The sequence below is a fragment of the Streptococcus henryi DSM 19005 genome, assembly GCF_000376985.1.
Taxonomy (GTDB): Bacteria; Bacillota; Bacilli; order Lactobacillales; family Streptococcaceae; genus Streptococcus; species Streptococcus henryi.
In genome coordinates this window covers 1-57,671 of record NZ_AQYA01000035.1, presented here as the reverse complement: position 1 = coordinate 57,671, position 57,671 = coordinate 1, and the positions used below count along the sequence as shown (strand labels likewise).

54 protein-coding genes and 1 pseudogene (1 of these 55 running past the window's edge) are annotated in these 57,671 nt (G+C 40.2%); 5 read left to right on the top strand and 50 right to left on the bottom strand.

Annotation, left to right across the window (positions count from 1 at the left end; genetic code table 11):
• The 11 genes from trpC to serC form a co-directional block, all read right to left on the bottom strand.
• Positions 1–689: the 5' portion of an indole-3-glycerol phosphate synthase TrpC gene (trpC, locus tag F601_RS0108110; RefSeq protein WP_018165177.1), read on the bottom strand. 79 nt of this gene lie to the left of the window's left edge; 689 of the gene's 768 nt are visible here — the first part of the coding sequence; it begins with the start codon at positions 687–689; its stop codon lies beyond the left edge, outside the window.
• A complete protein-coding gene (trpD, locus tag F601_RS0108105) occupies positions 686–1,690 on the bottom strand; it encodes an anthranilate phosphoribosyltransferase (RefSeq protein ID WP_018165176.1) in 1,005 nt (334 codons plus the stop codon). The genes trpC and trpD overlap by 4 nt, the downstream gene beginning before the upstream one ends.
• 39 nt (positions 1,691–1,729) lie before the next feature.
• Entirely contained in the window at positions 1,730–2,308 is a 579-nt protein-coding gene (locus F601_RS0108100) for an aminodeoxychorismate/anthranilate synthase component II (RefSeq protein ID WP_018165175.1), read from the bottom strand.
• Complete coding sequence (gene trpE / locus F601_RS0108095) at positions 2,305–3,660, bottom strand: anthranilate synthase component I (protein ID WP_018165174.1); 1,356 nt, start codon at positions 3,658–3,660, stop codon at positions 2,305–2,307. Before trpE ends, F601_RS0108100 begins: the two co-directional genes overlap by 4 nt.
• A 279-nt stretch (positions 3,661–3,939) precedes the next feature.
• A complete protein-coding gene (trpB, locus tag F601_RS0108090; RefSeq protein ID WP_018165173.1) occupies positions 3,940–5,118 on the bottom strand; it encodes a tryptophan synthase subunit beta in 1,179 nt (392 codons plus the stop codon).
• 606 nt (positions 5,119–5,724) lie between these two features.
• Positions 5,725–7,737 carry a M13 family metallopeptidase gene (locus F601_RS0108085; RefSeq protein ID WP_018165172.1) on the bottom strand — a complete coding sequence of 671 codons (2,013 nt, stop codon included), beginning with the start codon at positions 7,735–7,737 and terminating at the stop codon, positions 5,725–5,727.
• 333 nt (positions 7,738–8,070) lie between these two features.
• Positions 8,071–8,424: an arsenate reductase family protein gene (locus F601_RS0108080; RefSeq protein ID WP_018165171.1), complete on the bottom strand. Its 354-nt coding sequence runs from the start codon at positions 8,422–8,424 to the stop codon at positions 8,071–8,073.
• Between the two features lie 11 nt (positions 8,425–8,435).
• A complete protein-coding gene (locus tag F601_RS12470) occupies positions 8,436–8,957 on the bottom strand; it encodes a methylated-DNA--[protein]-cysteine S-methyltransferase (protein WP_040833495.1) in 522 nt (173 codons plus the stop codon).
• Between the two features lie 47 nt (positions 8,958–9,004).
• Positions 9,005–10,180 (bottom strand): 3-phosphoglycerate dehydrogenase family protein, encoded by a 1,176-nt coding sequence (locus F601_RS0108070; RefSeq protein ID WP_018165169.1) that lies wholly within the window; start codon positions 10,178–10,180, stop codon positions 9,005–9,007.
• A gap of 60 nt (positions 10,181–10,240) precedes the next feature.
• Complete coding sequence (locus tag F601_RS0108065; protein WP_018165168.1) at positions 10,241–10,798, bottom strand: GNAT family N-acetyltransferase; 558 nt, start codon at positions 10,796–10,798, stop codon at positions 10,241–10,243.
• Positions 10,799–10,871: 73 nt separating this feature from the next.
• The gene (serC, locus tag F601_RS0108060; RefSeq protein WP_018165167.1) at positions 10,872–11,966 is read right to left on the bottom strand and encodes a 3-phosphoserine/phosphohydroxythreonine transaminase; all 1,095 of its coding nucleotides are present in this window, start codon (positions 11,964–11,966) and stop codon (positions 10,872–10,874) included.
• 259 nt (positions 11,967–12,225) lie between these two features.
• On the opposite strand from serC, the gene F601_RS0108055 reads away from it, so the two are divergent.
• Positions 12,226–12,858 carry a copper homeostasis protein CutC gene (locus F601_RS0108055; RefSeq protein ID WP_018165166.1) on the top strand — a complete coding sequence of 211 codons (633 nt, stop codon included), beginning with the start codon at positions 12,226–12,228 and terminating at the stop codon, positions 12,856–12,858.
• A 42-nt stretch (positions 12,859–12,900) separates the two neighbouring features.
• On the opposite strand, the gene F601_RS0108050 is transcribed toward F601_RS0108055, so the two are convergent.
• The 6 genes from F601_RS0108050 to F601_RS0108020 all read right to left on the bottom strand — a co-directional run bounded on the left by F601_RS0108050 (position 12,901) and on the right by F601_RS0108020 (position 19,154).
• On the bottom strand, positions 12,901–13,671 hold the full coding sequence (locus F601_RS0108050) for a class I SAM-dependent methyltransferase (protein WP_018165165.1): 771 nt from the start codon (positions 13,669–13,671) through the stop codon (positions 12,901–12,903).
• Between the two features lie 58 nt (positions 13,672–13,729).
• A complete protein-coding gene (locus tag F601_RS0108045) occupies positions 13,730–13,978 on the bottom strand; it encodes a hypothetical protein (RefSeq protein ID WP_018165164.1) in 249 nt (82 codons plus the stop codon).
• 68 nt (positions 13,979–14,046) lie between these two features.
• Positions 14,047–16,350, bottom strand: coding sequence for a DNA internalization-related competence protein ComEC/Rec2 (locus F601_RS0108040; RefSeq protein ID WP_051070627.1), 2,304 nt, complete (start codon positions 16,348–16,350; stop codon positions 14,047–14,049).
• On the bottom strand, positions 16,289–16,966 hold the full coding sequence (locus F601_RS0108035) for a ComEA family DNA-binding protein (RefSeq protein ID WP_018165162.1): 678 nt from the start codon (positions 16,964–16,966) through the stop codon (positions 16,289–16,291). The genes F601_RS0108040 and F601_RS0108035 overlap by 62 nt, the downstream gene beginning before the upstream one ends.
• Before the next feature lie 120 nt (positions 16,967–17,086).
• On the bottom strand, positions 17,087–17,986 hold the full coding sequence (locus F601_RS0108030; RefSeq protein ID WP_018165161.1) for an alpha/beta hydrolase: 900 nt from the start codon (positions 17,984–17,986) through the stop codon (positions 17,087–17,089).
• 427 nt (positions 17,987–18,413) lie between these two features.
• Positions 18,414–19,154, bottom strand: a complete 741-nt coding sequence (locus tag F601_RS0108020) for a lysophospholipid acyltransferase family protein (RefSeq protein ID WP_018165159.1) — start codon at positions 19,152–19,154, stop codon at positions 18,414–18,416.
• Positions 19,155–19,292: 138 nt separating this feature from the next.
• Here F601_RS0108020 and F601_RS0108015 point away from each other — a divergent pair, with 138 nt between their 5' ends.
• Positions 19,293–20,054: a tRNA1(Val) (adenine(37)-N6)-methyltransferase gene (locus tag F601_RS0108015; protein ID WP_018165158.1), complete on the top strand. Its 762-nt coding sequence runs from the start codon at positions 19,293–19,295 to the stop codon at positions 20,052–20,054.
• Complete coding sequence (locus F601_RS0108010) at positions 20,038–20,331, top strand: GIY-YIG nuclease family protein (RefSeq protein ID WP_018165157.1); 294 nt, start codon at positions 20,038–20,040, stop codon at positions 20,329–20,331. Before F601_RS0108015 ends, F601_RS0108010 begins: the two co-directional genes overlap by 17 nt.
• A 62-nt stretch (positions 20,332–20,393) precedes the next feature.
• On the opposite strand, the gene F601_RS0108005 is transcribed toward F601_RS0108010, so the two are convergent.
• From F601_RS0108005 to sstT, 6 genes are all read right to left on the bottom strand, one after another.
• Positions 20,394–20,780 (bottom strand): hypothetical protein, encoded by a 387-nt coding sequence (locus F601_RS0108005; RefSeq protein WP_018165156.1) that lies wholly within the window; start codon positions 20,778–20,780, stop codon positions 20,394–20,396.
• Between the two features lie 250 nt (positions 20,781–21,030).
• Complete coding sequence (locus F601_RS0107995) at positions 21,031–21,861, bottom strand: energy-coupling factor transporter transmembrane component T family protein (RefSeq protein WP_018165154.1); 831 nt, start codon at positions 21,859–21,861, stop codon at positions 21,031–21,033.
• Positions 21,854–23,530 (bottom strand): ABC transporter ATP-binding protein, encoded by a 1,677-nt coding sequence (locus F601_RS0107990; RefSeq protein WP_018165153.1) that lies wholly within the window; start codon positions 23,528–23,530, stop codon positions 21,854–21,856. Before F601_RS0107990 ends, F601_RS0107995 begins: the two co-directional genes overlap by 8 nt.
• Before the next feature lie 221 nt (positions 23,531–23,751).
• Positions 23,752–24,300, bottom strand: a complete 549-nt coding sequence (locus F601_RS0107985; RefSeq protein ID WP_018165152.1) for an ECF-type riboflavin transporter substrate-binding protein — start codon at positions 24,298–24,300, stop codon at positions 23,752–23,754.
• 14 nt (positions 24,301–24,314) lie between these two features.
• Complete coding sequence (locus F601_RS0107980) at positions 24,315–25,157, bottom strand: SAM hydrolase/SAM-dependent halogenase family protein (protein WP_018165151.1); 843 nt, start codon at positions 25,155–25,157, stop codon at positions 24,315–24,317.
• A 238-nt stretch (positions 25,158–25,395) separates the two neighbouring features.
• Positions 25,396–26,610: a serine/threonine transporter SstT gene (gene sstT, locus F601_RS0107975; RefSeq protein ID WP_018165150.1), complete on the bottom strand. Its 1,215-nt coding sequence runs from the start codon at positions 26,608–26,610 to the stop codon at positions 25,396–25,398.
• A gap of 302 nt (positions 26,611–26,912) precedes the next feature.
• On the opposite strand from sstT, the gene brnQ reads away from it, so the two are divergent.
• On the top strand, positions 26,913–28,310 hold the full coding sequence (gene brnQ, locus F601_RS0107970) for a branched-chain amino acid transport system II carrier protein (protein ID WP_018165149.1): 1,398 nt from the start codon (positions 26,913–26,915) through the stop codon (positions 28,308–28,310).
• A gap of 50 nt (positions 28,311–28,360) precedes the next feature.
• Here the strand turns inward: brnQ and F601_RS0107965 are convergent, their stop codons facing one another.
• The 13 genes from F601_RS0107965 to tig form a co-directional block, all read right to left on the bottom strand.
• Positions 28,361–29,053 carry a methionine ABC transporter permease gene (locus tag F601_RS0107965; RefSeq protein ID WP_018165148.1) on the bottom strand — a complete coding sequence of 231 codons (693 nt, stop codon included), beginning with the start codon at positions 29,051–29,053 and terminating at the stop codon, positions 28,361–28,363.
• The gene (locus F601_RS0107960) at positions 29,054–30,118 is read right to left on the bottom strand and encodes a methionine ABC transporter ATP-binding protein (protein ID WP_018165147.1); all 1,065 of its coding nucleotides are present in this window, start codon (positions 30,116–30,118) and stop codon (positions 29,054–29,056) included.
• Positions 30,111–31,478, bottom strand: coding sequence for a M20/M25/M40 family metallo-hydrolase (locus F601_RS0107955; protein ID WP_026183159.1), 1,368 nt, complete (start codon positions 31,476–31,478; stop codon positions 30,111–30,113). The genes F601_RS0107960 and F601_RS0107955 overlap by 8 nt, the downstream gene beginning before the upstream one ends.
• A 188-nt stretch (positions 31,479–31,666) precedes the next feature.
• Entirely contained in the window at positions 31,667–32,548 is an 882-nt protein-coding gene (locus tag F601_RS0107950) for a MetQ/NlpA family ABC transporter substrate-binding protein (protein ID WP_018165145.1), read from the bottom strand.
• Between the two features lie 255 nt (positions 32,549–32,803).
• A complete protein-coding gene (locus F601_RS0107945; protein WP_018165144.1) occupies positions 32,804–33,646 on the bottom strand; it encodes an amino acid ABC transporter substrate-binding protein in 843 nt (280 codons plus the stop codon).
• A 185-nt stretch (positions 33,647–33,831) separates the two neighbouring features.
• Positions 33,832–34,518, bottom strand: coding sequence for a gamma-glutamyl-gamma-aminobutyrate hydrolase family protein (locus F601_RS0107940; protein WP_018165143.1), 687 nt, complete (start codon positions 34,516–34,518; stop codon positions 33,832–33,834).
• Between the two features lie 211 nt (positions 34,519–34,729).
• Entirely contained in the window at positions 34,730–35,509 is a 780-nt protein-coding gene (locus F601_RS0107935) for a DUF4931 domain-containing protein (RefSeq protein ID WP_018165142.1), read from the bottom strand.
• 101 nt (positions 35,510–35,610) lie between these two features.
• Positions 35,611–36,210 (bottom strand): NADPH-dependent FMN reductase, encoded by a 600-nt coding sequence (locus F601_RS0107930; RefSeq protein WP_018165141.1) that lies wholly within the window; start codon positions 36,208–36,210, stop codon positions 35,611–35,613.
• 176 nt (positions 36,211–36,386) lie between these two features.
• A complete protein-coding gene (locus tag F601_RS0107925; protein ID WP_018165140.1) occupies positions 36,387–36,812 on the bottom strand; it encodes a MarR family winged helix-turn-helix transcriptional regulator in 426 nt (141 codons plus the stop codon).
• Between the two features lie 157 nt (positions 36,813–36,969).
• On the bottom strand, positions 36,970–37,218 hold the full coding sequence (locus tag F601_RS0107920) for a hypothetical protein (protein ID WP_018165139.1): 249 nt from the start codon (positions 37,216–37,218) through the stop codon (positions 36,970–36,972).
• A 113-nt stretch (positions 37,219–37,331) separates the two neighbouring features.
• Positions 37,332–41,732 (bottom strand): PolC-type DNA polymerase III, encoded by a 4,401-nt coding sequence (locus tag F601_RS0107915; RefSeq protein WP_018165138.1) that lies wholly within the window; start codon positions 41,730–41,732, stop codon positions 37,332–37,334.
• Positions 41,733–41,912: 180 nt separating this feature from the next.
• A complete protein-coding gene (gene rpoE, locus F601_RS0107910) occupies positions 41,913–42,491 on the bottom strand; it encodes a DNA-directed RNA polymerase subunit delta (protein WP_018165137.1) in 579 nt (192 codons plus the stop codon).
• A 200-nt stretch (positions 42,492–42,691) separates the two neighbouring features.
• The gene (tig, locus tag F601_RS0107905; RefSeq protein ID WP_018165136.1) at positions 42,692–43,975 is read right to left on the bottom strand and encodes a trigger factor; all 1,284 of its coding nucleotides are present in this window, start codon (positions 43,973–43,975) and stop codon (positions 42,692–42,694) included.
• 179 nt (positions 43,976–44,154) lie between these two features.
• Between tig and F601_RS0107900 the strand changes: the two genes are divergently transcribed.
• Positions 44,155–44,997 carry a mechanosensitive ion channel family protein gene (locus tag F601_RS0107900; RefSeq protein ID WP_026183157.1) on the top strand — a complete coding sequence of 281 codons (843 nt, stop codon included), beginning with the start codon at positions 44,155–44,157 and terminating at the stop codon, positions 44,995–44,997.
• Between the two features lie 145 nt (positions 44,998–45,142).
• On the opposite strand, the gene F601_RS0107895 is transcribed toward F601_RS0107900, so the two are convergent.
• The 14 genes and pseudogenes from F601_RS0107895 to F601_RS13240 all read right to left on the bottom strand — a co-directional run.
• Positions 45,143–45,706: a TIGR01440 family protein gene (locus tag F601_RS0107895; protein WP_018165134.1), complete on the bottom strand. Its 564-nt coding sequence runs from the start codon at positions 45,704–45,706 to the stop codon at positions 45,143–45,145.
• A gap of 3 nt (positions 45,707–45,709) precedes the next feature.
• A complete protein-coding gene (locus tag F601_RS0107890; RefSeq protein WP_018165133.1) occupies positions 45,710–46,180 on the bottom strand; it encodes an ECF transporter S component in 471 nt (156 codons plus the stop codon).
• Positions 46,170–46,934 (bottom strand): bifunctional hydroxymethylpyrimidine kinase/phosphomethylpyrimidine kinase, encoded by a 765-nt coding sequence (locus F601_RS0107885; protein WP_018165132.1) that lies wholly within the window; start codon positions 46,932–46,934, stop codon positions 46,170–46,172. The genes F601_RS0107890 and F601_RS0107885 overlap by 11 nt, the downstream gene beginning before the upstream one ends.
• A complete protein-coding gene (gene truA, locus F601_RS0107880) occupies positions 46,924–47,673 on the bottom strand; it encodes a tRNA pseudouridine(38-40) synthase TruA (protein ID WP_018165131.1) in 750 nt (249 codons plus the stop codon). The genes F601_RS0107885 and truA overlap by 11 nt, the downstream gene beginning before the upstream one ends.
• Before the next feature lie 160 nt (positions 47,674–47,833).
• Positions 47,834–48,973 (bottom strand): molecular chaperone DnaJ, encoded by a 1,140-nt coding sequence (dnaJ, locus tag F601_RS0107875; RefSeq protein WP_026183156.1) that lies wholly within the window; start codon positions 48,971–48,973, stop codon positions 47,834–47,836.
• A 522-nt stretch (positions 48,974–49,495) separates the two neighbouring features.
• On the bottom strand, positions 49,496–51,325 hold the full coding sequence (dnaK, locus tag F601_RS0107870) for a molecular chaperone DnaK (RefSeq protein ID WP_018165129.1): 1,830 nt from the start codon (positions 51,323–51,325) through the stop codon (positions 49,496–49,498).
• 476 nt (positions 51,326–51,801) lie between these two features.
• Entirely contained in the window at positions 51,802–52,365 is a 564-nt protein-coding gene (gene grpE / locus F601_RS0107865; RefSeq protein WP_051070626.1) for a nucleotide exchange factor GrpE, read from the bottom strand.
• 14 nt (positions 52,366–52,379) lie between these two features.
• Positions 52,380–53,414, bottom strand: a complete 1,035-nt coding sequence (gene hrcA, locus F601_RS0107860) for a heat-inducible transcriptional repressor HrcA (RefSeq protein WP_018165127.1) — start codon at positions 53,412–53,414, stop codon at positions 52,380–52,382.
• Between the two features lie 134 nt (positions 53,415–53,548).
• The gene (locus tag F601_RS0107855; protein WP_018165126.1) at positions 53,549–54,136 is read right to left on the bottom strand and encodes a glycoside hydrolase family 73 protein; all 588 of its coding nucleotides are present in this window, start codon (positions 54,134–54,136) and stop codon (positions 53,549–53,551) included.
• Positions 54,133–54,894: a M15 family metallopeptidase gene (locus tag F601_RS0107850; protein ID WP_018165125.1), complete on the bottom strand. Its 762-nt coding sequence runs from the start codon at positions 54,892–54,894 to the stop codon at positions 54,133–54,135. Before F601_RS0107850 ends, F601_RS0107855 begins: the two co-directional genes overlap by 4 nt.
• Before the next feature lie 3 nt (positions 54,895–54,897).
• Positions 54,898–55,590: a histidine phosphatase family protein gene (locus F601_RS0107845; protein WP_018165124.1), complete on the bottom strand. Its 693-nt coding sequence runs from the start codon at positions 55,588–55,590 to the stop codon at positions 54,898–54,900.
• Between the two features lie 88 nt (positions 55,591–55,678).
• Positions 55,679–57,016, bottom strand: a complete 1,338-nt coding sequence (locus F601_RS0107840; protein ID WP_018165123.1) for a PFL family protein — start codon at positions 57,014–57,016, stop codon at positions 55,679–55,681.
• An 18-nt stretch (positions 57,017–57,034) separates the two neighbouring features.
• Positions 57,035–57,301: an ACT domain-containing protein gene (locus F601_RS0107835; RefSeq protein WP_018165122.1), complete on the bottom strand. Its 267-nt coding sequence runs from the start codon at positions 57,299–57,301 to the stop codon at positions 57,035–57,037.
• A gap of 159 nt (positions 57,302–57,460) precedes the next feature.
• Positions 57,461–57,671, bottom strand: a pseudogene (locus tag F601_RS13240) (sigma-70 family RNA polymerase sigma factor); the annotation flags it as partial.

Sequence of the window (57,671 nt, the reverse complement as noted above, 5' to 3'; positions counted from 1 at the left end):
GCATTGAAAAACGGAGCTAATAGCTGGGCATCTTCCTTGGTCAAGATGGCCGATTCTGAGACATAGACAGGCTCTTCTTTAAAGTGGGTCGATAAGGTCAAGCTGGTATTGATGTCCGTCTCAAAGGTGACAAGATTTCGGTTATTGACACCGATAATCTGTGCTCCCAGACGGTGAGCCACTTCTAATTCAGCCAGATTGTGGGTTTCAACGAGGACTTCTAGGCCCAATCCGGTCGCAAAATCATAAAGCTCCTTAAGTCGTGACTCAGAAAGGGCAGCTACAATGAGAAGAATAACTGTGGCTCCTGCATTACGGCTAGCAACAATTTGTTTTTCATCAATAATGAAATCTTTAGCTAGAGTAGGGATAGTGACCTGACCAGAAATCTCAGCTAGATAATCAATGTGTCCCTTAAAGAAGACCTGGTCGGTCAGAACAGAAATCATGGCTGCTCCTGCTTCTTGATAGAGTTTAGCTTGAGCCACTATATCGACATCCAGATTGATATCACCTAAGCTAGGACTGGCCTTTTTGACTTCAGCAATGATTTGCAATTTTTCTTGGTGACTCTTGAGAAAGTCATAGAGTCTATAAGTTTGACGCAGGGGCTTGAGGTCTTCCATGTCAAGCTTTGCAATTTCTTTTTTCTTTTCTGCTAAAATTTTTGGGAGAAAGGTTTGGCTCATACTTGGACCTCCTGAAGTTGGTGGAGTTTGGCTAGGGCTGAACCATCTGCTAGAATCTGGCGAGCTAGGTCCACTCCCTCCTTAATTGAATCTGATTTGCCATTAGCATAAAAACCAAGACCAGCATTAAGAACAGCTGTTTCAAGGTAAGGGCTAGGCTGATTTTTGAGAACGCTCAAGAGAATCTCAGCATTTTCCTCAGCATCTCCACCCACGATATCCTTGAGTTCAACCTTAGGCATTCCCAGATCCTCATAAGTAAAGCTGTGCTGGCTAATCTTTCCATCTTCTAAGAGTGTATAGGTATTAGTCCCGTAAAGGGCTGCTTCATCCATATGATCTGGACCTGTGATAACTAGCCCACGCTTGCGGCCAAGTTCTTTCATAGCCTGGGCTGCTACTCCCTGCAAGTCTTCACGGTAAATCCCCATAAGCTGAGTTTCCAAATCAACAGGGTTAGCCAAGGGCCCCACTAAATTCATAACAGTTGGAACTCCCAAGGCTTGACGAGCTGGACCAATGAAGCGCATGGCGGGGTGCATGGTCTGAGCAAAGACAAAGGCCAAACCAACCTCATCCAAGGCTTTTGCCAGCACATCTGGTGAGGCAGCTACATTGATTCCAAGAGCCTCAAGGACATCGGCAGAGCCAGACTTGGATGATACCGAGCGATTACCAGCCTTGGCCATGCGAATGCCTCCTGCCGCTAAAATAAAACAAGATGTCGTTGACACATTGAAACTATAAGATTGGTCACCGCCAGTACCACAATTACACATGGCATCTGTAAAGTCTTGAGGTAGCTGGGTCGCATGTTTTTTCAAGGCTCTAACAATTCCTGTTATCTCAGATGCTGTTTCTCCTTTAACATTCAGTCCCATAAGAAAGGCTGCAATCTGACTTTCACTGAAGTTATTGTTAAGGATTTCTTCAAAGACAGCCTGAATTTCTTCTTCAGTTAAGGCTTGGTGTTTACTAATTTGGTTTAAAATAGCTTTCATAATCATCCTCCATCTAAAGGCTTGACTCACAATTACAATCTATTGATTTTCATAAGAATCGACTAGTTTTACAAAGTTTTCAATCATTTTGAGACCATCTGGGCTACCAATACTTTCAGGGTGAAATTGAAGACCGTAGATAGGCAAGTTTTGGTGTTCTAAGGCCATGATTTCATTGTCATCCTGAGTTCTGGCAGTAACTATAAAATCTGCTGGCATCTCTTCAACTACAATGGAATGATATCGCATGATGGGCATTTCTTGACTTAGTCCTTGAAAAATAGGCGAAGCTTGAACAATGTCAATCTGGCTCTGCTTACCATGCATGACATTTTTAGCTAGACCTAACTTGCCTCCAAAACTTTCTGCGATGGCCTGGTGCCCTAGACAAATACCAAGCATAGGTTTTACACCGACAAAGGCTTTGATAAGCTCTTCCATTTTGCCTGCGTCAGCTGGCCAACCTGGCCCTGGTGAAAAGACCAAGCCATCAGCCTTCTGAGCTTCTTCTTCAAGAGCTTCTGCATCATTGCGAAGCACCTTAACCTCGGTAAATGTTCCCAGATACTGGGCTAGGTTATAGGTGAATGAGTCATAATTATCTATCAGTAATATCATTTTCGATCTCCAATTCTTGTCATGGCCTTGGCCTTGTTGATGGTTTCGTAAAATTCTTTTTCAGGCTGGCTATCGTAGACAATCCCTGCTCCTGCTTGAACGTAGGCCCTTTGATTTTTGATAATCATGGTCCTGATGGCAATGGCAAAGTCCATATCACCCGAAGCAGACAGGTAGCCAATTGCGCCAGCATAGAGGCCACGTTTTTCTTTTTCTAATTCATAAATACGTTGCATGGCACGAATCTTAGGTGCTCCTGAGACTGTCCCAGCCGGAAGCGTTGCTTTCAAGGCATCCATAGCTGTCAACTCATCCAAGAGTTCCCCCTTGACCACGCTGGTTAGATGCATCACATAGCGAAAATATTCCACATCCATGTACTTGCTGACCTTGACAGTCCCATTTTTGGCAATTCTTCCGATGTCATTTCGTCCCAAGTCAACCAACATACGATGCTCAGCTGTTTCTTTGAGATCTGCCAATAAGTCTTCAGCTAATTCCTTATCTTCCTCATCGTTGGCACCCCGAGGACGAGTTCCTGCGATAGGATTTGTTGTGACCACACCATTCTTAACAGAGACGAGACTTTCTGGACTGGCACCAATAACTTGATAATCCTCAAAATCAAAGAAGTAAAGGTAATTTGAAGGGTTAGTCACGCGCAAATTACGGTAATAATCAAGTGGATCCCCTGTAAAATCAGCCGAGAAGCGTTGGCTTAGGACACATTGGAACATATCCCCTTGGCGAATAAGATTTTTGGCCTTTTGAACCATATCTTCAAAAGTCTCTTTTTCAATATGATTTTTGAAGATGAGGGATTCTAACTCTTGAGGTGAAAACTCATTGGGGGCTTGTGTCTGTAACTCTTTAATGACCTGGCCAAGGGCCTGTCTGAGACTGTCATTATCACGACCACTGTAGAGATTGTCTTCAATGACATGAACCTTCTCCATCTTGTGGTCAAAAATCAGATAAGACTCGTAAATAAAGAAATGCATGTCTGGTAAGCCAACGAAGTCCTCTGGAATTTGACCAATATTCTCATAAAGACCAATCATATCATAGCCAATGAAACCAATCGCTCCGCCTGCAAAAGGAAGATCAGAAGGCTTAGTTTTAACGGTTAAGCGACTTAGATAATCTAGTGGGTCAGCCTCGACAGCTCTGCCATTTTCCAACAAAATCCCATCCTGATAAACAATCTCAAAAACAGGGTTATAAGCGATGATAGAAAAGCGAGCCTGCTCTTTTTCGCGGGGAATGGATTCCAAAATCACTTTATGTTTGCCCTGAATCCGCATATAAGCAAGAATTGGGGTCAGGGTATCGGCTGTCAAAATCTTATGCATCTCTTTCTCCTTTACAATATAAAAACCCCACACAGAAAAAACTCTGTGTGAGGGCGTCTAAATCACATTAGCGCGGTGCCACCTCAATTAACAAGAAATGATATTTTCTTGTCGTCTCTTCCTCCTCTAACAAGGAGCTGCACGATAAAGGGTGCTACCCTGAGGAATATGTCTTATCCTCCAAGTAGGATTTCAGCCCAATTTTCATTAAGCGAGATGGTATGTTCACAGCAACCACATACTCTCTGGACATTTTACAAAATTACTTTTCTGAAATCTTTATTTTTCTTCTAAATAATCGGCAATAGCTGCCACATCCTTGTCCCCACGACCTGAAACATTAATGATAACGATTTGGTCCTTGTCCATCTTAGGAGCACGCTTAACGGCTTCAGCAATAGCGTGAGAACTTTCGATAGCAGGAATAATACCTTCGGTTTTTGAAAGCAATAGCAGAGCTTGAACTGCTTCATCATCAGTGGCAGGAACATAGTCTACACGACCTGATGCTCTGAGAAAGGCATGTTCAGGACCAACCCCTGGATAATCCAAACCTGCTGAGATAGAATAAACCGGAGCAATACTTCCATCCTCTTCAAAGAGGGCATAGGTCTTCATACCATCAACAATACCCACTGTTCCCTTAGTCATGGTAGCCGCATGCTTATCGGTATCAACACCATGACCCGCTGCTTCTACACCAATGAGTGCTACTTCTTGATCATCCACATATTGAGAGAAGGCACCAATAGCATTTGATCCACCACCAACGCAGGCAATCACAGCATCAGGAAGGCGACCTTCCTTATCCAAAATTTGTTGACGAGATTCGACACTAATCACTTTTTGGAATTCATGAACAATAGTTGGGTATGGGTGAGGGCCAACCGCAGAACCAAGGACATAAAAGGCATCTAAATCAGCCATCCATGCTCCAAATGCAGCATCAACAGCCTCTTTCAAGGTTGCTGTTCCTTCTTCTACTGAGTGAACAGTAGCACCCATCATTTCCATACGGAAAACATTGAGACGCTGGCGTTTGACATCTTCAGCTCCCATGTAAACATCACAGGCCATACCAAATTTAGCTGCGGCAGCTGCTGTTGCAACCCCGTGCTGACCTGCCCCTGTTTCAGCAATGACACGGGTCTTTCCCATACGTTTTGCCAAGAGAATTTGACCCAGTACATTGTTAAGCTTGTGAGAGCCTAAGTGATTCAGATCTTCACGCTTAAGGTAAATCTTTGCCCCTCCCAAATGTTTGGTCAGACTTTCGGCATAATAGAGTGGCGTCTTACGGCCAGAATAATCTTGGAGATAATAATTTAATTCAGCTAAAAAGTCAGGATCATTACGATATTTTTCAAAGGTCACTTCTAACTCATCTAACAAGTTTTGAATAGCCTCAGGAACAAAGCTCCCACCGAATTCCCCAAAAAATCCTTTTTCTACTGTCATAATCCTATCTCCTTTTTTCGATATCTGTATTTTTTATAAACAAAAATCCCCACACAGAAAAATCTGTGTGAGGGCGTCTAAGTTTGATTAGCGCGGTGCCACCTCAATTAACAAGAAAGTATTTTTCTTGCCATCTCTACCTCCTCTAACAAGGAGTTGCACGATAAGGGGTGCTCCCTATATATCCTACTACTAGAAAAATGAAGGCTTTATCGATTTCCGAAAAACAAAAAATCTCACACAGAAAAATCTGTGTGAGGGCGTTTCAGCTTGATGAACGCGGTGCCACCTCAATTAACGAGAATACTTCTTCTCGTCATCTCTATCTCCTCTAACAAGGAGTTGCACGGTAAGGGGTGCCAACCTGAAAATCACTATCTTCACAATTCTACCATCAGCCCAATTTTCACATCAGTTCGTTACTCGTTCACAATAACCACGAGCTCCCTGGAAACTTTCTCATGCTACTTTCTGATTGAGTATTATTATACACAGCATTAAAATGCCTGTCAAGTGTTTTGTTGAAATTTTCTAAATATATGGAATTTTCATATATTTTCTTGTTTTTTCCGAAAATATTCACTAATAATTCAACACAACCTAAACTTACCAAATACTAACTCTGTCTTTTTCCGCTAGGTACATTGGATCATCTTCTTTGATATCATAGCTTTGATAGAAGGCTGAAAAGTTTTTAAGCTGGACATTAGCTCTCAATTCATTTGGAGCGTGAGTATCCACAGTCATCAAGTACTGGGCAATCTGCTCTGTTGATTTTTGACGCCAAATACGAGCCCAGTTTTCAAAGTATTCTTTGGCGTCTGCTTGACTATCAACCTTTTTCAATGCTTCAAAGGATGCTGAGAGGCCACCGGCGTCAGCAATATTTTCACTAACCGTCAATTTACCATTGACTTTAGAGCCGTAGATTTCAATACCATCAAAAAGATTTTCCATTTCCTTTGTTTTGGCTTCAAAGGCCTTGTAGTCTTCCTTGGTCCACCAGTCTTGCATATCCCCTTTTTCGTCAAACTGGGCACCATTGTTATCAAAGGCATGGGTAATCTCATGCCCAATGACCGCTCCAATACCTCCATAATTCTCAGCCTTGCTCTGCTTTGCAGCATAAAATGGTGCTTGAAGGATTGCAGCTGGGAAATAAATGGCATTTTCAATCGGAGTGTAATAAGCATTTACCATATAAGATGGCATGCCCCACTGAGATTTATCCACTGGTTCATTGTATTTTGCAAAATTATAGGTAATAGCATCACGTCCAAGCATAACGAGGTTTTCATAATAGGTTTTTTCTGGGTCAATGTCGATTTCTTTTGTTGCTTCGGACACTTCTTCTGGATAGCCAATGTAGTAATTCATACTGTCCAATTTACGGACTGCTGCTGTCTTAGTATCCTCTGATAACCAGTCATTTTGGGAAAGACGACTCTTATAGACTTCAATAATCCCATCAATCATACTGGTCACATCATCTTTGGCTGCCTGACCAAAATATTTTTGACCATAGTGAACACTAATCGTTTCCGCGAAAACATTTGTAGTAGCAGTGAAGGCAGAGTCCGTTTTTGAAGGTGTCTCAGCTACACCTGTCAAAAACTTACCAAATTCAGAACTCGCTTGTCGTAAGTCTTCTGTTAAAGCAGGGGCAGAACTCATAGCCTCAGAAACCAAAATCCAAGATTTCATGAGTTTGAAATTCTTTTCATTGACAATCTTATCTACTGCATTCATGTATTTAGGGGTTGATACATTTATTTCATCCACTTCTTGTCCTACTAATTGATTAATAAACTGATCAAAAGCAAGAGTTTTAGAAAATTTCTTAACTTCCGAGCTTGCAGTGACATTAACACTATTCTCAATCTCACTTAGTTCTTCACTGCTTGGCATATATGGAACAATCAAGGCATCGAATGCAATAGTGTCTTCAACCAATGATTTAGCTTCTTCTTCACTATAATCCATCAAGGTGAGGACTTTCTCAGCCGACTTTTGATAAACACTCAACAACTGCTTTTTCGTTGCCTCATTCTGATAATATGAAACATCCGGCAAAATCGTCGTTGGACCAGATAAGTCAATCATATGAGCTGTAGAATCATGAGGATTAGAAGAAACCACAATCGAGAATGGCAGGTAAAAATTTTCAAGAATCAAATCAGGGATAGCTTCTTTGAACTCCTCAAAAGAAGAGAGTTTTTCAACGCGATCTAAGTAGACCTTAACAGGCTCTACACCATCTTTTTCACGTTGTTTAAAATCAGTTGCTAACTGGTATAATTCAACAAATTCTTTCTGGTCATTACTTGTCGTTTCAACTTTCCCAGATACCCAATCCTTAACATCTTTTTTCAAATTATCTTCAATTGCATCAGAAATCTCACCAAAAGCATTTTGAATTCCTTGGTCACTAGGAATCTCAGTTGTTTTTAGCCAGTCTTTATTAATGTATTGATAAAAATTTGATTGTGCGCTCGCATTGTCATCAATAGCAATATCCCGAGGAACAATGGTACGATAGACCATATAACCCCCAGTTCCTAAAACAAGAACAGCTACAGCACCAGTTGATGCTAGAATAATTTTAGTTCTTTTTTTCATAATAAACCTCCTCAAAAACGATAATTTATTATCTCATAAAAAGCACATAAAAACCGTTCATATCCTGAAATGTCATTAAACAGTCCTGAATGGTCATTTTTTAGCAAAAAATCATCACTTTTCACCAAATTTTGGAGAAATGTTCTCCTAAAAAAGCAGGTCCCTATCTGAAAAAAATTTCAAAAAATAAAAAACTAGACTTTTTTCAAGTCCAGCTCCAGCATTTATAGTCAATGAAAATCAAAATTAGAGGAATCAAGCCGACGCAAACATAGCTGTTGCTAGGCAAGAAGCCTTAACCTTCTATCATTTTGATTTTCGAAGAGTATTAATTTATAAATTAAGGTCCTCATAGGGCGTGCGATAACCAATTTGCACCACTTTACCATCCTTAATCAAGATAGGACGCTTAATAAGCATACCATCGGCTGCCAAAAGCTCCAAGGCTTCATCCACAGTCATGCTGTCAAACTTATCCTTCAAACCCAAGGCTCTATAGGATTGACCGCTGGTATTGAAATATTTCTTCAAGTCCAAATCAGATTTTTCTAAAAGTTCACGCAGAAGTTCCACTTGAGGAGGGTTGGTCTTAATATTGACAGTCTCAAAATCAAGACCTAAGGCATTTAACTCAGCCTTAGCCTTTTTACAAGTGCTACAAGGGGGATATTCATAAAAAGTATACATATTTGTCTCCTTCAGTCATTCTTTTTCCTCAAAACTACTCTCGATTTGTCATCAAGACTCAAACCCTCATGCTCCAAAAGCCAGACCTTGCGCTCTAAACCTCCTGCATAGCCCGTCAATTGGCCCTGACTTCCAAGAACCCTATGACAGGGAATGAAAATGCTCAGAGGATTCTTACCAACTGCACCACCCACAGCCTGGGCTGACTTGCAGCCAAGAAGCTCTGCCAGCTGACCATAGGTCACCGTAGATCCTGCTGGAATCTTCACCAGCTCCTGCCAAACCCTTTGCTGAAATGGGCTGCCCTGTGGCGACAAGGGCGGACAAAAGTCAGGCTCTTGACCCGCAAAATAAGCATCTAACCAAGCTTGCGCTTCTGATAAAATAGAACTAGACTGCTCTGCTATTTCCAAATCCTCAAAACCGAGACGGTCATACTTTTGTCCCATAAACCAGGCACCGTACAAGCCACTCTCATCAACTATCAAAATCATATCACCTAGGGGTGAGTTATAGTTTTGCTTTCTTAACATAATTCCATTATACCAAAAAGCGCCGGGAAAGCTTCCCAGCATAATTTTTATTTGGTAATCAAACGCACGCGCACAATATTGTCGCTATTTTCAAAGTTTGTCACCAACTGATCAATTTTATCCTTGTCAGACTCATCAAGATCCAAAAGTGTATAAGCAAAGTCACCTTTTGAACGGTTAATGATATTATCAATGTTGATACCCAAGTCAGAAACAGCTGTCGAAATCTTAGCAACAATATTAGGAACGTTCTTATTGATAAGCGTAATACGATAAGGTGCTGTCAAGGCCTGATGCACATTAGGGAAGTTGACAGAGTTCGTAATCTCACCAGTCTCCATGAACTGACGAATTTCTTTACCAGCCATGATAGCACAGTTAAGTTCAGCTTCTTCAGTAGACCCACCAACGTGAGGGAAGACCGTAATCTTATCCTTATTAAGGAGCTCTTCTGTACCAAAGTCAGTGAAATAACGTTTAACCACACCAGCCTCAATAGCATCAAAGAGAGCTGCATTATCCACCAACTCACCACGAGCGAAGTTGATGATAACTGTATCTTTCTTCATTTGGGCAAAGGCTGCGCCATCAAAGGTATGACGGGTTTGATCTGTCAATGGCACATGAATGGTGATGTAGTCACAGTTCTCAAAAATCACTTTCAAATCATCCACACGTTTAACATGGTGTGAAATATTCCAAGCTGTGTCAATAGAGACATATGGATCGTAACCGTAAACTTCCATGCCAAGACGCTGAGCATAGTTAGCAATACGCCCACCAATGGCACCAAGCCCAATAACACCTAGAGTTTTCTTAGAAATCTCAGTACCAGCAAATTGTTTCTTACCAGCTTCAACCTGTTTAGGAACATCATCGCCTGTCAGTGTATTAACCCAGGCATTGGCTCCAATATAATCACGCGCTGACATGAGAATTGATGCCAAAACAGCTTCTTTTACGGCATTGGCATTAGCACCGGGTGTGTTGAAGACTACAATCCCTGCTTCTGTTGCTTGGTCAATAGGAATATTGTTTGTTCCTGCACCTGCACGAGCAATAGCTTTCAAGTTAGATGGGAAGTCAACTTCGTGCAAGTTTTGACTACGGATGATATAGGCATCTGGATTGTCAGCCTTATCTCCGTCAATTTGGAATTTATTGCCCAATTCCTTCAAACCGATTTGATTGATGTTGTTGAATGTTTTAACACTATATACCATTTGAATACCTCTTTATTAAGAAAAAGGCTAGGCTATCTTACCCAGCCTTTTATTCTACGCTTAAAATACAGAATGGTGTTCAGCCTCTTCAACTTCTTGATAGAGGGCTTTTTCTGACTTGGTTTTTATCTTCTGATAGGCCAAGCGCTCACCATCGATGGGAACTTTTCCACAATAGACATAGCCCAATTTTTCTAAAATATGTTGCATGATGACATTTTGTTCGTGAGTATCACAACGGAAATCACGTCCATCTGTTCCCTCAATTAAACCTTGAAGGAAGGTCTGTCCAATTTTCTGACCAGCAAGGTCACTTAAGACAGCTACACGATGGAAAGTAATGTAACGAAGGTTATTATGCTTCCACTGTCCATCATAAATTTTATCATAGGCTGGGTCACCAGTCTTGATGACTGCTGCATAGGAAACAATCTGCCCCTCAACAAGGCCAACATAGGCCTGACCATTTAAGATGTCCTCAAATATGTCATCTTGAGTAGGATAACCGTCCTCACCTTGCCATTGACTGATTCCTGATTGAGCTAAGAAAGCTCTAGCACTGTCAATGACTGTCATAATTGCTGCAACTTCATTTGGAAAAGCTTGTCTAATATCCATTTTTCTACCTGTTTCTATTAGTTTCTTCTATCATTATACCAAAGAGACAGGAGAAAAAGGCAGGAAGATCATTTTATTTATTCTCTGCTTCAAATTTTGCCATGAAGTCAAGCAAGTCCAAGACACCTTGGCGTGGGAAGGCGTTATAAAGACTGGCACGCATACCACCTACACTGCGGTGACCTTTAATATTTTTGAAACCAAGAGCATCTGCTTCTTTGACAAATTTAGCATCCAAGTCTTTGCTTGGTGTTACAAAAGGAATGTTGCAGACTGAACGGTCTTTGACATCCTTAACTGGACTAGTGTAGAAGTCAGATTTCTCAATAAAGTCGTAAAGAAGACCAGATTTTTCACGTTCAATTTCTGCCATCTTATCAACACCACCGACAACGTCTCTGACCCATTCAAAGACTAATTTTGAAATGTAGATGTTGTAAGCTGGTGGTGTATTGTAAAGAGAACCCGCTTCTGCTTGGATACGGTAGTCCAACATTGCAGACAATTGTGGCTGATCATTGAGGAAGTCCTCACGAACAATAACCACAGTTACCCCAGCAGGTCCAATATTCTTTTGAGCGCCTGCATAGATAAGGGCAAAGTCTTCCACATTATAGCGAGCAGCCAAGATATTTGAAGACATATCCGCAACAATTGGCACACCGTTTGTATCTGGAAGATCGTAGATAGCTGTACCTTCAATAGTGTTATTAGTTGTCAAATGCACATAAGCTGCTTCCGGGTCAATAGCTGACGCATCGAAAGTTGGGATGTGGTCATAAACCGTATCTTCTGAAGAAGCCAAAAGAATTGGTTCAAAAGGAATAGTTTTTGACAATTTGACAGCTTCAGTATAAGCTTTTTTGCCCCAAGAACCGCCAACCAAGTAGTAAGCCTTCTTACCTTGAGCAAGATTTAGGGGTACCATTGTAAATTGAAGTGAAGCACCACCTTGTAAAAACATAACCTTATAATTATCAGGAATGTCCATCAAGTCACGCAAGGCTTTCTCAGCATCTTTAATAATCTTGTCAAATTCTGGAGAGCGATGGGACATTTCAAGCACGGACATGCCGGAACCTTGGTAATCAAGAAGTTCACGTTGTGCTGTTTCTAGCACTGGTTTAGGCAAAGTAGCAGGACCTGCTGAAAAGTTATAAACGGTCATAACGACACCTCCAAAATTTAATTAAAAGAATTATAGCACAATATTCTGAATTTTGTAAAGATTAATACAGAAATTTTGTGAAAAAAATCTCAATATTTTCTCTTTAGTCTCATATTTAGAATGCTGGTAGCAGAAATATACCTAATCAGATACTCCTAAAAAAGAATTACTTATTCTATACAAAAGCTTAACCCGTAACTAAGTAAAGTCATCATTTAAATGATATAATAGAAAACAAATCAATCAAAAAGGAATTTATATGCTAATCAAAGAATTTTGCGCTGAAAACTTAAGCAAGTTGCCCCAATTATCTGCGCCAGCCATTTCCCGTGTTGAGCTCTGTGACAATTTAGCTGTTGGCGGTACAACACCAAGCTATGGTGTCATCAAAGAAGCGTCAGCCTATTTACACGAAAAAGGCATCAGCCTAGCCACTATGATTCGACCTCGCGGCGGTGATTTTGTCTATAACGACCTTGAACTGCGTGCTATGGAAGAAGATATCCTACGTGCTGTTGAGCTGGAATCAGATGCCCTGGTTCTTGGCCTTTTGACTGAGGATAATCAAGTGGACCTGGACGGGCTAGAGCAGCTCCTGCCGTCTACTCAGGGGCTACCCCTTGTCTTCCATATGGCCTTTGACCTTATCCCAAAAGAAGATCAACTCCAAGCCATGGATGACCTGATTGACCTTGGTTTTGTCCGTATTTTGACCCATGGCGGAGCTTCTGACACAGATATTGCTGATAACATCAATCATATCAGGGCTCTGGTTGAACATGCTGGCGACCGCATCCAAATCATGATTGGTGGAGGTGTCACAGCCGATAACTGTCAAGAATTAGCAGATTTAACAGGAACAAATATTGTACATGGAACCAAGATAGCTTAGATTAAAAAACACTCGAATTGCTGATTAATTCGAGTGTTTGTGTTAGCGACAAATAAAAACTCCGTATTCTTTCGGAATAGTTAGGACGCCATCCTTTGTATGTCGAGATAAGGTTTGAAAAACTAGCTCCCTCTTATCTTCCTCGAGCTCAAAAACTTCAGGGAGTGAATAGAGATAGTCTATCAAGTCTTCTAATCTTGTAACTTCGGGACTATCTTGGTAATCTAAACGCTCTACTTTATTGAAGTAGTTTTCTAATTTAGCTCCGCCATTTTGCAAAGTAAATATATCAGGGCTATCATTTGCTTTTCCAATATCTTTTAGCCAGTCACCTAAAGTTTGAGAAATACCATGCTCACCGAAAGTTGCAGTATAAAAAACACCATTTGGTTTCAGGACCCGTTTTATTTCTTTTAGACCTTTTCTTAAATCAGGCAAATGGAAGAACACCATGTTTGCAGTAATGATGTCAAAACTATTATCCTCAAAGGGTAGTTTTTGGATATCCGCTTCTAAAAATGAGAGATTAGGTTTCAATCCTAAATTATGTTGACTAGCTTCCAACATCCCCTTTGAAAAATCTGTTAATACCAATTGACATTCAGCAGGTACCTGCTCCCAATTATCTTTCCAAATTATGGAATTACCACATCCTAAATCAAGTATTCTAGAACTTTTCGATAAATCATATTGGGAAAATATCCAATTATTAAAGCCTTGTTTATTTGTAGAATACCTCTGATGAATAGCTATACGAATATCTAAATTTTCTGATGTTTTGTACTGTTCTTTTAAACGATTACACTGAGACATTTAATACTCCTTATTTATTCATTAAAAACCTTTGTTATCGGATATGCTCTACTACTCTTTATCCTATACTCAAGTTTTTTATAGACTCTTCACGTGATACTGGTTTTTCTGTCCCTAGAGATTGATAACCTTTTTGGAGCTCTTCAAAAAGTCTGAGTTTTGCTTGGGTCTTACGCCACTCTTCAATATCAACCACAGTATAGGCTGCTTTGCCATTTCTTGTCAAAACGAGCTGTCTTCCTTCACAGACGTCACTCAACTGTTGAGCAATCATTTTAATCTGGAACAACGGCACCATTTTTTTCATAATTTCACCTTCTCATTCAAAAGTTTATCCCAATTATAGCAAAAAGTAATCAAAATTAATATTGACGGCTACTTTTCAAATAGCTCCCGCTCCCTCACCGTCTCCACTGTCCACTTTTTCAGTCCCCTAAACCTGATAGCTCCTTGCTGGTCCGTACGGTAGACTGTCATATTAGCTTGCTCAAACCTATCCAAGGTTTCTTGGTGGGGGTGCTGGTAGCGGTTGTTTTGACCAGCTGAAATGAGGGCAATGTCAGCTCCAATATGCTTGAGAAATTCTGGATATGAAGAGCCCTTTGAGCCATGGTGGCCTGCCTTGAGGACATCAACAGGCAAGTTGGGGTAGGTCGAAATCAAATCCAACTCTCCTTCTTCCAAATCCCCTGTAAAGAGGAACTTTTTATCCAATAATTTGCCATAAAGAACAAGAGAATCATTGTTACCACCATCACCAACTGCCTTAGGATAAAGAACCTGCAGCTGACTCTTCATGATAGACAGACTGTCTCCTGCTTTGACAGGTCTGACCTGAACCCTCATGGCCCTCAACTTAGCCACAAATTCTGGATTGGTCAGACTTCCCGGACTGACCAAAACCTCCCCAATCTTAAAATGCTGGGCTATAACTTCCATATCCCCTACATGGTCCTCATCGGTGTGAGTCAGAACCAAATGGTCAATCCTAGCCACACCCCGACTTTTGAGATAGGGAATCAAAGTCCGCTCTGCATTGGCATCCGAGACCCGCTCCTGCCACTGAGCCTCCTGACCAAACTTAATTCTACCGCCCACATCAATCAGGACAGTCTTCCCTCTCACATCGCGCAGAAAGATACTGTCCCCCTGCCCAATATCCACCACCGTCACCTCATTGCTTGGCGGATTTTTTGTCAGGAAAAATAGCAGAGCTATGATAAGACTTAAAACCAAGGCTAGTTTTTTTCTGCTATAACAGTCATAGAGAAAACCCAAAAGTAGCAAAAGCAGAAGCAAGATTCCCAAATTTGGCATACCAAAAATAAGAGGCTTGCCAACAAGATTGCTGGTCCAAATCAGGACCTTTTCCATGGCCAGAAAGAGACCATTAAGAAAGGAGAGTTTGACGACGGGAGATAAGCAAAAGGTCAAGGTCAAGATGGGCAAAACCAGCAAATCAAAAAGAAGAGAAAATGCTGCTGTCAATAAGATTGACAGTGGCTGATAAACTGAAAAATAGAAGATGAGAATAGGCAATACTCCAAGTGACAGGGCCAAACTCTCAACCAATACTCTTGCATATCGACTTAAATCTTCAAAAGATGTTAGGGCAAGAACAAAAGCATAAGAAAAACTCAAAACACCGCCAGTTGTCAGCAGAAAATTTGGCCTGATTATGGAAAGTATTAGCACTGTTATAGCCAGATTATCCAATCGCTTAATCCCTCTAGTTGCTAAGCTGGACTGGACAAGACTGCGCAGCACTGAAACAGAGAAACCTGTTAAACCAGCATAAAAAACTGAAAAAACAAGCTGGAGACCATCAACCACATGCAGGCGCAAGCCTATTCTTAGACAGACAAATCGAAAGAGCCCTAAAAAGAAGGTAACGTGCATACCAGACAGGGCAAAGAGATGGATAATGCCCAAGCTACTATAAAGTTCTGTCATGTCCTCAAAAGACTTATCCAGATAGCCAAACAAAAGCCCCGTCATGTAGTGTTGCATGGGAGCTGGAAAATTTTCCTGGCAATAGAGGATAGCCTTTCTGCGCCAGTCCTGCAAAAGCTCAAAAAAAGTAAGCCCCTTGATCTCCTCAAGGCTCTCAAGCACCTCTATTCTAGCTATCCTATAAATGCCCTTACGCCTAAGAAAATTCCTATAATCAAAGCCCTTAAAATTGCGCTGAGCTGTAGCCTCCTCTGTACTTGCCCTAACCTTAAGTAATAGACTTTTATCAAGCTTTTGGAAATAGCCCTGCTCCTTCTGAGACTTAAGTTTATAGAAAACCTGATAGGTCTGTCCATCTGACTTTCCCTCAAAAGACAGTAAATCACCATTGACTGATATGGTGTCAGGAATCATCTGAATTTGGGACAGACTGGCTGGCACTGCAGCCATATCTCTTTCACTTTTATATTGGATAAAGCCAAAATATGCAGCAAATAGAGCTAGGCAGAGCAGACTTTGAAAGACCTTTTTAAGAGGATAGTTCCTGACTAGGTTAAAGAGAGCAATGACAAAGAGGCCCAGCCCTGCCATTGTCCAAGAAAAAATCAAAAAGTAAAGAAGAAGAAGCAAAAAAGCCAAGTGAATTGGCTTAATGGGGAAATATCTAATCAATGCAAACCTCCGTTTTAAGCCGTTCCAAGGTCTTGGCACCAATGCCAGACACATTAATGAGCTCATCCACCGAAGTAAAACCGCCTTCAGCCTCACGATAGGCTATGATATCTTGAGCACGCTTCTCCCCAATTCCTGAAATGGCCTGAAGCTCAGCTGCACTTGCTGTATTAAGATTGACCTTACCATCATCTCCAGCCTTACTTGTCCCTGGATTTTCCCCTCTGTTAGCTGTTGTTTCGATTAAAGACAGGTCTTCATCGACAGTCGCCACATAAATGACTTCTTCATCCGTCAGCTTTTGGGCCAAATTAACTGATTTCTTATCTGCCTCAGCTGTGAAACCACCAGCTAGTCTAATAACATCTGTCACACGACTGCCAACAGCTAGGCTGTAGACTCCTTCTTTTTTGACAGCCCCCTTGATGTCCACCATAATCTCAGTACTTGATTCTGGTCGTTCTTCTGCTGACTCCTCCACTTTGTCATTACTAACTTCCTCAACCAGACTTAGTAAAGGAGCTTCTGCTACTTGTTCTTCTTGAGGACTGAGCACTTGAGTCCAGACTACAAAAGCCGTAGCCATGACAAGTAAACTTCCCAGAAGACCAGTTAAGAGCTGATGTCCGCTTATCCATTTCCGATACTTTTCTAAATATTGATTACACATATTCTTCACCTCATCTTAACTATTCGAAAACCCTGACCAAAAATGGCCAGGGTGGGAAGAAAAATTTTATTTATTAAAAAAAGTAGTGATTGATTGGAGGCACTTATTATCCTAAGAGGATTACTTGGCTAAAAAATCTTCAATCATTTGTCCGTAGGCTTCTAGTCCAAGGGTTTCTCTTGAGCTAGCATGCTCTGCCATTGGCACCAAGTAAAGCTCATCGCGAGAAGGGTTGCGGTCATAGAGTTTTTGACTGTTATCTGGTTTGATGAAGCTATCATTCTGGCCATGGATAAAAAGGACTGGAATCTGATTATCATCTAGGGCATCGATTGGACTGGTAGCCTTCATATCAACTCCGTAAAACAGTTTCGTCATGGCACTGACGCCATAAATCAGGAAGCCGACATGATTGTCCTTATAAGCCCCATTGATTAAATCATAGAGGTTTGTAAAGCCGCAATCAGCTACCACAAACTGCAATTTAGGTTTCTTAGCCAAGACTGACAAGGAAGTAGCACTACCCATTGATTCACCGTGAAGACCCAGATAGATATCTTGACCAAATCTGTCGTAAGTGTCCTTAATAATCAAATTCAAATCTTCGGATTCAATGTTTCCCAGGCTAACAGTCGTTTTTTCGTTCAGACCATGCCCTCGAACATCATAAATGATGACATTGTAGCCCATCTTGCGGTAGACATCAACATACTTAATAGAACCATTACGATTGGAACGAAAACCATGGGTAATGATGACATATTTTTTGGAATCCGACTCAGTTGACTTGAGAAATTGGGCATTAATGGTGTAATCCTGATAGCCTGTAATCTGGTAATCTTCCTTATCATAATTGTCAAAATCTCCCAAGAGGTCATGGTCAATAATCCACTGTCTCTCTTCTTCCAAAGTAAGACCATCAGGTTTAAAAATAGACTTGGCTAGATTAAAGGAAAAGCCAAGATAGGCTAAAAGTGCAAGGATAACCAAGACAAGGGCAATAATCTTTAAATATTTCATTTACTCCAAATTCTTTCTATACTTAAAAAGTCTTTTGAACTCTTATTGATAAGGCTAGACTTACTTTCAGGTTTCAAACAATAGTCATTATACCCCAAGTTCAAGACTGATAGCAAGTTCTTGAATTTCAAAATTTTTATACCATACAAAATGGTTTTATACTCAATGAAAATCAACATTAGAGGAGGCAAGCCGACACAGATATAGCTGATGGTAGGCAAGAAGGTTTAATACTCCTTTAAAATCAAAATGATACATCGTCAGTTTCGCCTTGCCGTACTCTAGTACAGCCTTCGTCTCACTTACTTGTCTGATTTTGATTTTATTTGAGCATAACGATCTACCATTTTGATTTTCGAAAAATATTATTTATAGCTACTAAAACCTGGCTATAGTAAAAAACCTCGTCAAGAGACGAGATCTTATCCTATTTACGGTGTTTATCTGGATCCCAGACAAAGCTTGCAAGATAGCTGAAGACAAGTGTTAGAAGAACTACGATAACAGCTATGATAGCAAGAGGAATACGATAGATATAAGTTAAAAGATTTGGCTTTTTAGCCACCTGGTAACTTTCATTTTCAGAATCCAAGCGATCAAACTCAGCTTGAATACGATTGGCTACCTCGTTGATGCCCTCATCATTCATACGTTTAATATCAGAGACATCAATGGGATTACCAAAGTTCATATCCACGCGCTCACCAGAAATCAAGCCCTTGAATTCCATAGGTCCTGTATAAACCACAGGCATGATTTTAACCTTAGCCATCTTAGCAATAACAGCCACTCCACCCTTAACGTCAGAAGAGTGACGGCTTCCACTTGGGAACATAACCAAAGAACGGTTGCTCTTTTTCAGCATATTAATTGGATATTTAAGAGCTTGTTGACTAGGATTTTCACGGTCAATTGGAAAAGCTCCGCACATTTTAATCCACCAACCAAAAATACGACTCTTGAAGAGTTCCTTTTTAGCCATAAAGATGAATTCTTTGGGACGAGCCGCAAAGGCCATAAAAACAGGATCCCAGAAAGTACGGTGAGGAGCTACCATGATGTAGTTCTCATCCTTATTCAAAATTTTGTCTACGTTGTGATAGTGGGTATTTCCATTAGCAATCCACAAAAGAAAAGCTACCAATCCACGTAAATATGCATAAAACACTTACTAATCCTCTTTCTCTAATTATTCCTTATCATTGTACCATGCTTGCGATATTTAAGAAAGAAAAAATCTGATGAAATAGCTTCCAGCCGAGTCTTTCCATTCCAAGCCCAGCTGATTTTTGCTATAATAAAGGCTATGACAGATACAATTTTAAAAGAAGGGGAGCGCATCGATCAGCTCTTCTCGACAGATGTAAAAATCATTCAAAACAAGGACGTCTTCAGCTACTCCATCGACAGCGTCCTCCTATCACGTTTTCCTAAAATTCCTAAAAAGGGCATCATTGTTGACCTCTGCTCTGGTAACGGTGCTGTTGGCCTCTTTGCCAGCACGCGCACCGAAGCTCCCATCACCCTTGTCGAACTACAGGAGCGTTTGGCAGACATGGCAGAGCGTTCTATCCAGCTCAATGAGCTTCAAGACCAGGTGCGTATGGTCAATGATGACTTGAAAAACCTCCTCAATCATGTTCCTCGCTCCCAGGTTGACCTCATGCTCTGCAATCCGCCCTATTTCAAATCCACAGAGACTTCTAAGAAGAATTTGTCGGAACATTATTTGTTAGCGCGGCACGAAATCACAACCAATCTGGAAGAAATCTGCCAAGTCGCTCGCCATGCTCTCAAATCCAATGGGCGCTTAGCCATGGTTCACCGTCCTGACCGCTTCCTGGACATCATCGACACCGTGCGCAACTACAACCTGGCACCAAAACGCATCCAATTCGTCTATCCCAAGGAAGGACGTGAAGCCAACATGCTCCTCATCGAAGCCATTAAAGACGGCTCAACCGACGGCCTGAAAATCCTTCCGCCCCTCTATGTCCACAAGGACAATGGCGACTACACCGACGAGATTTTTGAGATTTATTTTGGAAAAAATGGCAGAGCAGACTAAGATGACCAAAGAAAGCACAGAAAAAAAGGCCTACATGTATGTCTTGGAATGCGCGGATGGCAGCCTCTACACAGGCTACACCACAGACCTAGACAGACGGCTCAAAACCCATAATGCAGGAAAAGGCGCCAAATATACCCGCAACCGCCTGCCTGTCAAACTCCTCTACAAAGAAGAATTCGACAGCAAGCCCGCTGCCATGAGCGCCGAAGCCCTCTTTAAAAAACGCAAAACCCGTGCACAAAAATTAGCCTATATCGCAGAACATAAACAGTAATTGAAGCACACAGTAAAGCACCTACCATCAGAGATAGGTGCTTTCATTATTTTCGAGCTCTTTCAATCATTCCTTGTTACTTCTACCCGATAAGATAAGCCATTCCAAGCCTCTACACAATCAGCGTAGATGGTTATTTGATAGGTCTTCTTCTCACCTTGGTAACACTTTATTGTTGTCGTTGATGCCCCAGATGGCAAAGTACCAAATTCAAGCTGACCTCTCCTTTCATTGAGCTGCTGCACCAGCTCAGTCACCTGATCTTTTTGTGTGATGGCTTCCTTGCTTTCATTTTGGTATTGAGGAGGCAGACTGTAATTTGCAGTAACGATAACAATCTTATCAGTCTCTTTTGGAATAAAGAATAAACGAGGAGAGAGGATTAAAAAGTAAAGGGCTGCTAAGACAAGCCCTGCTGCTAGCCAAATCAAGATAACTTTCTTCTTCATCTAGGTACCTCCTTAACTTAATCCTAGCACCTCTCCCTCCCTAAGTCAATTTCAAGCATAAGAAAAACACTTAGAAAAAATCTAAGTGCTCCACTCTTTATCTTTCACCTTTGTTACACATTACATTTCCAGTTTTCTTTTCGCTTGATGTGCGGTGAGGACGTTTTTTGTTTTTGCTTTCAAAGTTTAAACGAATGCTTTCATCTGCAAAATCACCTTCAATTTTCTTAAGAGCAACTTTTCTTACCAATTAATGCCAAGGATTGTAGAATCTTCCCTTGTTGATAAAGAAAAGCCCAAAACTTGTTAAAAGGATAATAATGGCCAAGGCAACAACCAAACTATCACTGCTACTAAATGCTTTATGAGTGTACCAGGTACGCTTTTTATTTTTACCAAAACGGCGCAATTCCATGGCTGTTGAGATGGTATCGATCCGCCCAAGTGAGCTGAAAATCAAGGGGATAACAATCTGAAGATTACCCTTAATACGGTCCATCAGACCAGCCTTTTTAGACAACTCTAGCCCACGCGCTTCCTGAGACATACGAATCATGAAAAATTCTTCTTGCACATCTGGAATATAACGTAGAGTCAGACTGACAGCATAGGCCACCTTATAGGAAACACCAATCTGATTAAGACTTGAAGCAAATTGACTGGGATGGGTTGTCATGAGAAAGAGTACTGCCAAGGGTACTGTACAGAAGTACTTGAGGGACAAATTAAAGAGGTAAAAAAGTTCCTGACTAGTTAAGCAAAAAGGTCCCCAACCTTCAAACAGAACGGTCTTAGCACCATAAATCTCCTGACCATAACTTGGCGCAAAGAGATAGACCATGATAACATTTAAAACCGCAAAGACAGTGATAAATTTAACCACAAAAGATATTTGCTTCCAGCGGATACCAGCCAGTTTAAGCAGCAAAACATCAAAAATGGCAACCAGAAGAATGAGACGGGTATCGTAAGTGGTCATACAGGCCACTGAGACCAGAACAAAGAACAAGAGTTTGCTTGCGCCTGATAGCTTATAAATAAAACCATCACTCTCTTGATAACCAAGTAATTGATTAGCCATGGCTACCTCCTTCTGTTTGAATGTAAAATTCCGTTAAGGCAAGGGGATCCGCTCCTAGCTTTTCAGCCAAATCAAAGAGACTGGTCTGTTTGAGATTGGCTTCTTTTAGAATATGAGACTGGGTAAAGAGCTCAACAGGAGGACAGTCAGCAATAATCTGACCATCACTGACAACCACACTGCGATCGGAATATTCCAGCATGAGTTGCATGTCATGGGTAATCATGACGATGGTGTGGCCAGCCGCATGCAGTTGATCCAAGAAACGCATGATTTCAGTATAATTTCGCTTGTCCTGACCAGCTGTTGGCTCATCAAGGATAATGATTTCTGGATTTAAAACCAAGATGGAAGCGATAGTCACCCGCTTCTTCTGCCCAAAGGACAGGGCAGAGACCGGCCAATTCCTAAAGGCATAAAGACCACAAGTCTTAAGAGTCGCAAGAACCCGTTCTTCTATCTCAGGCTCCTCTAAACCACGCAGACGCAAACCAAGGGCCACTTCATCAAAAATCATGCCCTGACTGATCATCTGGTTGGGATTTTGAAGAACATAACCAATGCGTTCAGCCCGCTCTTTGATTGAATCAGAGGCGATGGACTGACCTTCATAAATGATTTCTCCCTGTGCTTCAACAAACTGACAGAGAGCCTTAGCCAGCGTTGATTTCCCAGCACCATTACGGCCCACAATAGCCACACGCTCTCCCTTGGCAAGAGTCAGATTGATTCCCTTTAAAATAGGGCGCTCTGGACGGTAGGCAAAGTTGAGATTTTTAACTTCCAAGACTTTTTCTTGGGGCAATGGCTGAGCTTGAGAACGAATCTTGTCAAAGCTAAAACCGCTTAAGTTCAGCTTAGCCAAATCAGATAGATGCTCTGCCATTTCCACATTAAAACCTAAATCGCGCAGAGCAGTCACGTAGAGAGGCTCACGGATGCCGTGCTCAGCCAACAGTTTGGTTTGGAGGAGCTGGTCAGGGTGGCCATCAAAGAAAATGCGGCCATCATTAATCAAGACCACCTTATCAACATTGCGGTAGAGAACATCCTCCAAGCGGTGTTCAATGATGATAGTGGTTGTCCCCTCTTCACGGTGGATACGGTCAATGAGGTCAATGGTGGTTTGCCCAGCTTTAGGGTCAAGGTTAGCCAAGGGTTCATCAAAAAGCAAGATTGGACTTTCATCAATCAAGACCCCGGTCAAGCTGACGCGCTGTTTCTGTCCACCAGACAAGTCCTGTGGGCGGTGGTTCAAGAGATCCAGAAGATCCATACGCTGAGCCCAGTCATGAACCTTTTGTGTCATCTCCTCTTGAGGCAGACAGTCATTCTCCAAAGCAAAAGCAAGATCCTCAGCAACTGTTAGGCCAATAAACTGACCATCTGGATCTTGAAGAACGGTAGAAACCAAATGAGACTTGTCATAAATGGACAAGCCAAAAGCATCTTTTCCATTAATAGTCAGCTGACCAGTCATTTCACCAGGAAAAGTGTTGGGAATAATCCCATTGAGACAGTGTCCGATTGTTGACTTCCCTGAACCTGAGGGACCAATAACCAAGACCTTCTGTCCTTTTTCAATTGTCAGATTAATATCTTTTAAGGTGGGCTCAGCCTGAGCATCATACTTAAAAGTAAAATCCTTAAATTGGATAAAAGAATCCATATTATTTCTCCATAAGATTGACCTTAGATAGTTTTTTAGTCTGATTGGAATACCAAGTCATACTCTTCGATAATCAAAAAGATAGCTCCTTAAGCCGGCTTGCCTCCACTAATTTTGATTTTCAATGAGTATCAAAAACTAATACTCGAATAAATTTTACCATCTCACCATCAAAACTCTTGGGGAAACCCAAGAGTTTTGATGGTTAATTTTCAATAAGCTTAATCTTTTGTAAGACTGCCTTTTTTAACACGTGTTTTTGCATAGGCTGCTAAAAGTAAACTACCACCCACAGCAACGGTAAAAATGTTAATGCCAGCTGAAAGGAAACCTTGAGCAAAAACCTTGTTAGAAGCTTCGTTATAAATCAAGATATCTCCATAAGGAGCAATGAGACCCCAACCAAGTAGATTGGCCACAATCTGAACACCATTAAACCAAACATAGTCACTGAGAGTCAAATGCCCTTTTTCAATATTGATTTTTTTAGACAGCAAGCCAATAGCTAAGCCAATCAAACCACTGACCAAAATCCAAGTCCACCAAGGATTACCATACTGAAGGGCATCTTTAAGGGCATGTCCGATAAAACCAGAGAAGAAGCCAACAACTGGTCCATAGATAATGGCAAAAAGGGCAATGACAGCATATTGAAGTTGAATGCTAGTGTTAGGCACAAAAGTCGGAATGTTAATTAAAATCCCAATGATAACAAAGAGAGCTGCTCCGATACCTGTTGCTACAACATTTTTAATCGAATTATTTTTCATAAAATCACCTTTTCTTAAATTTTCTTAATTTCAATAGACCAGTTGGAACCTACGCCGACATTATAAGCCTTAGCAAAGGACCCTTGGTTAATAGCAAGCCCCACACGATAGAGGGAGTTGATATATAGGATAGGTTGACCAATGCGAACGTCTGCGAAGGATTTGCCATAAGTTACCTGATTTTGGTAAACCAGCATATCATTATTATAAATAGTGACTTCAAATCGGTCTCCGTAATCAGGATTTAAGACATAGAAATCCTCACGGGTAATTGATGTCCAGAGGGAGCCAAAACGAACATCCAAGATGTCAATAGCGCCGCAAACAGCACCATCCACAAAGCTTGTTTCAACCACTGGCAACTCCAGAATAGCGTCAATAGGCAAGGCCGGTCCTACCTCTTCAAAGCTGATATGACCACTGGCCAATTTAGCGCCAGTGTAAGCATAAACATCACGCCCATGGAAAGTATAGGAATACTCCGTATTCTCACGACGATTCTTAACCTCGGATATTTCACGAATGGCCTTAATGCCCACATGTTTCTTGATATAGGAAAGGGTTCCATTATCAGGTGTCACAATAAATTGGTCTGATTCGGTCAGAGCCACTACACTCTTACGCTTAGAGCCGACACCAGGATCCACTACAGAGACAAAAGTTGTTCCTGCTGGCCAGTATTCAACTGTTTGGAAGAGACGGTAAGAGGCCTCAAAAATATTATAGGGTGTAATCTCATGTGTTAGGTTGTGGATTTTTAAACTAGGCTCTTCTTGCAAAGCCACCCCAACCATGGCAGCTACTGCACCATCGACCAAGCCAAAATCTGACTGAAGAACTAATAAATTATTGCTCATAGCTATACCTGATTTCCTTTACTAGATGTCTTATTTTACCATATTTGGCGCCCTTTTTAAAGGCATACTTTTGTAGAGCTGGCTATAGTTAACAGTTATAACTTTACTAGCTTATACTCTTCGAAAATCAAAATGATAGATCCTTAAGCTTTCTCTAATTTTGATTTTCATTGAGTATTATAGCTCTGCTATTTCCCAAGGGAAAAAGGCTGAGCGCTTGCCCAACCTAGAATATAATCTATGCTTTTTTCTTACCCCAGACGGATTTCTCAGCTACCGCTGTGAAGAGAACGTCCGTTGAAGAGTTGAGAGCTGTTTCGCAAGAATCTTGGATAACTCCCACGATGAAACCAACACCCACAACCTGCATGGCAAGGTCATTTGAAATACCAAAGAGACTACATGCCACAGGAATCAAGAGGAGGGAACCGCCGGCAACACCTGAGGCGCCACAGGCAGACACCGCAGCCACGACACTCAAGAGCAATGAAGTCAAGAAGTCAACTTCAATGCCAAGTGTATTAACAGCAGCTAAAGTCAAGACATTAATAGTAATGGCAGCTCCAGCCATATTGATAGTAGCACCAAGTGGGATGGAAACTGAGTAGGTGTCCTTGTTAAGTCCCAAATCTTCACACAACTTCATGTTAACAGGGATGTTAGCAGCTGAAGAACGAGTGAAGAAAGCTGTAATACCGGACTCTTTCAAACAACGGAAAACCAATGGATATGGGTTTTTGCGCATTATGACAAAGGCAATAATCGGGTTAACGACCAAGGCTACAAAGAACATGGTCCCAACTAACACCGCAACAAGGAGACCATAGTCAGCTAAGATACCAATTCCATTTTCTGAAATCGTTGTGAAAACTAGTCCTAAAATCCCGAATGGTGCTAAATTGATAATCCACTTAACAACCTGAGATGTTACTTCTGCCATTGTCTGCAATAATTCCTTAGTATGTTCGCTGACATTTCGCATAGCCAAACCAAAAACTACTGCCCATGACAAGACACCAATGTAGTTAGCTGTGGCAATCGCATTAATTGGATTATCGACAATTTTGAGAAGTAATGTTTGAAAGACCTCCGCAATCCCTTGAGGAGCCGCTAAGTCAGTCTGAGCTGTGTTAGTCAGAGTCAATGTCAAAGGGAAGATGTAGTTTACCAAAACTGCTACAAATGCCGCCATGAATGTACCAATCAAATACAAGCCGATAACTGTCGACATATTTGTTTTTTGACCTTCCTCATGCTGAGAAAGAGCATTAGCTACTAAAACAAAAACTAGTAGTGGTGCGACTGCTTTCAATCCACCAACAAACATTTGACCTAAAATGCCAATCAATGTCAATTGAGGCAGTGCTAGACCGAGAATTAGACCTAGGACAACCCCAAAGGCAATGCGTTTAATCAATGGCGTTCTATTCCATATTGATATAAAATGTTTCATAATTAACCTCTGTGTTTATTTTTCACGTTTTTTCTATAATAATTCATTTTTCTTTATTCGTCAAATAGATCTGAGTGGATGAATTTTGAGTTAGATACTCTGAGATGCCTGAATTATAAGAGAAAAGTTAAGATTTCCCATAAGAATAATGATTTCAATTAATTTGTTCCATATTTCAAATATAAAGATAAGCAAGACTATTGACCTTTTCACTAGCCTTAGATATAATAATTAGCATACAATTGCACTCAATTAAAGTCAATTTTATACATTTATATACAATTCAGCAGAAAGGTCTTTTTATGACTAAAAAAAATGTTTACCTTATTATTGGTTTAATGCTGTTCGCTCTCTTTTTTGGAGCTGCTAATCTTATATACCCAGCATTTTTGGGAATCTATTCCGGCAGCAACCTAGTCTGGGCTATCTTAGGTTTCTGTTTAACTGGAGTAACACTTCCATTACTTGGAGTAACTGCAGTTGCCTATTCAGGAGCAAGCGATGTCCAATCCTTTAACGCTCCCGTTTCAAAATGGTATGCTCTGCTATTTTCAATAGCCCTCTACCTCTCAATCGGTCCTTTCTTTGCTATTCCACGTACAGGTGCTACCTCTTATTCTATCGGAATTGCTCCCATTTTCGGTGATAGCCTGACTGCTAAAGTCATCTATGCCCTAGTTTTCTTCGGTCTTTCTTATCTCATGGCCATTAAGCCAAGTAAAATTGCCGATGCTATTGGACGTTTTCTGACACCAGCTCTGCTATTAGTCATTGCAATCCTGATTTTTGCTTCCTTTATGCATCCAGCTGGACAAATTGGGCAAGCCCACAATGTGGCTGGTGACGTCAGCAATGCTTTCAAAGACCTTCCATTTGTCGCAGGTCTCATCCAGGGTTATGGTACTATGGATGCCCTAGCTTCTCTTGCTTTCGCCATCTTAGTCATCAATGCCGCTAAAGACTTTGGTGCTACAAGTAAGAAAGAAATTGCAACTATCACTCTAAAATCTGGACTTGTAGCCATTATCCTTCTTGCCCTGATTTATGTCTTTATTGGTCGTATCGGGGCAACATCGCAGAGCTTATTTGACTTCTCCGATGGTAAGTTTATGTTTAATCAGGCATCTATTGACGGAGGACATGTGCTGAGCCAAGCTGCTCATTTCTATCTGGGCAGTATCGGACGCGCGGTTCTATCCCTAGCCATTTTCCTGGCCTGCCTAACCACATCCACTGGATTGATTACCGCTTGCGCTGAGTACTTCCATCAATTAGTTCCGAAAATTTCCCATGTAACTTGGGCAAGTATTTTCACTCTCATCGCTACCCTCTTCTACTTTGGCGGCTTGACTGAGCTTATTAAATGGTCATTACCTGTTCTTTATTTGCTTTACCCACTAACTGTGGTCATTATTTTCCTTGTTCTGCTTAATAAGTATTTCCAAGGAAAACGTCTCATTTATCAAGCAACTATTGCTTTTACTGCAGTTGCAGGTCTCTACGATGCCTTAGCGACTCTAGCTTCAATGACAGGACTCTTCAGATTACCTAACCTAATTACACATTTCTTTAATGATATGGTACCGCTAGGAGCTTATAACATGGGCTGGATTAGCTTCGCTCTTATCGGTTTTGTATTTGGTTGGTTAGGAAGTGTATTTATCAAAGAGGAAAGTGCACAGGCTATTATCAACTCGTAATAATTTTCCCAAAAAGCAAAAATAGGAATCCACGGCTGGATTCCTGTTTTTTATTTATGACTAAGTTTTTGAGTGAGGAAGTCTCCTAAGAATTGAATGATAAAGATAATGATAAGAATTAAGAGAGTGGCTAGGATTGTCACATCTGTATTTGATCTTTGATAACCATAATTGATAGCGATTGTTCCCAAGCCACCACTCCCAATGGCACCTGCCATAGCAGTCTCACCAACCAAGGAAATCAAGGTTACTGTTGAGACACGGATAAGGTCCGGAAGACCTTCGCTAAGGTAAACCTTAATAATATCCCAAAGAGTTGCTCCTGAAGCTTGCGCAGCCTCGATAACACCGCGATCAAGCTCTGCCAAGACAACTTGTACCTGACGAGCATAGAAAGGGAATGTAGCTGCAGCTAAGGGAACAAGGGCAGCAGTACGACCGAGATTGGTCCCCACAATCCAATAGGTCACTGGTGCAATCAAGGCAAGTAAGATAATGAAAGGAATGGCACGGAAAATCGAAGTCACCTTATCCAAAATCTGGAAAACAGCCTTATTTTCAATGACGCCATCAGGCCCAGTCAAGACCAGAAAAAGTCCCATAACCAAACCAAGAAAACCACCAATTAAGAAGGCAATAATAGTCATATAAAGGGTAGCATAGATTGCGTCTGGCCAAGAATTTGTCCCCTCCATCCCGATTTTATAAATATTTGGAAAATTTGTTTGAATCCACTCACTCATTTAGGCACCTCTTTTCAATACTGTCAAAGCAATGTCAGCAGACTTAATCGCTTCTTGGGCTGCTTCTAAAGCAGGCCTATTTCCTGACAAGACGACAATCATTTCACCAACTGGAACATTGTCTAAAATTTCAATATTTCCATAAAGGATGTTGGCACTAACTTCAAAACGTTTGTAAATATCATTAAGGATTGGCTCATCAGTTGTATGACCAGCGTATTTCAATTGAACTAAGACACTATCTGCTGCTAAATTTTGGACAATGTCTTGCTTCTCAATCTTAACCATAGCTTCATCAATACCCGTGGCAGTCTTAATGAATTCTTGTGTCAAAGGTTCTTTTGGATTTGAGAAAATATCTAATACAGAGCCCTCTTCAATCAAATGACCATTTTGCATAACAGCAACACGGTGACAGATATCTTTAACAATCTGCATTTCATGTGTAATCATAACTACAGTTAGGCCCAATTTCTGATTCAAATCTTGCAAGAGCGCCAAAATTTGCTTGGTTGTTTTAGGGTCCAAGGCTGAAGTTGACTCATCTGAAATTAAGATTTCTGGGTCATTAGCGAGTGCACGCGCAATAGCCACACGTTGCTTTTGACCTCCAGAAAGTTGTGCTGGATAGTTATCCGCACGGTCAGCAAGACCCACCAATTCTAAAAGATCTTCAACTTTTTTAGCTTTTTCTTCTTTAGTTAAATCAGAATGGCGCAAAGCAAAGGCCACATTTTGACGGGCAGTTTTTTGTGCCATGAGGTTAAAGTGCTGGAAAATCATTCCAATTTTTTGACGTTTTTGGCGAAGAGCTGCGCCCTGCAACTGAACCTTACCGTCCGCAAAAGTAACATCATTACCAATGGTAATCTTACCTGCACTTGGCACCTGCAAGAGATTAATAACACGGACCAAGGTAGACTTACCTGCTCCGGAATAACCTACAATACCGTAAATATCTCCCTTTTCAATTTCAATAGAAACATCTTTAACTGCTTCAATCACACGTTTCTTTTGATGGAAAGTGATATCAATATGCTCTAAATTAATAATTGTTTCACTCATAAGTCTTAATTAACTCCTCAATCATTTCAATATGGGTATAGTAATCTGCCAACTTCACATTTTCATCTCCGCCATGGTCTCGACTGTTAGGATTTCCAATACCAAAGGCCACAATAGGGACTTCCAAAGCCTCAAAAACTTGATGCATTGGTCCTGTACCAGCTGTAGTTGGCAAAACAGAAACTCCATTTGGCGAGAATTTTTGAGCAAGCTCGATAAGCTTGAGAATAGCTGGCGCAGTCATATCACTTCTATATGCCTTCTCACCAAGTGTGTAAACCACTTTAACATGCTCATAGCCATTGAGATGCAATTGCTTCTGAATTTTCTCCAGAACATCCTCTGGATCCATACCAGGCACCAGACGAACTTCCATCTTAGCTGATGCTTCTGCCGGTAAAATTGTTTTAACGCCCTGCCCTTGATAACCTGTAGTAAAACCTTCAACAGTAAGTGCTGGTTCAAAGAAGAGGCGTTTTAACAGATTTTCCTGATTAGCAGCCAAGAAAGGTAACTGGAGTCCATAAACAGCCTCTAAGGATTCCTGATTAAGATTAGCATGTTTTCTAACAAGCGACAGCTCACGCTCTGTAGGTGCTACTAGATCATCATAGATCCCCTCAACCAAGATGCGTCCTTGTTCATCACGAAGACTAGCGACAGCATTGAGTAAGTACCAAGAAGCAGAATCAATAACAGCACCAAACTTTGAGTGAATATCTACATCAGCTGATTGGACAGATAAATCAAAAGTAACAATTCCCTTGGTACCGCCAGAAAGTTCCATCTGTCCTTGCTCATTAAAAATACCCTGCTCCCAAACCAGAACTTCAGCACCACGTAAGTTTTGGGCATACTTGTCTAGATACTTTTCAAAGTCAACTGAAGCCGATTCTTCAGCTCCCTCAATGATAAAAATAACATTAACTGGCAGAGAGCCAACTTCTTCTAAATACTTGACCACCCCTGTCAGGCGGGCTGTAATGTGCCCCTTATCGTCATCAACACCTCGGCCATACATATAGCCATTTCTAACATCTAATGTGAAGGGCTCCGCCGTCCAAGGCTGATCAGCATCTGCAGGCTGAACATCGTAGTGGTTATAAAAAATCAAACTCTTAGCATCAGGATTTGAACTTTTAAAAGTAGCCATAACAAAAGGTGCCGCAAAACTTTCATCTCTGATGACTTCCGCTCCAGCTGACTGGAATAATTTTTCCAGATAGAGTGAAGCCTCATCTAAACCTGTTTGCTGGGCAAAAATACTTCTAATAGCAACTAATTCTTTTAAAACATTAAAATAATGTTGTGCTATCCTATCCTTTTGAAATTTTTCTAGTTGAACTTGATCACTTGTCATCTTTTCACCTTCTAATAACACAAAATTGACGTGCTCCTCACACGTCATTTTGCTTAATTGTCAAACCCTCTTCTGCTATCAAAATCCAACACTTATATTTCAGTGTTCTTTCATTCAAAGAGTTTCAAACTAGCCTGTTTCAGTTGCATTTATTCAATTCTAAAATAGATTCGTTTTGCAACACTAGTTTAGTCTTGGACTTTTGCACCTTCCCAAGCTGGGATATCAACACCATTAGAAGCATCTTGAATAACTTTAGCTACTTCATCTGTTTGATATACTTTAATCAAAGTCTTGATTGCATCAGATTTAGCTGATGTTTCCCAGTCTTTTTGAGCAGCAATGATATTTACCCATTGGTCTGAGTTATCATCAACTGCTTCTTTAAAGAGTGTTGTGTCATAATTAACATTAGCAGATTGTGCGTAAGAATTGTTGATAACAGCGGCGTCAACAGAAGTAAGTGTTGATGCTGTTTGTTCAGCACTAATTTCAGTTACATCAAGATTTTTTGGATTTGAAGAGATATTTTTGATAGTTGCTAATTCATTACCTGAAACATCCAATTTAAGCAATCCTGCTGATTGAAGAAGGTAAAGAGCACGGCTTTCATTCGAAGCATCGTTAGGAACAGAAATTTTTGCTCCATCTGGAATATCCTTCACATCAGTGTATTTAGCATCGCCATTTTCCTCAGTTCCTGAGAAAAGACGAATTGGGCTTAGAAGAGTATCTGCTGCTTCGACAACAGTCCCTTTATTCTCATCATTCCAGTTACTCAAGAAATATTTATGTTGGAAAGCATTGACATCAATCTCACCATTTTGAAGCGCTGCATTTGGCTGTGTATAGTCTGTAAATTCAACCAATTCAAGTGTTACACCTTCTTCTTTAGCTAACTCAGTAACTTTATCCCAAAGTGGCTCAGTAGCATCATCCAGGGTCATGATTCCAACCTTAAGAGTATTATTATCTGAAGCTGCTGAATCTGATTTTGATCCACATGCTGCTAAAACAAATGTTGAAACTAGGGCAAGTCCTGCCAAACCAAGTACTTTTTTCAATTTCATAATATTTTCCTCTTTTTCATTTTAACTGATACTATTGTAGCCTATTTAATTAGTGCTTTCAAATTGTTTATAATTGTAGAAATGTATAGTTTAAAACTATAACTAAATAGGATGTTGTTATAATTTTTGGATGATTCTGACAATTTTTCTATAAGAAAAAGGAAGTGGGTCAGAAATCAGTCATTCAGAGAATTTGACTTCTTATCCCACCCCCGCACATTTCAAAAGGTCTGGGAACCTCTTTATCTTGTCAGACTAGTTACCAGGAACTACCAAATCTTCAGCAGTTGGGATGTAATTAGCACTTCCAAGGAATTCTTCAGCCAATTTCGCAATTGTTCCATCTTCATATAGTTCTTTGATTCGACCGTTAACAAACTCTTGCAAGTCTGTTTGGTCACCACCAAATAAGAAGTAAATGTATGGTTGCTCTGATGCTTCTAAGTCAATAGTCTTTAGGTTATCAAGACCTTGGTTTTTAATGATAGCATTAACAGTTGGAGCATCGAAAATCTTGAAATCTGCTTTACCTTCGCTAAGGTTAGTCAACGTTTGTGTAATGTTTTCACTTGTAAATTTCAATTCAACAGGTTTTTCAGCTGTTTCGTTGTATTTTTCCAATTGAGCTACAGAAGTTGTTCCTTGAACAACTTGAGTTGAATGTCCGCCAATTTCATCATATGATGTGATGTCACTGTCATTTCGAACAACAAGAACTGATGGCGTTGCACCTGTTGGGTAAGAATAAAGGTACTTAGCTGCGCGTTCTTCAGTATAGCTAATGTTAACTCCAGCCATTTGGTACTTATCTGAATCAAGACCTGTGAAGATTGATGACCATTCTGTTTTCTTGAAAGATACATCGTATTTGTCTGAACCTTCAAAGACTGCTTTAGCAACTTCGATATCAAAACCTGTCAACTCACCATCTTCTTGGTAAGCAAATGGAGCTGTTGCACCAGAAGTTGCAAAAACAACTTCTTTCTTCTCTGAAGCTGCATCTGCAGATTCATTTTTTGTATTAGAAGAGCATGCTGCCAAGACCGCTACCGAAGCAATAGCCAAGCCAGAAAGCCCAATAATTTTTTTCAATTTCATTTATATTCTCCTTCAATTTAGGTGGTGATAATATGATAACATCTTTACCTAGTCTTAACAAATATTTAAAACTTATCACGGCGATAAGAAATTTTTATCACAGGCTATAAGGGTGAGTTATAAGTTTCCTCTAAAGTTTTTTTCTTCAAAAATAAAAAGGTGCATCTTCTCAGATGCCCTATTCATTACAATTGATGAACTAAATAGTTAAAGATTGATTGGCTATTACGACTTTCTAGCAGCAATTCTGGGTGCCATTGGATTCCAAGTAAGGGAGCTCCATTTTTGCTTTCATATGCCTCAATAGTGCCATCACGTGGATCACGGGCTGTAGCCACAAGACTTGGTGCCAAGACTTTGACACTCTGACGGTGGATGGAATTAATACGGCTGCCTGATTTCACCAAGCGACTAACCCTACTGTGAGGCTTAACTTCAACCTCATGAGCTGTCCCTTGGAATTCGTTTTGCCAGTGGTCTTCAACATTCTGATTCAAAGTACCACCCAAGGCAACATTAAGCAATTGCATCCCACGGCAGACGGCAAAAATCGCTTTACCTTGTTTAAGCGCCTCATTAACCAAGGCTAACTCAAATTCGTCTCTTTCAAGGCTATAATCATCGCATTCTACCGTCTTTTCCTCACCATAAAAACGAGGATCAACATTTTGCCCACCTGATAGGATGAGCTTATCAATCATATCCACATAAACCTTAGCCAAGTCAGGTGTTCCAGTAGGAATAACGATAGGCACGCCTCCAGCTTCCTTGACACCCTCTGATAATTGTCGTGAGACCGCATCATATTCAAGCCCGGACATAGCTGGCATTTCCTTAATATTTCCTGTAATTCCAACGATAACTGACTTCATTTTCCGTCCTCACTTTCACCTAGACTTTTTTGATAGTACTATTTTACCCCAAAAACCTTAGATTGACCAATAGATATTTTTTATCACTTGGATAGGTCCTATCTATATCCCTATTTTTGAAAATAGCAGAGCTGATTTCACATGGCCAAATCTCTACTAAAACCCATGTTAACTCTGCATTTTCAGCATTACCAATCCTTCAAACTAGCTCCTATCTATTAACTTTCGAAGATTCTAAACGCTGTTGCAAAATTCTGCAGAGCTTTTCCAAATGACTGACCTGATGAAGCTGATGAATACCATAGCCAATATGATAGGGAGAGGTCACAAATCTCGGTGTCACCTGGCAACAAATAGCTTCCGAAAACTGATAAAAGAAGATATTGTAAGAGTCGCAGCTTCCACCAGCAAAATCAGTCAAAATATAATCGGTAATAAATTGAACCCCGTCTGCCAGTTGACTTAATTTGTCAAAACCTGAGACCTTGACCGTAAACTCAGTATAGTCAACCAAAGGTCTGGTAGAAACAAGGATTTCAGCTTGATCCGATCCTTCTGAACTAACTGAAATTCCTGTAAAGTCTGATAAAGCTAATTCTTCATGACCATCTATGTCCTCTAAGCCCACAATCTGTAAATGTGGATGACGCAGGCTCCCTCCGGATTTTGGTCCAAAGTTACAATACATAATAACACTGCGATAATTACTTTGATCTTGCAAGCTCTGCCATTTTTCAAAAGCATAAGCGAACAGTTGATGGTTTTTGTTCGCCGAGTAGTTTGAAATATCACCTAGGTGCTGGCTGGATTCGATAATCAGGGTCTGGTAGGTGCCCTCTAGAGTAGGAAACTTGTTCTCCACCCAAATCATGTCATCCTGCTGGTCCAGAATCTTCCCCAGATTATCCTGAACACAAAAGGGACAAGCATCACTATTATTTGGCTTCTGATTAGCAATTTTAGGGTTAAAAAAGAGTTGTCTTTGATACATGTTCCTATTATACTGCCTGTAAAAAATATGTCAATGTGTTCCACACTTTATAGAAAAAGCCCAGCCAAAGCTGAGCTCAAATATTTCTGAAAAGATTAAAATTAGTTGATTGCTGCAAGAAGTGCTTCTGCTTGTTTGTCAAGTTGAGCAAGAACGTCTTCAGTTGCTACAAATTTACCGTCAGCCCATGCTGAATCGTTAACTTTTGCAAAAGTCAATTCGTCAACAAAGTTTGTGCGGATGAATGGCATCAAGTTACGGTATGCTTCTGCAACTTGCTCGTGTCCACCGTTTGCCAAAACTGAAACTGTAGAAACTTTATCTTGAAGTGCTGAAGCACCTGTTGTATCTGAAAGATCAAGAGCGCGTGACAACCAGTCAAGCAAGTTTTTAACTGAACCTGGGATAGCAAAGTTGTAAGCTGGTGAGAAGATCCAGATAGCATCTGCAGCAACTACTGCATCACGAACTGCTTGAACTGCAGGAAGAACTGGAGTTTCAAGATCTTGTGAGAAAACTGGAACATCTTTCCAGTTAAGGTAAGTTACGTTTGCTTTACCTTCAAGAGCTTTTTCAGCATTTGCTGCCAATTGGTGGTTGAATGAACCTTCACGAAGTGATCCAGCGATAAATAGAATGTTTTTCATTTCTTTTTCCTCTTCTTTTTTAAAGATTTTTTTGAAAGTGTCTAAGATTGACATCTTGAGCCCCTTAATTAGTTACTAGTTAGTAACTTTTATTACTATGTAGTTATTATATACTAGGATTTTCGATTTGTAAACTGATTTGCTCAAAATATTATTATTTTTTTAAAGTTTATTTAGTTCTACTATTTGAAAGCATTTCTTAAACGAAAAACACCCTATTTCTAGAGCGTTTAAACATTTTTAAATTTTTTTAAAAGTTCAATAAGGGTTTCTTGTTCAGACTCAGTTAACACAGAGAAAGTTTCTTCAACAGCCGCAATGTGCTTAGGTAAAGCTTTCTTTATCAAAGACTTTCCTTCTTCTGTCAAGCTAACCAAATAGGCACGTTTGTCAGTTGGACAAGTCACACGCGTCACCCAGCCTTTTTTTTCCATATTTTTAATAACAACCGTCATGTTACCTGAGGTTGCTAACATACTTTCAATCAATTCACCGATTGTCAGTTCCCCTTTGGCGTAAAGAACATCAAGAACACCAAACTGAGTAGTTGTTAATCCAAATTCTTTAAAAGGTTCTGAAACCTTAGCATCAATTGTTCTAAAAGCTTTTCTCATCACAACCATAGATTTGACTGCAGCATTTTTAAATCTCGTCATATCTTCTCCTTTCCATAACATTCCTTTATTATTTTAACACTAGTTAGTGTTTTTCACAAATAGCAGAGCTTATAAAATATGATAAAAAAAGCAGCCCTGGGTTGAGAACTGCTTCTATTCTTTATCTGACAATGGAGTATTTTTCTCAGAATCTTACTTATTTGAGTCTGAGCACACCTTTCGAAACATAAACATTGAGATGCTCCTCATCTTCATTTGAGATAAGGACAATTTTCATTTTTTGCTTGGTAAGGGGTAAACGTAAACTTTTCTTAATTGTAGATGTCACGTCGCTTCCTCCAGCACTAAAAATAACATTATTTACAAATGTATCAACTTCTTTAACAGAGATACTTGAACGACTAATAGTCTCTTTCAATCGGTGTCTTAACTGATTTAATTCCACAAAATAAACCTTTTCTAATCATAATATTTAAAGTATGCCTTTTCTAAATAGAACTACATATCTAACTCTCCATTATTAGATAGCTTCAATCGAAATTGCGGAGTTCTCACATTTTAGAAAAAATCATCAAATAGGCTGAGTTGGTTATCTTCTGGCATATTGCCCAAGATTCCCATTTCATCCATTTTTTCAACTAATGTTGCAGAGAGGCCACCACGTTTGCGGAGCTCCATCTTGGATAAGAATTCTCCATCTTCACGTGCCTTGACCAATTGCTTAGCAACGTTTTCTCCCAAACCTTCAAGGGCCACAAAAGGTGGGACAAGAGTATCGCCTTCAATTTTAAATTCAAGTGCGTTACTATTATAAAGGTCCAGCTTACCAAATTTAAAGCCACGCTCAAGCATTTCATTGACAATTTCAAGGGTAGTGAAAAGATCATTTTCAACGTTAGTGGCTTCGTTGCGCTGCCTTTTTTCCTTAATATCCTCCATCCGAGCCTTAACTGCATCAAGACCAGCACTCATGGTTTTCAGTTCAAAGGCCTTGGCCCTGATAGAGAAATAAGCACAGTAGTACATGATTGGGTGATGAACCTTAAAGTAGGCCACGCGCAAGGCCATAAGCACATAAGCTGCCGCATGGGCTTTAGGGAACATGTACTTGATTTTCCCACAAGACTCGATATACCAATCAGGTACATTGTTGTCCCTCATAGCAGCAATATAGCCATTGCGTTCTTCCTCAGAAATCTTAAGCCAGAGCCCCTTACGCACACGTTCCATGATGGTAAAGGCCATTTTAGGTTCAAGACCCGCGTGCATGAGGTAAACCATGATATCGTCACGACAGCCGATAACAGTTTTTAGGGTGGCAATTCCCTCTTTAATCAAGTCTTGGGCATTCCCCAACCAAACGTCTGTTCCGTGCGAGAGTCCGGATAACTGCAAAAGCTCCGCAAAGGTAGTCGGATGAGTCTCATCAACCATTCCGCGAACAAAATTAGTCCCAAACTCAGGAATTCCCAGCATACCAGTAGGCGTTCCAATCTGTTCAGGAGTTACACCAAGAACCTCGGTACCTGAGAAAAGGGCCATGACATCAGGGTCATCTGCTGGAATATCCTGAGGATCAATTCCAGATAAATCCTGAAGTTTACGAATCATGGTCGGATCATCATGCCCCAGAACATCAAGTTTAAGCACGTTCTCATCAATATCGTGGAAGTTAAAGTGAGTGGTTTGCCATTCTGCCGTGTTATCATCAGCAGGGTATTGGACAGGTGTGAAATCATAAACATCCATATAGTTTGGAATAACAACAATACCACCCGGGTGCTGACCAGTTGTCCTTTTTACTCCAGCTGCACCAGTCGCTAAACGTTCCACTTCCGCTTCTGGATAGAACTTACCATAATCACGTTCATAGCCCTTAACGAAACCAAAGGCCGTTTTTTCAGCAACCGTACCTACTGTACCTGCACGGAAAGCATATTGCTCACCAAAAATGTCACGAACATCCAAGTGGGCTGAGGGTTGGTCGTCTCCAGAGAAGTTCAAGTCAATATCAGGCACCTTGTCCCCATCAAAACCAAGGAAGGTTTCAAAAGGAATATCTTGTCCATCTTTAGTATAACGGCTACCACATTCAGGACAGTCTTTATTAGGAAGATCATAACCTGATCCGACTGACCCATCTGTGATAAATTCGCTGTGCTGACAGTTTGGACAGACATAGTGAGGCGACAGAGGGTTAACCTCGGTAATCCCAATCATGGTGGCTACGAAACTTGAACCGACAGATCCACGAGAACCTACCAAGTAACCACGCGCATTGGAACGATGTACCAGCATCTGAGAAGCCAGATAAATCACAGCAAACCCATTCCCCAAAATAGAGGTCAACTCTTTCTCAATCCGCAAGTCAACAATATCTGGAAGAGGATTGCCATAAATTTCAAAGGCCTTCTGATAGGTCATCTCAGCAACCTGCTCCTCTGCCTTATCAATAAATGGCGTGTAAAGGTCTCCCTTAACCACTTCCACCTCTTCAAAACGCTGGGCAAAATCTTGTGTATTAGTAACCACAATCTCATAAGCCAAATCCTTACCAAGGAAGGCAAATTCGTCCAACATTTCATTAGTTGTACGGAAGTGAGCCTTAGGAAGGGGAGCAGGCTGGGCACCTTCCCCACGACCAATAGTACGGTTAATCATAGCCCCCTGACCCAGACTGCGGACAATAATTTCGCGATAAATCTCTTGCTCAGGCTCCAAATAGTGAACATTCCCAGTCGCAAGCACCGGCATATCAAGCTTACGTCCAACTTGAATCAAATCACGAATGACCTGCTCAATCCCCTCTTGATCCTTGATGGTTCCTTGGGCCAATAGCGGAGCGTAAATAGCAGGCGGCATAACTTCGATGAAATCATAGTACTTAGCCACTTCGACGGCAGCATCGACACCGGACGAAAGCACAGCATCAAAAACTTCACCCTCATCGCAGGCAGTTCCCAGAAGCAAACCTTCACGGTGTTGGTCTAGGACCGTTCTAGGAATACGAGCCACCCCTTCAAAATACTTGACATTAGATAGACTAACTAATTTGAAGATGTTTTTTAGCCCAACCTGATTTTGAACATAGATGGTGGCATGCTTAACACGAGCTTTCTTGTATGAATCCTCAGCCACCAACTTCGTATTGAGCTCACTCATATTGGTCAAGTCGCGATTCTCACGCGCCTCTTTCAAGAAAATGAAGAGCAAGCGACCAGTTGCTTCCGCATCGTAGTTGGCCATATGGTGGTGCTCCAAGGCCACTTGGAATCGTTTGGTCAGAGGACCCAAACCATGACGCTTATACTCTGGATAAAGATTACGAGCAAATTCAAGGGTATCGATGACAGGTTGTGTAATACGAGGTAAACCATGACGCTCATAATTGGCATTCATAAAGCCAACGTCAAAGGTAGCATTATGGGCAACCAGAACCGTGTCCTTACAGAAATCCTGAAACTCCTGCAAAACCTGCAAAATAGGCTTAGAACCCTTGACATGGTTATCTGTAATCCCTGTCAATTCCGTTGTAAAGGCAGACAGAGGGTGACCAGGATCAATGAACTCATCAAATTGTTCAATAATGTTACCTTTGTACATTTTTGAAGCCGCAATCTGAATCAAATCATTATTAACCGCAGACAAACCTGTGGTTTCCACGTCAAAAACCACATAGGTCGCTTCATTAAGCTCCATATCCACAGGATTATAGGCGATTGGAACCTTATCTTCAACGATATTGGCTTCCAAACCAAAGATAGCTTTAATGCCCTTCTTACGAGCTGCATGATAACCATGCGGGAAACTCTGCACATTGCCATGGTCAGTAATGGCCACAGCAGAATGTCCCCACTTGGCAGCTGTCGCAATCAAATCTTCAACTGTAGGCAAGGCATCCATGGTAGACATATTGGTGTGAGCATGGAACTCAACACGCTTCTGTCTCTCAGGCATAAGGTCCTTGCGTTCATGATGAACAATTTCCTTAACATCCTGAACATTCATGGTCAAGGCCTTGGTCCATTGGTTATTTTCAATATTTCCACGAACACGCAACCATGCTCCCTTGGCAATCATGTCATACTTTTTGAGATCATCATCATCCTTAGCCCATTTTTGCATGGCAAAGCTGGATGTGTAGTCGGTCATTTTAAAATTAATAATGTGGCGGCCAGTACGAGTTGTCTTGCGTTCTATACTAAAGACCATACCCTCAAAAACAATACGGTTTTCCTCATTTGTGACATCAACCATAGGGGTAATTTCAGCTTTGTCAAAACCAGCTTGGCGCTGCTTGGCTCTTTCTTTGAAGTCAAACTGGGGCTGAGGCGCAGCTTTTTCCTCGGCTGGTGGCATAGAAGCCTCCAAGGACTTAACCGCCTCACGGTTTTCCTGCACCGCTTTTTCCACCAAAGCCTCACGGGAAGTGGTAAATTCAGACTTGAGCTCCTCAGTCATGACCTCATCCGACACCATATCAAAAGAAACCTTGCCAAAACCAAAGAGCTGGAACTGGTGCTCCAAGTTAGGCAGGTGATTGATACGGAAATGGTCGTTATTGACAAAGGCTGGCGCAGAAATCAGAATCTTTTGACCATCATAGGACACACTGAGGTTAGCAAAACTACTCTTAAAGCTGGCGCTGTTGCAAAGTGGCTGACTAAAAGCTTCGCGGTAGTAAACAGAAATAAGATCCTCAGAAAAATCTACCTTTTCAGCTACTATATCAAAAGTAGCCTTAATATCAGCCTTTTCAAAGGTATTGACCAAACGAGTCTGCAATTCTTGATAGATTTCTAGAGGCAAAATCTCTGGAAAAGAAAAATGAAACTCCCAATGACGTGACACAGCATGGACCTTAACCTCAATAATATCGGCAGTCGAAAAGGCACTTGAAGTCTTAATTTCAAGCGGCATTTCTATCTGATCCATGAGTTTATTGAATAAGTCTGACATTAATTTAATTACCTCTTTTTGCAAGCTTAAATTAACTGATTAATCAACTAAAATCAGCCTAATAGCAACATTTTATTTTTCGCAGAGTACGACTATCATTTTACCATATTTTAGACTATTTTTCGATATTCTCTAAAGAAAAAAACCTCACCCTAAGGCAAGGCCAATAGTCCGACAAAATTACTCTTCTTCCTCTGTAAAATCGTCTTCTTCTTCATCTTCTTCGTTGATTTCAACATCTTCATCCAAGTCATCATCTGGAATAATCTCACTTAATTCTGAGTCGTAAGATTCCACTTCAGATTTCTCATCATCTGGATCTTCTTCATCATATTCCAATTCCTCTTCTTTATGGTCGAAATCTTCATCTTCTGGATCATCATCACGGTAATCAATAGCATCTTCATCACCATCCATGAAGGCATTAACACGTTTATTTTTACGTTTTGGTGCACCTTCTTCTTCATCTTCAAGAGTAATGATTTCCTCATCGATTTCATCAATAGCATACCATGAACGAAGACCCCATTTATTTTCACCAAGTGGGATGAAACTTCCGTCAGTGTTCAAATCTGAATAGAAAAATGGCAGAGCTTCACGGATAGCAGCGTCAGATTTTTCAAGGTAAGTTTGAATTTCATTCACAAGATCGCTAAAATACATTTCATGATCGCGGCCACGCTCTTCTAAGATAGCACGAGCAACCTCAATCATGGAAAGTTCACTTTTTTCTTGTCCAGCAAATACTTCTAATTCCAAGGCAATTCTCCTTATTATATTTGGATGAGCTAAAAAGCCACAATAATCCAATTGTCTATAAATATCGTTCCTTATTATTTTACGCTAAAAAGAGCAATTCGTCAAAGGATTTATCAGAGTTTTCCCAAAAGATACAAAAAGTCAAGGAATCCTAAGACTCCTTGACTCCTTTAATCTCAATTTTTAACTGAAATAGATGATTATTTTACTTTAGCTGAGCTTGTAATCACTTCAACTGCTTTCTTCATAGCAATATCATGTTTAAGCATATCAGCAGAAAGAAGTGCACGAACTTGTTCAACTTCCATGTTGTATTCAGTTGCAAGATCTGTGATTTCTTTTTCGATTTCTTCATCACTTGCTTCAAATCCTTCAGCAGCTGCGATAGCTTCGATAACAAGGTTAGTTTTCACACGTTTGTCAGCATCTGCTTCGTATTGTGCGTGAAGGTCTTCTTCAGTTGTACCTGTCAATTGGAAGTACATTTCTGGTGAGATCCCTTGACGTTGCATGTTGCTCATGAATTCGTTCATAGCACGATGAACTTCGTCATGTACCATTTCTGATGGCAATTCAACGATTTCAGCGTTTGCAACAGCCAATTCAAGCGCAGCACCTTCAACAGCGTCGTCAAATGCAATTTCTTTAGCTGCTTCAAGTTCTTTACGGTATTTAGCTTTCAACTCATCAAGTGTTTCAACTTCTTCGTCGATGTCTTTTGCCAATTCATCGTCAAGAGCTGGAACTTCTTTAGTTTTAACTTCATGAACAGTAGTAACGAAGAGTGCTGCTTTACCAGCAAGATCTTCAGCTTGGTAATCTTCTGGGAAAGTAACGTTTACTTCTACAGTTTCACCAGCTTTTGAACCAACCAATTGGTCTTCAAATCCTGGGATAAATTGACCTGAACCAAGTTCAAGTGAGAAGTTATCACCTTTACCACCGTCAAATTCAACACCATCAACTGAACCAACGAAGTCAATAACAACTGTATCACCTTCAGCAGCTGCATCTTCTTTGATAACCAATTCAGCAAGGTTGTTGCGTTCGCGTTCAACTTTAGCATCAACTTCTTCGTCAGTCACTTCTTTAGAAGCTTCTACAGTTACTTCAAGTTCTTTGTAGTCACCAAGTTTAACTTCAGGTTTAGTTACAACTTCTGCAGTCAATTTCCAATCTTGTCCTTTTTCCATTGAAACAACATCAATTTTTGGTTGTGCAACAACATCAAGACCAAGTTCAGCAACAGCTGCTTCGTAAACTGATGGCAAGATTGCATTCAAAGCATCTTCGTAAAGTGCTTCTTCACCAAATTTTTGGTTAAATACGGCACGTGGCATATGTCCTTTACGGAAACCTGGTGCGTTCAATTCTTTTTTAATTTTATTAAATGCTTTGTCAAGAGCTGGTTTGATTTTATCTTGACCAATTGTAAATGTAATCACGCCACGGTTAGTAGCAGTGTTTTCAAATGATGTAGACATTTAGTCATTTCTCCTTAAAAATTTTGTATACAGCTTAGTTTATCATATTTCACGGGCTTTTTAAAGTTTTTTGTGCAAAATATTATCAATTTTGAGAGCCTTATCATATCTAGCGTCACATTGCTCATGTTTTCTGTTTAAAACTTGCCTTGTTGATATTTTTTTACTAAACTATGTCTATGAACATTATCACAAAATATATTCAACAACTTGATGCCGAAGAAATTGCTCTTACTTTGTTATCAAAAGTAATTTCACTTATTCTGCTTTTGATTGTCTTTGCCATAGCTAAACGCATCATAAGTTTTATCTTTAAGCACACCATTGAAAAATCAATCGGACTTTCCCGTCAATCACTTGCCAGACAAAAGACTATTATAAAACTTTTAAAAAACATCATTAATTATGTCTTTTACTTCTTCCTGATTTACAGCATTTTAAGCGTCCTAGGTGTACCTATTTCAAGCCTTTTAGCTGGAGCAGGGATTGCTGGGTTGGCCATCGGTTTAGGGGCACAGGGTTTTCTTACTGATGTCGTTAATGGCTTCTTCATTCTTTTGGAGAATCAGTTTGAGGTAGGTGACTCTATCGTTATCGGATCAGTTGAAGGTACTATTTCAAGCGTTGGTATCCGGACTACACAAATCCGTGGTTTTGATGGTACTCTCCATTTCGTTACTAATCGCAGTATATCGGTTGTCAGTAACAAGTCTCGTGGTGCCATGCGAGCTCAAATTGATCTTCCTATTTTTGCCAATACAGACCTAGATGAAGTTACTAGAATTATCGAGGAAACCAATAAAGAAAACTTAGAAAACTTTCCTGAAATCGTGGAAGCTCCTAAAGTTCTTGGACCACGTACCACCACTAATGGTCAACTGGTCTTCCGAGTTGATATCTTCGTTCAACATGGTAGTCAAAGTAAAATTTACTCTGCCTTTTATAAACTATATCAGGAAAGTCTCTTAACTAATAACATCATCTTAGCTACTCCCAATGCTACAATAATTACAAAAAAATAAATCTGGACCCTTAAATCCAGATTTTTAAATTCCAAATATTTTTATCTTTAAAGCCAATCAAAATCAAACATGGAAAGACAACAAAGGCACGCCTAAAGGTAAGCGAAGAGGCTTAACGACCTATCATTTTGATTTTCATAGGGTATTAAAACTTACGAATTGGATCTGTAGCATAATCTGCACGCGCACCACCAATTAATTTTGGACGGGAAGCTAGGGCTGTCACATGAGCACCGCCCAATTCTCTTTGGACAGGAATCAGTGGGACTTGAACACGCTTAACATGCATACCGATAAAAGTATCACCGATATCGAGACCGGCATGAGCAACAATCTCTTCAACCTCAACAGGGTCATCCATGTATTTGAAAGCAGCAACCTGACCGCTTCCTCCAGCATGCAGATTAGGAATAACATTGACAATTTCTAAATCCTTATCTTCTGCCACCTGACGCTCAACAACTAAAGCACGATTAAGATGTTCACAGCCCTGCACTGCTAGCTGAATCCCTTTCGCCTTGAGCTCTTCCAAAATAGTCTTAACAACGACCTCACCAATCTCTGCACTGCTATTTTTCCCGATAAGACCACCAGCAACCTCACTTGAAGATAGGCCTAGAACAAAGATTTGGCCTTTTTTAATAGCAGAGCGGTCAATGATATCAAGCACTATAGTCCGTGTTTGATTCTCCAAATCCTGCAAGTTCATAATCTACCTCTTTCTATCAAAACGCTTAAAAGCAACAAACAAGAGATAAGCAAGTCCCATACCAAAGAAATTCTGGAGGACATTGCCAAAAATACCAGCCAGGGCAGCTCCCAATCCATATCCTAGAACTAAGGCAGCTACTACATACCAGCCAACCATGGCAAGACTAGCCAAGGCTAAGCCGATAATACGCTTCTTGTCCTTCCAGCCAGCAAAATAACCTTGGGCCCCATGGGCAATCAAACTATGAATCATATACTGGGGATAACCTAGCAGAAGGTCAATCAAGAAGCCTGACAGACCACCAACAATCGTCCCAGCCTTAGAACCCAGATAGAAGGCTGTAAAGTAGATACCAACATCTAAAAGTGTCAAAAAACCTGTCGGTGTTGGCACATGGATGTAGGCCAAAACCACACTGAGGGCAGTCAAAATTGCAAGTAGCGTTAATTCCTTGGTCTTATTAGTTCTCATAATTTTGTTTCACTCCATACTGATCTGAATGTAGAATTGCCTGATAAACAAAGTCCTTAGAAATCTCAACAGCCTCAAGCGGTGTTTTTCCTAGCACCAATTGACTGGCAATACTAGAAGCAAAGGTACAGCCCGCACCAACATTGTTTTTAGAAGAAACAGGACTCTCCAGGACCTTAAAGTCTTGACCATCATAAAAAACATCAAGAGCTAATTCCTTACTCAAGCGGTTTCCACCCTTGATAACCACATTTTTAGCACCAAGTTCATGGAGTTCCTTAGCCACAGCCTTCATATCTTCCAAACTTTTGATTGTTTTTTGGGACAATAGCTCAGCTTCTACCAAATTAGGAGTGATGATGGTCGCATAAGGGAAGAATTTCAAAAGTTCTTCACGCAGAGCACTGACTTCAACATCATGACTTTCCTTGCAGACAAGTACAGGGTCCAGAACGACTGGAATACCAGCATGTGCTTTCACAAAGTCCAGTGCCTGCTCAGCCACATCCACATTAGGCAAGAGACCAAGTTTAATTCCTGCAAAATCCACATCCTTCAAACTCTTTAACTGATGACCAAAAACAGTATTATCCGTCGCAAAAACTTCAAAACCATTTTCAGTCATTGCTGTCAAACAAGTCACTGCTACAAAGCCATGCAAATGATTGGTCGTATAAGTTGCCAAATCAGCGTAGAGGCCACCACCACTAAAAATATCATTGCCTGAAATAGCTAAAATGTAGTTAGTCTTCATAAATAATCTCCTTTAAGTAAAGCCCATTGCCAGCCGCAGTTGGACCAGCCAGATTTCTATTTTGAGACTCCAAGACAGTCTTGATTTGGCTGACCGGCATGCGACCATTGCCAATTTTCAAGAGGGTCCCCACCATATTGCGGACCTGTTTATAAAGAAAGCCATTGCCTGAAAAGGTAAAAACTAGAAAGCCTGTTTTAGAATCTTGATTAACAGTTGCCCTTGTTATGGTACGAACCTTATTTTCAACCGCTGTTCCTGAAGCTGTAAAGCCTGTAAAATCATGTGTCCCTTCCAAATCCTTGATAGCCTCTTGCATAAGAGATAAATCTAAGGGATAGGGATAAGAAGTCGCATAGTTTCGCATCATGGGATTCTTAGGACGACCATTGTCCACTAAAAATTCATAGGTCTTATTGTGCTTATTATAGCGAGCATGAAAATCATCCCCAACCTGCTCAACTGCTACCACATCAATATCCTCAGGAAGCTGACTGTCCAGTCCAAAGCGCAAGCGTTCAGCATCACGCGCCTGAGGTAAATCAAAATGGATAACTTGTCCGTAGGCATGAACACCAGAGTCTGTCCGTCCTGCCCCATGTATCTTAACAGGAACTCCGCTATTTAAACGTTCTAAAGTTTTTTCAATCTCTTCCTGTACCGAGCGCACCTTAGTCTGGCGCTGGAAACCAGCAAAGAGAGTACCATCATAGGAAATAGTTGCCTTATATCTAGTCATGTCATTATTTTACCACTACTTAAGCTAATTAACTAGTAGCGCAGTCAAAAACTGTCCGGGGACAGAATAAGATTTGTTATTTGCTATATTTGTGCCAAGAAAAGTCGATTATATTAACAAAAAAATAACACTCGATTGAGCGTTATTTTTATTTGATTTCTTATTCACCTTCAAAAGCATCTTTAACTTTATCAAAGAACCCTTTTCGTTTAGGATTCACAGCTTTATCACCGCTTGCTTCTGCAAATGCTTTAAGAGCTTCTTTTTGTGCTTCATTCAGCTTAGTTGGAGTAACGATATTAACTGTTACGTGTTGATCACCTTGACCACCGCCACGCAATTTAGGTGCACCCTTACCTTTTAGACGGAATGTCTTCCCAGTCTGGGTTCCAGCAGGAATAGTCATTTCAACATCGCCATGGACTGTTGGAATTTCAACAGTATCACCTAATGCCGCTTGAACAAAATTAATATTCATCGTGTAATAAATCGTTGAACCGTTACGCTCAAATTTATTACTTGGCAAAACATTGATGATGACAAAGAGATCACCATATGGACCACCATTAAATCCGGCTTCACCTTGACCTTGCAAGCGAATTTGTTGACCTGTTTCAACACCTGCAGGAATTTTAACAGAAACTTTGTGAGTTTTCTTCTCATGGCCAGTTCCATGACAAGTAGTACATGGTTCTTTAATTTCTTTACCTGTTCCATGACAGACATCACAAGTTACTTGACGGCGCATCATACCAAGAGGTGTTTGAGTATCTACATTGATAACTCCTTGTCCATGACAACGACCACATGTTACAGGGCTTGTGCCAGGTTTAGCTCCAGTTCCAGAACATGTTGAACATGATGCTTCACGATTGTAAGAAACTTCTTTTTCAACGCCAAAGATGGCTTCCTCAAAACTCAAGTTAACACGGTACTGAAGGTCATCACCTTGACGTGGTGCATTAGGATTTCGCATACCTCCGCCACCACCAAAGAATGATGAAAAGATGTCTTCAAACCCACCAAAACCAGCACCATCAAAACCGCCAAAGCCACCAGCTCCGCCACCGAAACCACCATTTGCTCCAGCAGGTCCAAACTGGTCATAAGAAGCACGTTTCTTCTCATCACCTAAAGTTTCATAAGCTTCTTGAACCTCTTTATATTTTTCTTCAGCACCAGCCTCTTTATTGATATCTGGATGGTATTTTTTTGAAAGCTTACGATATGCTTTCTTAATCTCATCTTGTGAGGCATCTTTGGATACCCCAAGACGATCGTAAAATTCTTGATTATTCATTTTAATACCTTTTTGTTGTTTTATTGATAATTTTATTAAGTGGTGGAGACGCAAGCGAGCGACTAAGCGTTTCATTGCTTATTTTTAACCCAAAGGTTTCAAAAATCCCCTCGTAACTGTAGCATTCGCTACTGTTACTCTAACCACGGCGAAAATTATCGGCTGAGCGACCTTCGGTCGCATTTTCATTTACTAGAATAAGATTTTTAGAAAGTGTTATTCACTGTTGCTTACTATTTCAATCTCTATCCTGTCTAGATTTTCTAGGAAGAGAGCATAATAGTCTTGACCAGTTGCAGAAGGATAGAATTTATCACATCTCCAGTTACCCAAAAACAGAGGCTGGTTTGCAACCTCTGTGATTGAGTGTATAGTTATGACGTAAGGAGCCTAATCCTCTCTATGTCATTCAGCTAAATTGAGTTCGAGCTAAGAACTTCGGAAAAAAGATAACTTTCCTTGAATGCAGATATTCAACGTCAAGTTCCTATTTTTCTGTCGTTCATTTAACGCTCTCACATCTTATTTTTCAGTAAACTCACCGTCAACAACGTCATCACCATTGTTTGTTGAATCAGTTGATTGTGCACCTTCAGCACCTGCTTGCGCTTGTTGGGCTGCTGCAGCTTGCTCGTAAAGTTTAACTGCAAGTGCTTGAGCTTTTTCGTTAAGGGCTTCAAGTTTAACTTTCATGTCTTCAACATTGTTAGCTTCTTGAGCAGCTTTCAATTCGTCAAGAGCAGCTTGTGTTGCGTCACGTTCTGCGTCGAAACCTTTTCCTTCAGTTTCTTTGATTGTTTTCTCAGTAGCAAAGATAGCTTGGTCAGCATTGTTACGAAGATCAACTTCTTCTTTACGTTTAGCATCAGCTTCTGCATTTGCTTCTGCATCTTTCATCATTTTTTCGATTTCTTCATCAGTCAAACCTGAGTTAGATTGGATAACGATGTGTTGTTCTTTTTGTGTTCCAAGATCTTTAGCTTTTACAGAAACGATACCGTTTTTGTCGATATCGAATGTTACTTCGATTTGTGGAATACCACGAGGTGCTGCAGGGATGTCAGTCAATTGGAAGCGTCCAAGAGTCTTGTTGTCTGCTGCCATTGGGCGTTCACCTTGAAGGACGTGGATATCAACGGCTGGTTGGTTGTCTGCTGCAGTTGAGAAGACTTGTGATTTAGAAGTTGGAATAGTTGTATTGCGGTCGATCAATTTAGTGAAGACGCCACCCATTGTTTCAATACCAAGTGACAATGGTGTTACATCAAGAAGAACGACATCTTTAACGTCACCAGTGATAACCCCACCTTGGATAGCAGCACCCATAGCAACAACTTCATCTGGGTTAACTGATTTATTTGGTTCTTTACCCGTCTCAGCTTTAACAGCTTCTACAACAGCAGGAATACGAGTTGAACCACCAACCAAGATAACTTCATCAATTTCTGAAAGTGACAAACCAGCATCTGAAAGGGCTTGGCGAACTGGAACTTTAGTACGTTCTACAAGGTCACGAGTCAAATCATCAAATTTAGCGCGTGACAAGCTCATTTCCAAGTGGAGAGGTCCAGCAGCACCTGCTGTGATAAATGGCAATGAAATTTGTGTTTGGGTAACACCTGAAAGATCTTTTTTAGCTTTTTCAGCTGCATCTTTCAAACGTTGAAGGGCCATCTTATCAGCGGCAAGATCGATGCCATTTTCTTTTTTGAATTCTTCTACCAAGAAATCAATGATTTTTTGGTCAAAGTCATCACCACCAAGTTTGTTATCTCCTGCAGTAGACAATACATCAAAGACGCCATCACCCAATTCAAGAATTGAAACGTCGAATGTACCACCACCAAGGTCAAATACCAAGACTTTTTCTTCCTTATCTTGTTTATCAAGACCATAAGCAAGCGCAGCTGCAGTTGGTTCGTTAACGATACGTTCTACTTCAAGACCTGCAATTTTACCTGCATCTTTTGTTGCTTGACGTTGAGCATCGTTAAAGTAAGCTGGAACAGTGATAACGGCTTTAGTTACTTTTTCACCAAGATAGTCTTCAGCATAACCTTTAAGGTATTGAAGGATCATTGCTGAAATTTCTTGTGGTGTGTATTCTTTACCGTTAGCAGCAACTTTTTGAGCAGTACCCATCAATGATTTAACTGACATGATTGTATCTGGGTTTGTAACTGCTTGGCGTTTTGCAGCATCACCAACGATGATTTCACCATTTTTGAATGATACTACTGAAGGTGTTGTACGGTTACCTTCTGGGTTAGCGATGATTTTTGCTTCAGTTCCTTCAAGAACTGATACTGCTGAGTTAGTTGTACCTAAGTCAATACCAATGATTTTAGACATAGTTAAGATACCAAGAACACCAAGAAAGCGAAACAAATTCTAGGAAACCAACGCTGCACGCTTGCGTGTAAGGCGGTTTATCTAAATTCCGAGCTTTCCGTTCGGGTTCAATTCCTTTCAAATTTTAAGTAATATTTCTTTTTTCTATCATAGTTTTCTGTCATTTCGGACAAATTACCAATTACTAGACTGTTTCCTAGGGAAAGTTATCTAGTAAAATGTGATCTGATTTATCTTGTCCAACGCAATTCTGCTACCTTTACATGCGCAGTAGCTGTCTGAGTTTTCTTCGTCAGAAATGACTGTGAAAACTCTAGGCAGCCTTGCGGGAGTCTATAGGTCAGGGGAGTGACCTATAGAGAGTGGCAACTTAAAACCAAGACTTGCCACCGAAGAAATCATTTTTTGACAGAAGCTAGGCTTCTTTTATTTCCAACCTCAAAACATCTCCCAGATATTTTGAGCTGTCTTACCGCCTAATTGTAAACCACAACCATTGCTGGTCTTAGAAGGCGTTCATGAAGTTTATAGCCTTTTTGGAAGACTTGAGCAATACTATCAGCTGGGTGTTCATCATCAGCAGGGAGTGTTTGTACTGCCATATGTAGGTTATGGTCAAAGTTTTCGACTGGAACTTCTTCGATTCCTTCTTCTTTGAGAGCTTGAATCAAGCTTTCTTGAACCATTTCGATTCCTTTTTTAACATCATCAGTCAAGCCCTCAACAGCTAGAGCACGCTCTAGATTATCCAAACTTGGCAAGATTTTCTTAGCCAAGTCTTGTGAGCGATAACGTTGTAAGGTTTGACGTTCTTCGTTAGCACGGCGTTGAATATTTTGCATTTCTGCGTGAGCTCGAAGATATTTGTTTTCAAACTCTTCAGCGCGCTCATTAGCCAAATCTAAATCTGATTTTTCAGGCGTTTCAGAAGTTTCTTCTACAGCTTCTTCCGTCACTTCAACTTCCTCTACTACCTCTTCATTTTTAATATCTTCTGACACGGAGTGCCTCCTTAATTTATTTTTCACTTTCTTTAGCATGATGCCTCAATATCCTAATTCACTTCATAATGATTGCTATTCAGATATCGGTAATAGTCTCCAAGTTTCATAGCAAGCACACGTCCTATAACATTTACAAGACTAACACTTCTGCGATAGTCCATATCAATAGGACCGATTAAACTTAGTAGACCGAATCCACGATATGGGATTAAAAACTTGTGTGTTAGAACCGTACTATTTGCAAGTGCTTCTTCCTTACTATCAGCAACCTGAACAGTTGCCATTTCCTCTTCTTGAAGACCTTTTCTTAATGTCAAAGCTACGCTCTGCTCATTATCCAAAAAGCGATAAGTTTTTAAATCAGCATAGTCGAGTGAATTAACTTTACCTGAAATAAAGACCATCTCCTTAAAGAGCTCTGCAAAGATATAGTCAAATAAATCTAAAACATTATCAGTAATAGCGAAATATTTTTGAACAATTTGTGGAATTTCCGTTCTTAATTTGTAATGGATATCCATGACAGGCTGACCTAAAAGCCGCTCATCAACTATTTCTTTTAAAGTAATAAGGTCCTTAGTTAAAAAGTTCTTAGGAATTGCAAATTGAATTGTTGCTGGCTTTGATTCATCTAATGTCAAAACCGCAAGTGCATCATGGCTTGATAGCTGGACGATATTAAAAGCTGTCAAACGTTGCCGAGATGGCTCAACATCCTGTATAACAGACGTATATCCTGTCATATCTGATAAAATCTGACTGGCTTTTTGTAAAATATCATCAAGTCTAAAGGCTTCAAAATCGAAGGCTTTAATCACTTGATAAATATCTTGCTCATTTATACTATCTAAACTCAATGAATGTTCAACAAAGTATTTGAAACCAGCTGGACTAGGCATCCGCCCGCTTGAAGTATGAGCTTTTTCTAAAAGACCAAGTCTCTCAAGTTTAGCCATGTCATTGCGAATAGTTGCACTAGACGAATCAATCGTACTTTGAAGTGCCTTAGAACCTACAGGTTCATGTGTCTGGGTAAACAACTCTACAATTAGATTTAGAATGTCATTCTGACGTTGTGTAATCAAACACAATCACCTCACTCTCTTTAGCACTCGACAACATCGACTGCTAACTTATGTTTTAATTATACTCCTTTTAAGAATGGTGTCAAGAAAAAAACACAAAAAATTAGCACTCGTTTAAAAAGAGTGCTAATTTTTTATTCATCATAACTTGTTAACTGATTTTCTTCTATTATCTCAATTAATTTTTGGGCATAGTCCGGGTCACTTGAGTAATAATATTCTTGTAACTTTTTAGCTGGAGTCTTATAACCTTTTGAAGTGGCTAACTTTACATAAAGTTCCTCGTCTAAGAACTCACCTTTTTTAAGAGAATACATATAATCATAAATTGAATCTTCCCAACTTGAGTAAACAGCAAATGTCTCTGGATTTTCTATCCACTTTCCTTTTGAGTATGTAGATTTCATCAATACAATTTTCTCTTGATTTGCTTTTGCTTTTTGAGAAAATAAATTATGATATTTATCTGCCAAAAGACTGGTCCCATATTCTGTTTCCAGCGCAGCTTGTCCAATAATAATTGAAGGTCTTACACCATAAGCTCTAGCAACTTTCTGAGCAGCAGGAGCAATCTTTTCTATAAACGATGTTTTTGATAAAACCGGTTCTTGACTTTTACTAGCACTAGGTTTTGACCGATTCAAGATTAATGGAAAAATAATGAAGAGTAGAAAAACTAACAGAATCAGTAAAAACTTCTTTAAGGATAGTCGCGATCTCATTTGCCACTCTCCTTCAACACTGCAATATATTCTTCTAGAGATAAATTGTGTTCTGTCATATATTTAGCTGACTCTACTCCCACATAACGGTAGTGCCAATCTTCATAACCAATACCTGTACTTTCCTGCTTGTCATCAGCAAATCGCAAAACAAAACCATAATCTGGAGCTAGTTCTTTAATTTGCTGAACCACATCTGGATCACTCTCATTAAGCGAAGCAACATTACTCATATCAATAGCTAGCCCTGTTTGATGCTCGCTAGCCCCTGCCGGCTGTGAATAAGTTTGAACAACTTCTTCTGCACCCTCTTGAGTCAGACTTGGATCATTAGCAATCTCTTGCTGAACATAGTAATCATATAGCTCTTCTTGATAGGCAACACTTCGATAACCGGATATTAAATACTCATTTGCATCAATTGTTCTTGCTGCAGCTAAGAAATTTAGCACATTTTCTGCAATTCTGGAATCAACATGAATTCCCTCAATCTCTGTAACCTCTGGATTTAACTCCTCAGTTATGTTATCACGATTAACCAATACGAGTTCCCAGTCTGAAGACAAGACAGAAGGCAGTCCATTTTCTGATTCACTGACTTGTGAGCTTGATGTTTCTGTAGATTGAACCGAGATTTCATTACTTGATTGGTTTTCAACTTGAACCTCTTTGTCTTGGATAAATAAATACAAACACATTAAAAACACAAGAACAACTAAAATTTGTAATACTATTCCTAAAAAACTATTTTTTTTCATTCTTTATTTTTCTAATAATTCTTGACCAGCTTGACGATATGACATATCACCAATTGCTTCAATTGTAAACTTTCCATCTTTAAAACTAACAGCAGAAATACTACCATTATCTAAGCTGAGTTTTTCACGATTATTATCAATCAGCCATAAAAAAGTATTAATTGTCATACCATGACTGACAATTATGGCATTGCCTCCACCACTTGCTTCCATTTCCTCAGCAATTGCTGTGAAGCCGTCCCAAATTCTCTCACTCAAAACTTCCCAAGATTCTGCCCAGCCAGCCGTATCAACTTCGACAATACTTTGAGCCAATTCAGGGTAAGTTACATCTTTAACTGTTTTTCCACCTTCAAAAGCCTTGGTTCTAGGTAGAACACCAAAAAACAGTTCACCATCATAACCACCGTCCAAACTCCCAAAGCACCATTCTCGAATACGCTTATCACGCTTATATGGAAGGTGTTCATTATGAGTTTCACGTAAAATGATCTCCATTGTTTGAATTGTACGACCTGAATCACTTGAGTAAGCAGCTTTGAATGGGATTTCGGCTAATCTTAAGCCAAGACCAAGTTCTTTAATACCTTGCTCACCCAATTCAGTTAAAGGAGTATCGCTCCATCCCTGAGCTCGGCCAATTGTATTAAACATTGTTTTACCATGACGTGCAATGTATAACTTTGTTTCTACCATTTTCTCCTCCATACTTAAATCTTCTATTATTGTTAATTATAACATTTAAAGAAAACACTTGCAAAACCAGCAAGTGTTTGTTTTCTTATTAATTTTTGAAACTATGAATCGGAGCTGGAATTTGACCACCACGTGCAATAAAATCAGCTGAAGAATTTTTATTCACTTTCATAACTGGTGCAGTTCCAAGCAAACCACCAAACTCAATCATATCTCCCTCTTTTCCTTTAGGGATGATACGTACTGCTGTTGTCTTTTGATTGATAACACCAATAGCTGCCTCGTCAGCGATCATAGCTGCTATGGTTTCATATGGAGTATCCTCAGGAATAGCAATCATATCAAGACCAACTGAACAAATAGCTGTCATGGCTTCAAGTTTTTCAAGATTCAATGACCCATTCTGAACAGCAGCAATCATACCTTCATCTTCAGAAACTGGAATAAAGGCACCTGACAAACCACCAACTTGATTACAAGCCATCACACCACCTTTTTTAACTTGGTCATTAAGCAAAGCTAAGGCAGCTGTTGTCCCATGCGTTCCAACTGTTTCAAGACCCATCTCTTCCAAAACACGAGCAACTGAATCTCCAACAGCAGGGGTAGGAGCTAAAGAAAGGTCAACGATACCAAATTTAACACCGAGACGTTCTGAAGCCATTTGCCCAACCAATTGACCGATCCGTGTAATCTTAAAGGCTGTCTTTTTGACTGTTTCAGCAACGACATCAAAAGACTCACCACGAACTTTTTCAAGAGCACGTTTTACAACACCTGGACCAGAGACCCCAACATTGATAACGACATCAGCTTCTCCGACACCATGAAAGGCACCAGCCATGAATGGATTATCCTCAACAGCATTAGCAAAAACAACTAATTTTGCAGGTCCCATCTCAGAGAGCTCGGCTGTTTCCTTAATAACACGCCCCATATCACGGACAGCGGTCATATTAATACCAGATTTTGTAGACCCAATATTAACTGATGAACACACTTTGTCTGTGACAGCTAACGCTTTTGGAATTGAATTAATGAGAATCTCATCACCTTTTTGATAACCCTTTTGTACCAAGGCAGAGAAACCACCAATAAAATCTACCCCAATCTCATGAGCTGCCTTATCAAGTGCTTTTGCAATTGGAACATAGTCAGTAGCATCAGTAGCTGCCCCAATAAGAGAAATTGGTGTTACAGAAACCCTCTTATTAACAATTGGAATACCTAATTCCGCAGCGATCTCATCACCAACTTTTACCAAATTAGAAGCTTTAGAAACTACTTTGTTATAAACTTTCTCAGCAACACGGTCAATATCAGTATCAATACAATCTAAAAGAGAAATTCCCATCGTGATAGTACGAACATCAAAATTTTGTTCCTCAATCATTGCAATGGTTTCAGTAACCTGTCTAATATCCATTTCTACCTATCTCCAATCTTACAAATTATGCATAGCATCAAAAATAGCAGAGCTTTGAATATTAATTTTAACATTCAGAGTCTCACCATATGCTTCAAACTCTGAACGCAATTTAGTAAAGTCTTTTTTCTCGTCAGATGAAACCACAGCCATCATCGTAAAGAATTCATCCAAAACAGTCTGAGAAATATCATCAATATTTAACCCGAGCTCAGCAATCTTAGCTGAAACCCCTGCAACAATACCTGTTCTATCCTTACCAACTACAGTAATAATCGCCTTCATAAGAATCCTCCATAAATGAATTTGTTCAATTTTACCATATTATAGCAAAAAAAGCCATAAAATAGAGAATTTTCCGAAAATATTTTCAAAATTCACGAACGAAATATCAAAATCTTAGACTTATAATTCATAAACACAATGGAAAAGGTAATACAAAAACTATCCCTCCCTAAAATCAATAAACCATGGCGCCATCTTTCTTAAGAGAGCCTTCCTACCTTCAAAACGTTCTCCAGCCAATAAGCGATCTAAGCTCCTCTTCTCCTTATCTCCTAAACCTTCCCTAACGCGATCCAAAACATCGTAATAAGCCACATAGTCATCCAAAACCATCTCCTGACTGCTTACTAAATGGCCCACTTCACTGATT

Excerpts from the sequence above, each read along its gene's own strand:
- trpD (WP_018165176.1), bottom strand. The coding sequence starts at position 1,690 with ATGAAAGCTATTTTAAACCAAATTAGTAAACACCAAGCCTTAACTGAA.
- F601_RS0108100 (WP_018165175.1), bottom strand. The coding sequence starts at position 2,308 with ATGATATTACTGATAGATAATTATGACTCATTCACCTATAACCTAGCC.
- trpE (WP_018165174.1), bottom strand. The coding sequence starts at position 3,660 with ATGCATAAGATTTTGACAGCCGATACCCTGACCCCAATTCTTGCTTAT.
- trpB (WP_018165173.1), bottom strand. The coding sequence starts at position 5,118 with ATGACAGTAGAAAAAGGATTTTTTGGGGAATTCGGTGGGAGCTTTGTT.
- F601_RS0108085 (WP_018165172.1), bottom strand. The coding sequence starts at position 7,737 with ATGAAAAAAAGAACTAAAATTATTCTAGCATCAACTGGTGCTGTAGCT.
- F601_RS0108080 (WP_018165171.1), bottom strand. The coding sequence starts at position 8,424 with ATGTATACTTTTTATGAATATCCCCCTTGTAGCACTTGTAAAAAGGCT.
- F601_RS12470 (WP_040833495.1), bottom strand. The coding sequence starts at position 8,957 with ATGTTAAGAAAGCAAAACTATAACTCACCCCTAGGTGATATGATTTTG.
- F601_RS0108070 (WP_018165169.1), bottom strand. The coding sequence starts at position 10,180 with ATGGTATATAGTGTTAAAACATTCAACAACATCAATCAAATCGGTTTG.
- F601_RS0108065 (WP_018165168.1), bottom strand. The coding sequence starts at position 10,798 with ATGGATATTAGACAAGCTTTTCCAAATGAAGTTGCAGCAATTATGACA.
- serC (WP_018165167.1), bottom strand. The coding sequence starts at position 11,966 with ATGACCGTTTATAACTTTTCAGCAGGTCCTGCTACTTTGCCTAAACCA.
- F601_RS0108055 (WP_018165166.1), top strand. The coding sequence starts at position 12,226 with ATGCTAATCAAAGAATTTTGCGCTGAAAACTTAAGCAAGTTGCCCCAA.
- F601_RS0108050 (WP_018165165.1), bottom strand. The coding sequence starts at position 13,671 with ATGTCTCAGTGTAATCGTTTAAAAGAACAGTACAAAACATCAGAAAAT.
- F601_RS0108045 (WP_018165164.1), bottom strand. The coding sequence starts at position 13,978 with ATGAAAAAAATGGTGCCGTTGTTCCAGATTAAAATGATTGCTCAACAG.
- F601_RS0108040 (WP_051070627.1), bottom strand. The coding sequence starts at position 16,350 with ATGTGTCTGGCATTGGTGCCAAGACCTTGGAACGGCTTAAAACGGAGG.
- F601_RS0108035 (WP_018165162.1), bottom strand. The coding sequence starts at position 16,966 with ATGTGTAATCAATATTTAGAAAAGTATCGGAAATGGATAAGCGGACAT.
- F601_RS0108030 (WP_018165161.1), bottom strand. The coding sequence starts at position 17,986 with ATGAAATATTTAAAGATTATTGCCCTTGTCTTGGTTATCCTTGCACTT.
- F601_RS0108015 (WP_018165158.1), top strand. The coding sequence starts at position 19,293 with ATGACAGATACAATTTTAAAAGAAGGGGAGCGCATCGATCAGCTCTTC.
- F601_RS0108010 (WP_018165157.1), top strand. The coding sequence starts at position 20,038 with ATGGCAGAGCAGACTAAGATGACCAAAGAAAGCACAGAAAAAAAGGCC.
- F601_RS0108005 (WP_018165156.1), bottom strand. The coding sequence starts at position 20,780 with ATGAAGAAGAAAGTTATCTTGATTTGGCTAGCAGCAGGGCTTGTCTTA.
- F601_RS0107995 (WP_018165154.1), bottom strand. The coding sequence starts at position 21,861 with ATGGCTAATCAATTACTTGGTTATCAAGAGAGTGATGGTTTTATTTAT.
- F601_RS0107990 (WP_018165153.1), bottom strand. The coding sequence starts at position 23,530 with ATGGATTCTTTTATCCAATTTAAGGATTTTACTTTTAAGTATGATGCT.
- F601_RS0107985 (WP_018165152.1), bottom strand. The coding sequence starts at position 24,300 with ATGAAAAATAATTCGATTAAAAATGTTGTAGCAACAGGTATCGGAGCA.
- F601_RS0107980 (WP_018165151.1), bottom strand. The coding sequence starts at position 25,157 with ATGAGCAATAATTTATTAGTTCTTCAGTCAGATTTTGGCTTGGTCGAT.
- sstT (WP_018165150.1), bottom strand. The coding sequence starts at position 26,610 with ATGAAACATTTTATATCAATATGGAATAGAACGCCATTGATTAAACGC.
- brnQ (WP_018165149.1), top strand. The coding sequence starts at position 26,913 with ATGACTAAAAAAAATGTTTACCTTATTATTGGTTTAATGCTGTTCGCT.
- F601_RS0107965 (WP_018165148.1), bottom strand. The coding sequence starts at position 29,053 with ATGAGTGAGTGGATTCAAACAAATTTTCCAAATATTTATAAAATCGGG.
- F601_RS0107960 (WP_018165147.1), bottom strand. The coding sequence starts at position 30,118 with ATGAGTGAAACAATTATTAATTTAGAGCATATTGATATCACTTTCCAT.
- F601_RS0107955 (WP_026183159.1), bottom strand. The coding sequence starts at position 31,478 with ATGACAAGTGATCAAGTTCAACTAGAAAAATTTCAAAAGGATAGGATA.
- F601_RS0107950 (WP_018165145.1), bottom strand. The coding sequence starts at position 32,548 with ATGAAATTGAAAAAAGTACTTGGTTTGGCAGGACTTGCCCTAGTTTCA.
- F601_RS0107945 (WP_018165144.1), bottom strand. The coding sequence starts at position 33,646 with ATGAAATTGAAAAAAATTATTGGGCTTTCTGGCTTGGCTATTGCTTCG.
- F601_RS0107940 (WP_018165143.1), bottom strand. The coding sequence starts at position 34,518 with ATGAAGTCAGTTATCGTTGGAATTACAGGAAATATTAAGGAAATGCCA.
- F601_RS0107935 (WP_018165142.1), bottom strand. The coding sequence starts at position 35,509 with ATGTATCAAAGACAACTCTTTTTTAACCCTAAAATTGCTAATCAGAAG.
- F601_RS0107930 (WP_018165141.1), bottom strand. The coding sequence starts at position 36,210 with ATGTCAATCTTAGACACTTTCAAAAAAATCTTTAAAAAAGAAGAGGAA.
- F601_RS0107925 (WP_018165140.1), bottom strand. The coding sequence starts at position 36,812 with ATGACGAGATTTAAAAATGCTGCAGTCAAATCTATGGTTGTGATGAGA.
- F601_RS0107915 (WP_018165138.1), bottom strand. The coding sequence starts at position 41,732 with ATGTCAGACTTATTCAATAAACTCATGGATCAGATAGAAATGCCGCTT.
- tig (WP_018165136.1), bottom strand. The coding sequence starts at position 43,975 with ATGTCTACATCATTTGAAAACACTGCTACTAACCGTGGCGTGATTACA.
- F601_RS0107900 (WP_026183157.1), top strand. The coding sequence starts at position 44,155 with ATGAACATTATCACAAAATATATTCAACAACTTGATGCCGAAGAAATT.
- F601_RS0107895 (WP_018165134.1), bottom strand. The coding sequence starts at position 45,706 with ATGAACTTGCAGGATTTGGAGAATCAAACACGGACTATAGTGCTTGAT.
- F601_RS0107890 (WP_018165133.1), bottom strand. The coding sequence starts at position 46,180 with ATGAGAACTAATAAGACCAAGGAATTAACGCTACTTGCAATTTTGACT.
- F601_RS0107885 (WP_018165132.1), bottom strand. The coding sequence starts at position 46,934 with ATGAAGACTAACTACATTTTAGCTATTTCAGGCAATGATATTTTTAGT.
- truA (WP_018165131.1), bottom strand. The coding sequence starts at position 47,673 with ATGACTAGATATAAGGCAACTATTTCCTATGATGGTACTCTCTTTGCT.
- dnaJ (WP_026183156.1), bottom strand. The coding sequence starts at position 48,973 with ATGAATAATCAAGAATTTTACGATCGTCTTGGGGTATCCAAAGATGCC.
- dnaK (WP_018165129.1), bottom strand. The coding sequence starts at position 51,325 with ATGTCTAAAATCATTGGTATTGACTTAGGTACAACTAACTCAGCAGTA.
- grpE (WP_051070626.1), bottom strand. The coding sequence starts at position 52,365 with ATGCTAAAGAAAGTGAAAAATAAATTAAGGAGGCACTCCGTGTCAGAA.
- F601_RS0107855 (WP_018165126.1), bottom strand. The coding sequence starts at position 54,136 with ATGAGATCGCGACTATCCTTAAAGAAGTTTTTACTGATTCTGTTAGTT.
- F601_RS0107850 (WP_018165125.1), bottom strand. The coding sequence starts at position 54,894 with ATGAAAAAAAATAGTTTTTTAGGAATAGTATTACAAATTTTAGTTGTT.
- F601_RS0107845 (WP_018165124.1), bottom strand. The coding sequence starts at position 55,590 with ATGGTAGAAACAAAGTTATACATTGCACGTCATGGTAAAACAATGTTT.
- F601_RS0107840 (WP_018165123.1), bottom strand. The coding sequence starts at position 57,016 with ATGGATATTAGACAGGTTACTGAAACCATTGCAATGATTGAGGAACAA.
- F601_RS0107835 (WP_018165122.1), bottom strand. The coding sequence starts at position 57,301 with ATGAAGGCGATTATTACTGTAGTTGGTAAGGATAGAACAGGTATTGTT.